Below are 57,671 nucleotides of genomic sequence, written 5' to 3' on the forward strand. Positions count from 1 at the left end.
ACGCGAGCTGGGTTCAGAACGTCGTGAGACAGTTCGGTCCCTATCCGTCGTGGGCGTAGGAAATTTGAGAGGAGCTGTCCTTAGTACGAGAGGACCGGGATGGACGCACCGCTGGTGTACCAGTTGTTCTGCCAAGGGCATAGCTGGGTAGCTATGTGCGGAAGGGATAAGTGCTGAAAGCATCTAAGCATGAAGCCCCCCTCAAGATGAGATTTCCCATAGCGTAAGCTAGTAAGATCCCTGAAAGATGATCAGGTTGATAGGTTCGAGGTGGAAGCATGGTGACATGTGGAGCTGACGAATACTAATAGATCGAGGACTTAACCATATAATATGAAGCAAATGTTATCTAGTTTTGAAGGAATATACCTTCAATAGTTTGGTGATGATGGCAGAGAGGCCACACCCGTTCCCATACCGAACACGGAAGTTAAGCTCTCTAGCGCCGATGGTAGTTGGGACCTTGTCCCTGTGAGAGTAGGACGTCGCCAAGCAAAAACCTAAGTCGTTTCGACTTAGGTTTTTTTGTATACATTTTTATTTGCCAAATGTAGTAATCCATAAATTTAGCAATGCTAAAAAAGAAAAAAGAACAAAGAAGAGGCTGTTTAAAATAATAGCGATTTGTTTTGGTTTTCCAGGTTTTCCGAACGAACCTAGAAAAATTCCGATAATGGGACTAATTATTTCTACAAGCAGTATAGGTTTGAAGTAATGATAGTAGAAAAAGTGAGATGTTATAAAGGAAGATTCGATAATTGCACCAGTTACTGCGATGAAAAAAATAAATATGACCATATATTAAGGTTCTGCATAATTAATCCACCTATAAATTAGTGTGAACTTATAGTAATAGTATCATGAGCTTCACTTAAATATACAAAAAATGATATTACTTGAACCTTAATTTGATTACTTCTTCTTATGCTAAGGTTATACATGGTATGAATTTGAAAATACATAACTGTTATTGTGATAAATTTAGAAAATGAAATTCAATTAAATCCTGGTTAAGGTATTTTATCGCTACACGGCTAGTTCTTCATATGATTGCATCTTATACGCCTATCCTAATTCCCTTTCCCACTTGCATATATTTTCACTTCTTCTTTTAAATATAACTAAAACACGAACGATATCAATAACTAATAAAAAAACATTCGATTATTTGTTGACATGACTTATGAAATGTTGTTAATATATCCATAGAAACAATATTATATCGCACCTCATATAATCGCGGGGATATGGCCTGCAAGTCTCTACCTAACGACCGTTATTCGTTAGACTATGGGGGAAAGTCACTCGGTATTTTTCTATTCACAAGGGATACGTATGCCTGAGTAGAGCGCTTTCTCTCATAGTAAAAGAGAAACTGTTCTATTTCAGGCTTTTTTTATTTGAATCGGGGGGATTCTAATATGAAATCACTAGTTGGAATCATAATGGGAAGCACGTCAGACTGGGAAACAATGAAATATGCTTGTGACATTTTAGATGAATTACACATTCCGTATGAGAAGAAAGTTGTATCCGCTCATCGGACTCCAGATTATATGTTTGAATATGCAGAAACAGCTCGTGAACGTGGGTTAAAAGTTATTATTGCTGGAGCTGGAGGAGCCGCTCATTTACCAGGGATGGTTGCAGCGAAGACAAATCTTCCTGTAATCGGTGTTCCTGTTCAATCAAAAGCGTTAAATGGTTTAGATTCTTTACTGTCTATCGTTCAAATGCCAGGAGGAGTTCCAGTTGCGACTGTTGCGATTGGTAAGGCTGGTTCAACAAACGCAGGACTACTTGCTGCACAAATACTTGGATCATTTCATGATGACATACATGATGCATTAGAACTGAGACGAGAAGCAATTGAGAAAAATGTGCGTGAAGGTAGTGAGTTGGTATGACAAGAATCATTTTACCGGGAAAAACAATTGGCATTATTGGCGGTGGCCAGCTTGGAAGAATGATGGCGTTAGCAGCGAAGGAAATGGGTTATAAAATTGCTGTACTAGATCCGGCAAAACATTCACCATGTGCACAAGTTGCTGATATTGAAATTGTTGCATCTTATGATGATTTGAAAGCGATTCAGCATTTAGCGGAAATAAGCGATGTTGTCACATATGAATTTGAGAATATTGATTATAGATGTTTACAATGGCTTGAAAAACATGCGTATTTACCACAAGGCAGTCAGTTATTAAACAAAACGCAAAATCGTTTTACAGAAAAGAATGCAATCGTAAAGGCTGGTTTACCAGTAGCACCATATAGACTTGTGAAGAAGCAAGATGAACTTTTAGAAGCAATTACGGAACTTTCCTTTCCTTGTGTGTTAAAAACAACAACAGGAGGATATGACGGAAAAGGGCAAGTTGTTTTAAGAAGTGAGACGGATGTTGTAAGAGCAAGGGAGCTTGCCAGTCAAGCTGAATGTATTCTTGAAAAATGGGTGCCATTTGAAAAAGAAATATCAGTTATTGTAACTCGTAGCGTAAGTGGTGAAACGAAGGTATTTCCAGTAGCTGAAAATATTCACGTTAATAACATCTTACATGAATCCATCGTACCAGCTCGTATTACAGAAGAGCTTTCACAAAAAGGAATTGAATATGCGCAGGTACTAGCGGATGAACTGCAGCTTGTGGGAACACTAGCGGTAGAGATGTTTGCTACGGCAGATGGTGAGATTTATATTAATGAATTAGCACCAAGACCTCACAATTCTGGACATTATACACTGGATGCATGTGAAACAAGTCAATTTGGGCAACATATTCGAGCAATCTGTAATTTACCTCTTGGAGAAACAATTTTGTTAAAACCAGTTGTCATGGTAAACATTTTAGGCGAACATATAGAAGGGGTCCTAAAGCAAGTGAATAGATTAACCGGGTGCTATTTACACTTGTATGGAAAAGAAGAAGCAAAGCTGCAGCGTAAAATGGGGCATGTAAATATTTTAAATGAAAATGTTGAAGATGCTTTAGACAAAGCGCAAGAATTGCATATTTGGGACCATCAAGAACAACTGTTGGAGGGAAAAAAATGATTAGTCGTTATACACGCCCTGAAATGGGTGCGATTTGGACAGAAGAGAACAAATTTAAAGCGTGGTTAGAAGTTGAGATTTTAGCATGTGAAGCATGGGCCGAACTTGGTGATATCCCAAAAGAAGATGTGAAAAAAATTCGTGAACATGCAGCATTCGATATGGAGCGTATTTATGAGATTGAAAAAGAAACACGTCATGATGTAGTCGCTTTCACTCGTGCTGTATCAGAAACACCAGCATTAGGTGAAGAACGCAAATGGGTACATTACGGTTTAACATCTACAGACGTAGTAGATACAGCTTTATCTTATATCTTAAAACAAGCAAATGAAATTCTACTAAACGACTTAGAAAATTTCATTACTATTTTAGCTAACAAAGCAAAAGAGCATAAGTACACAATTATGATGGGAAGAACACACGGTGTTCATGCAGAACCAACAACATTTGGTTTAAAACTTGGTCTTTGGTATGAAGAAATGAAACGTAACTTAGACCGTTTCAAACAAGCAGCTGATACAGTTCGCGTTGGTAAATTGTCTGGTGCAGTTGGTACATACGCGAACATTAATCCATTCGTAGAAAAATATGTTTGTGAAAACTTAGGGTTAGAAGCAGCTCCGATTTCAACACAAACATTGCAACGTGATCGTCATGCACATTACATGTCAACACTTGCATTAATCGCAACATCTATTGAGAAAATGGCAGTCGAAATTCGTGGTTTACAAAAGAGTGAAACACGTGAAGTGGAAGAGTCATTTGCGAAAGGACAAAAAGGTTCTTCTGCAATGCCACATAAACGAAATCCAATCGGTTCTGAAAATATGACTGGTTTAGCTCGTGTTATCCGTGGTTATATGATGACATCTTACGAGAATGTTCCATTATGGCATGAACGTGATATTTCACATTCTTCTGCAGAACGTATTATCTTACCAGATGCAACAATCGCATTAAACTACATGTTAAATCGCTTTGGTAATATCGTGAAAAACTTAACGGTATTCCCAGAGAACATGAAGCGCAATATGCAAAGAACATACGGTTTAATTTACTCTCAACGCGTAATGCTTACGCTAATCGACAAAGGTATGGTACGTGAAGAAGCTTACGATATCGTACAGCCTAAAGCGATGGAAGCTTGGGAGACACAAGTACAATTTAAGGAGCTTGTAGAAGCAGATGAGCGTATTACAAGCAAATTAACACAAGAAGAAATCAACGAATGCTTTAACTACGAGCATCACTTACAACACGTTGATACAATCTTTGAACGTCTTGGATTAAACTGATAATTTTATATGGCACAGAATAGAGTCATTCTGTGCCATTCTTTATAAAAAAATTATTCATATTTTTCAAACTACAGGGGGCTTGCGAAATGCAAAAGCTAGAATTGCTGTATGAAGGTAAGGCAAAAAGAATTTATCGTACAGAAGCAGCAGATATGGTTTGGGTAGAGTACAAAGATAGTGCTACTGCTTTCAATGGGGAGAAAAAAGCGACAATTACAGGAAAAGGTCGTCTGAACAATGAGATTACAACTCTTTTATTCAGAAAGTTACAAGAAGTGGGAATTAAAACACATTTTGTTGAGAAGCTGTCAGATACAGAACAACTTGTGAAAAAAGTAAGTATTATTCCATTAGAGGTTGTCACAAGAAACGTAATTGCAGGAAGTCTTTCAAAACGATTAGGAATGGAAGAAGGAACTGTGCTTGCAGCACCAATCGTAGAATTTTACTACAAAGATGATGATTTAGGAGATCCGCTTGTAACAGAAGATCATATTCGCGTATTAAACGTTGCAACGCCAGAGCAAGTAAGTACATTAAGAGAAAAAGCTCTACAAATCAATCAAGTATTGATTGAGCACTTCGCAAGCTGTCGTGTAAGGTTAGTAGATTTTAAATTAGAGTTTGGTGTAACAGAAGAAGGCGAAATCGTATTAGCAGATGAAATTTCACCAGATACTTGCCGTTTATGGGATGAAGAGAGCAATGAGAAATTTGATAAAGATGTATTCCGCCGTGATTTAGGCAATTTAACAGAGGCATATGAAGAAATTTTAAAACGTTTAGGGGGAGCTTCACATGTATAAAGTTAAGGTATATGTAACATTAAGAGAGAGCGTATTAGATCCACAAGGAACAGCAGTAAAAGGTGCTCTTCACAGTCTTTCCTTTACAGAAGTACAAGATGTCCGCATTGGTAAATATATGGAGTTAACAATCGATAAATCAGTAACTGATCTGGATAGCAAGGTAAAAGAAATGTGTGAAAAACTATTAGCGAACGTTGTAATGGAAGATTTCCGTTACGAAGTTGAGGAGGTTGTCGCACAGTGAAATTTGCCGTAATCGTTTTTCCAGGTTCGAACTGTGATGTTGATATGTTTCATGCAATTAAGGATGAGCTTGGTGAAGAGGTAGACTACGTTTGGCATGATGCAGAGAATTTAGATGAGTATGATGCAATTCTTTTACCAGGTGGATTCTCTTACGGTGATTATCTTCGCTGCGGTGCCATTTCTCGCTTTGCAAATGCAATGAAGGCAGTGCAAAAAGCTGCTGAGCAAGGAAAGCCGATTTTAGGTGTATGTAATGGATTTCAAATTTTAGTTGAATCAGGATTACTACCAGGTGCATTAATGCGAAATGAAAACTTGAAGTTTATGTGTCGTACAGTTCAGTTACGTGTGGAAAATAATGAAACAATGTTTACGTCGCAATATAAACAGGGTGAAGTAATCGATATTCCAATCGCACATGGCGAAGGAAATTACTACTGCGATGAAGCAACTCTTAAAGAATTAGAAGAAAAGAACCAAATTGCATTCCGTTATGTAGACAATCCAAACGGAAGCGTTTCAGATATTGCAGGTATTGTAAATGAAAAAGGAAATGTACTTGGCATGATGCCACATCCAGAGCGTGCTGTGAGTGAATTGCTTGGCGGCGCTGAAGGTTTAAAAGTCTTTCAATCTATTTTGAAACATTGGAGGGAAACATATGTCGTTAATACTTGAACCAAATCCAACACAAATTAAAGAAGAACGTATATATGCGGAAATGGGGCTAACAGACGAAGAGTTTGCCATGGTTGAAAAGATTTTAGGTCGTTTGCCGAACTACACAGAAACAGGTCTTTTCTCTGTTATGTGGTCAGAGCACTGTAGTTATAAAAACTCAAAACCAGTTCTTCGTAAGTTTCCAACAACAGGAGAGCGTGTACTACAAGGACCTGGAGAAGGTGCAGGGATTGTAGATATCGGTGATAACCAAGCGGTTGTATTTAAAATGGAAAGTCATAATCACCCTTCAGCAATTGAGCCATATCAAGGCGCGGCAACGGGTGTTGGTGGTATTATTCGCGATGTATTCTCTATGGGAGCACGTCCAGTAGCATTATTAAACTCACTTCGCTTCGGTGAACTACAATCACCACGCGTAAAATATTTATTTGAAGAAGTAGTTGCAGGGATTGCAGGATACGGTAACTGCATCGGTATTCCAACTGTGGGCGGAGAAGTACAGTTTGATCCATGTTATGAAGGCAACCCGCTTGTAAATGCAATGTGCGTTGGTTTAATTAATCATGAAGATATTAAAAAAGGGCAAGCGCACGGTGCTGGTAATACGGTTATGTACGTAGGTGCTTCAACAGGACGCGACGGTATTCACGGTGCAACTTTCGCATCGGAAGAACTATCTGAGAGTTCAGAAGCAAAACGTCCAGCAGTACAAGTAGGCGATCCATTTATGGAGAAACTTCTTATTGAAGCATGCCTAGAGCTGATCCAATCTGATGCTCTTGTCGGAATTCAAGATATGGGAGCTGCCGGTTTAACATCATCTTCTGCAGAAATGGCAAGTAAAGCAGGAATGGGTATTGAAATGTACTTAGACGATGTACCACAACGTGAAACAGGTATGACACCATATGAAATGATGTTATCTGAATCACAAGAACGTATGTTGATTGTGGTGAAAAAAGGTAGAGAACAAGAAATTGTAGATTTATTTGAAAAGTACGGACTTGCGGCAGTTACGATGGGGAAAGTAACTGAAGATAAAATGCTTCGATTATTCCATAAAGGTGAAATGGTAGCGGAAGTTCCAGCAGATGCATTAGCAGAAGAAGCACCAATTTATCATAAGCCTTCAAAAGAAGCAGCGTACTTTAAAGAGTTCCAAGAAATGAAGATGGAAACACCAAAAGTAGATAACTATAAAGAGACATTACTAGCTCTATTACAACAACCAACGATTGCAAGTAAAGAGTGGGTATATGATCAGTACGATTATCAAGTGCGCACAAGCACAGTTGTTACACCAGGATCAGATGCGGCAGTTGTACGTGTACGTGGTACAGAGAAAGCATTAGCAATGACAACAGACTGTAACTCTCGCTACATTTACTTAGATCCTGAAATGGGCGGTAAAATTGCAGTAGCAGAAGCTGCACGTAATATCGTATGTTCTGGTGGGGAACCACTTGCAATTACAGATTGCTTGAACTTTGGTAATCCAGAAAAACCAGAGATTTTCTGGCAAATTGAGAAGTCAGTAGATGGTATGAGTGAAGCTTGTCGCACATTACAAACTCCAGTTATCGGCGGAAACGTATCAATGTACAATGAACGTAGCGGTGAAGCTGTATATCCAACACCGACTGTTGGTATGGTAGGTCTTGTTCATGACTTAAAACATGTAACAACACAAGAGTTTAAGCAAGCTGGCGATCTTATTTATGTAATTGGTGAAACGAAAGCTGAGTTTGGTGGAAGTGAATTGCAAAAGATGATATACGGTAAAATCTTTGGTCAATCACCAAGCATCGATTTAGAAGTAGAATTAAAACGCCAAAAACAATTACTAGAAGCTATTCAAGCGGGACTTGTTCAATCTGCACATGACGTTGCAGAAGGAGGATTAGCAGTTGCGATTGCTGAAAGTGCAATTGGTGCGAAACACTTAGGTGCTACTGTGAAATTAGATGGGGAAGCAACAGCGGCATTATTCTCGGAATCACAATCACGCTTTGTCGTAACAGTAAAACGTGAACAACAAGAAGCGTTTGAGAAATCAGTAGAAGCAATTCAAGTTGGAGAAGTCACAAATACAAATGAAGTAACAATTCATAATGAAGAAAATGAAGTATTACTTATAGCAAATGTTGATGAAATGAGAAAGGCTTGGAAAGGGGCAATCCCATGCTTGCTGAAATAAAGGGGTTAAATGAAGAATGTGGCGTTTTCGGAATTTGGGGGCATGAAAATGCAGCACAAGTTACGTACTACGGATTGCATAGTTTGCAGCACCGTGGGCAAGAAGGCGCGGGCATTGTTGTCAATAACGGGGAGAAAATTGTTGGCCATAAGGGGTTAGGTTTAGTATCAGAAGTGTTTTCAAGAGGTGAGCTAGAAGGCTTAAATGGAAAATCAGCAATTGGACACGTGCGCTATGCGACAGCAGGCGGAAGTGAAGTAGCAAATGTGCAACCATTACTATTCCGTTTCTCTGATCATAGTATGGCGTTAGCTCACAACGGAAATTTAATTAACGCAAAAATGCTTCGCCGTGAATTAGAGGCAGAAGGAAGTATTTTTCAAACAAGTTCAGATACAGAAGTACTGCTTCATTTAATTAAACGTAATACAAAAGGTTCACTAATCGAGAGCGTAAAAGATGCATTGAACAAAGTAAAAGGCGCATTTGCGTATCTTTTACTAACAGGAAACGAAATGATTGTTGCACTAGATCCGAATGGATTCCGACCACTTTCAATTGGGAAAATGGGGGATGCGTATGTCGTAGCATCTGAAACATGTGCTTTTGATGTAGTTGGTGCAACATACATTCGTGATGTAGAACCTGGAGAACTACTTATCATTAATGACGAGGGTATTCAAGTAGATCGTTTTACAAACGAAGTAGATCATGCAATTTGTAGTATGGAATACATTTACTTTGCTCGTCCAGATTCTAATATTGCTGGCATTAACGTTCATGCAGCACGTAAAAATATGGGAAAACGTTTAGCGATGGAAGCTCCAATTGAAGCAGATGTTGTAACAGGTGTTCCAGACTCTAGTATTTCGGCAGCGATCGGTTATGCAGAAGCAACAGGAATTCCATACGAATTAGGATTAATTAAAAATCGTTACGTTGGTCGTACCTTTATCCAACCTTCTCAAGAATTGCGTGAGCAAGGGGTAAAAATGAAGCTTTCAGCAGTACGAGGCGTGGTTGAAGGAAAGCGTGTTGTAATGATTGACGATTCCATTGTACGAGGAACAACAAGTAAACGTATTGTGCGCATGCTTCGTGAGGCAGGAGCGACAGAAGTACATGTGAGAATTGCTTCTCCGCCACTTAAGTATCCATGTTTCTATGGAATTGATATTCAAACGAGAAAAGAACTAATTGCAGCAAATAACTCTGTAGAAGAAATACGTCAAATCATCGGTGCAGATTCTTTAACATTTTTAAGTGAAGATGGCTTAGTAGATGCAATTGGACGTCCATATGAAGGGAAATACGGCGGCTTATGTATGGCTTACTTTAATGGAGATTATCCAACAGCTCTTTATGATTATGAGCAAGAGCTTTTAGAAAGTATGAAATAAAAAGGCGAGAAGCTTCTACTTCATTTTAAGTAGAAGCTGGCTTTTTCCTAAAACATACTCTATAAAGAGAGTGCCCGCTTGGGTGGGAGAAATTAAAAGACGAGGTGTAAAAAACGATGGCGAATGCATATAAGCAAGCAGGAGTAGATATTGAAGCTGGATATGAAGCGGTATCTCGCATGAAAAAACACGTACAAACAACAATGAGAAAAGAAGTACTAGGCGGTCTTGGCGGTTTTGGAGGTATGTTTGATCTATCAAAATTTGCATTAGAAGAACCTGTATTAGTATCTGGAACAGACGGCGTGGGTACAAAATTAATGCTCGCTTTTATGATGGATAAACATGACACAATTGGTATTGATGCAGTAGCGATGTGTGTAAATGATATTGTTGTCCAAGGGGCAGAACCGCTTTTCTTCCTTGATTACATTGCTTGCGGTAAAGCAGAACCTAGTAAAATTGAAAACATCGTCAAAGGTATATCAGAAGGTTGTCGCCAAGCGGGTTGTGCATTAATTGGTGGAGAGACAGCTGAGATGCCAGGTATGTATTCCACTGAAGAGTATGACTTAGCTGGTTTTACTGTTGGAATTGTTGATAAAAAGAAAATTGTAACAGGTCAGTCTATTGAAGCTGGTCATGTATTAATTGGTTTAGCATCTAGTGGTATTCATAGTAACGGGTATTCTTTAGTACGAAAAGTGTTATTGGAAGACGGACAGCTATCTTTAGATCGTATACAGGGCCGCTTAGAACTACCTCTTGGTGAAGAACTATTAAAACCAACGAAAATTTATGTCAAACCTATTTTAGAACTATTGAAAAAGTATGAAGTGTATGGCATGGCACATATTACAGGTGGCGGCTTTATTGAAAATATTCCACGTATGTTGCCGGAAGGAATCGGTGCAGAAATTGAACTAGGTTCTTGGCAAATTCAACCGATTTTTAGCTTGCTTCAAGAGGTTGGAAAATTAGAAGAAAAAGAAATGTTCAATATTTTTAACATGGGTATTGGTATGGTAGTTGCAGTAAAAGAAGAAGATGCAAAAGCTGTTGTTCAACTTCTTGCAGAACAAGGAGAAAAAGCACATATTATTGGACGTACTGTAAAAGGATCAGGTGTTACTTTTAATGGAGGCGCAGAACTATGAGTAGATTGGCAGTCTTTGCCTCTGGAAGCGGCTCTAACTTCCAAGCACTAATTAATGCAGTGGAAGAAAAAAGATTACATGCTGAAATTAGTTTGCTAGTATGTGATCAACCTGAGGCACGTGTTATCGGACGAGCGCATTATCATCATGTTCCATGCTTTGCTTTTTCAGCGAAAGAATATGAATCAAAAGAAGCATTTGAAAATGAGATATTAAAAAAACTGCGAGAATACGAGATTGATTGTGTTATTTTGGCAGGATATATGCGTCTTATCGGGTCAACATTATTAGAAGCCTATGGTGGGAAAATCATTAACATTCATCCATCATTATTACCGAGTTTTCCAGGGAAAGATGCTGTTGGTCAAGCATTAGAAGCGGGTGTGAAAGTAACTGGTGTGACAATTCATTATGTAGATGCAGGGATGGATACAGGACCAATTATCGCACAAGAAGTAGTAACAGTTTCTGAAACGGATACGAGAGAGAGTTTACAAAAGAAAATTCAGCAAGTTGAACATAGATTGTACGTAGATACGGTGAACGAAATCGTTCAATTTATAGAAGAGCCAACTGTTAAATAACATTCAACTAGGGGTGAAGGATAAATGAAAAAGCGTGCATTAGTAAGTGTTTCGAATAAAACAGGCGTTGTAGAATTTGTTAAAGGATTACTTGAACAAGGGATTGAAGTTATTTCAACAGGCGGAACGAAAAGATTATTAGAAGAAAACGGCTTACAAGTCATCGGGATTTCTGAAGTAACAGGTTTCCCAGAAATTATGGACGGACGTGTAAAAACATTACATCCAAACGTCCATGGTGGTTTACTTGCAGTACGTGATAATGAAACGCATGTGGCGCAGATGAATGAATTAGGCATTCAGCCAATCGACTTTGTTGTTGTAAACTTATACCCATTTAAAGAAACAGTTGCTAAACCTGATGTGACATTTGCTGATGCAATTGAAAATATTGATATCGGTGGTCCAACAATGATTCGTTCAGCTGCGAAAAATCATAAATTTGTATCAGTAATCGTTGATCCAACAGATTATGATGTTGTACTAGCTGAGTTAAAAGAAAACGGTGAAGTTACAGACGAAACAAAACGTAAATTAGCAGCAAAAGTATTCCGCCATACAGCGGCATATGATGCATTAATTTCAAACTATTTAACTGAACAAATGGGAGAAGAAAGTCCAGAAACATTAACAGTAACATTCGAGAAAAACCAAGATTTACGTTACGGAGAAAACCCACATCAAAAAGCAACATTCTATAAAGCACCATTTGCAGCAACTTCTTCTGTTGCATATGCAGAGCAGTTACATGGAAAAGAGCTATCTTACAACAATATCAATGACGCAGATGCAGCGCTTAGCATCGTGAAAGAATTTACAGAACCAGCAGTGGTAGCAGTAAAACATATGAATCCATGCGGAGTTGGTGTTGGTACTGATATTCATGAAGCATATACACGTGCTTACGAAGCAGATCCAGTATCAATCTTTGGCGGCATTATTGCAGCGAATCGTGAAATTGATAAAGCTACAGCAGAAAAATTACATGAAATTTTCTTAGAAATTATTATTGCACCTTCCTTCTCAGAGGAAGCATTAGAAGTGTTGCAAAGTAAGAAAAACTTACGTCTTTTAACTGTAAATATTGAAAAAGCAGTAAATGCAAGTAAAAAATTAACTTCTGTACAAGGTGGCCTTCTTGTTCAAGAAGAAGATACGCTAGCGCTAGATGAAGATGCAATTACAGTTCCAACAAAACGTGAACCAACAGAGCAAGAATGGGCCGATTTAAAACTAGCTTGGAAAGTTGTCAAACACGTAAAATCAAATGCAATTGTTTTAGCAAAAGATAATATGACAATTGGAGTTGGAGCTGGACAAATGAACCGCGTTGGCTCAGCGAAAATTGCTATTACACAAGCTGCTGATAAAGCACAAGGTAGTGCGCTTGCATCTGATGCATTTTTCCCAATGCCAGATACAGTAGAAGAGGCTGCCAAAGCAGGGATTACAGCAATCATTCAACCAGGCGGATCGATTCGTGATGAAGATTCTATTAAAAAAGCTGATGAGTTTGGCATTACTATGGTGTTCACTGGCGTACGTCATTTCAAACATTAATAGGGGAAGTTTAAAAAGTCCGGTCAAGATAACCTTCGCATTTCTTCGTTGCATTGCCAGTCCGGTACTCATGTAGTATAAGCTACACTCCGTGTCCTCCTGGCAGCTGCGCCTCGAACTGCTCGGTTCTCTTGATCCTCCTTTTTAAACTTATATTGTTAGAAGAAGTTCAAAAAGTCCGGCCAAGATAACCTTCTTTTTGAACATGAACGAATAGAAACAAACTAGGGGCATTGCTCCTGGTTTGTGCTTATTTGAATATTGGAGGATGACGTATGAATGTTTTAGTAATTGGCCGCGGTGGACGTGAGCATGCTTTAGCTTGGAAGTTTGCACAGTCTGAGCAAGTGGAAAAGGTATATGTAGCACCAGGAAATGAAGGTATGAGAGACGTGGCAACGCCAGTTGCTATTGATGAAAATGATTTTGATGCACTTGTTCTGTTTGCGAAAGAGAACAATATAGGTTTAACATTCGTCGGTCCCGAAATTCCGCTTATGAATGGGATTGTCGATCGTTTTGAGGCAGAAGGACTTCGTGTTTTTGGTCCGAATAAAGCAGCGGCTGTGATTGAGGGCAGTAAAGCTTTTACAAAAGAATTGATGAAAAAGTACGATATTCCAACAGCAGCATATGAAACGTTCACGAACTATGAGGAAGCAGTAGCGTATATTCGAAAAATTGGTGCACCGATTGTTATTAAAGCGGACGGTTTAGCAGCTGGTAAAGGTGTAACAGTGGCAATGACGTTAGAAGAGGCATTACAAGCTGTAAAAGAAATGCTGCAAGATGTGAAATTTGGTGAAGCAAGTAAAAAGGTTGTTATTGAAGAGTTTTTAGATGGACAGGAATTCTCTTTAATGGCATTCGTAAATGGAACAACTGTTTATCCAATGGTAATTGCACAAGATCATAAACGCGCTTTTGATGGTGATAAAGGACCGAATACAGGAGGAATGGGTGCATATTCTCCAGTACCACAAATTCCAGAATCAGCGGTTGAAGTAGCGATTGAAACGGTTTTACATCCAACCGCTCAGGCGATGATCAAAGAAGGTCGTTCATTTACAGGTATTTTATATGCAGGTCTTATTTTAACAAACGAAGGCCCAAAAGTAATTGAGTTTAATGCTCGTTTTGGAGATCCGGAAACAGAGGTTGTACTGCCTCGTTTAGACAATGATTTAGTTGATGTATGTAATAGCGTTTTAGATGGAGAAAAATTAGTGCTTAAATGGTCCGAAGAAGCGGTTATTGGTGTAGTACTTGCTTCAAAAGGATATCCTGAAGTATATGAAAAAGGCGCTATTATTGGCGGATTAGATACATTAGAAGATGCAATTGTTTTTCATGCAGGTACAGCTATGAAGCGTGGAGATTTCGTAACAAACGGTGGTCGTGTACTATTTGTTGCTTGTAAAGCAAAAGACTTACAAGAAGCGAAAGATAAAGTATATAAAGAAATCGCGAAAATTAAGAGTGATGGGTTATTTTATCGAAATGATATAGGATACCGCGCAATTGCAAAGGTAGATTGCTAGAAGCTAACATGTTTTATGTTAGCTTCTTTTTTTGTTTAGTATTTACTTTCGTTCAAAACATAAAAAGTGGTTTGCTTTATTTTGTATGCAGAAAGCAAATCCTAATAATTAAAGTAGTATATTATCTAGTTGATCCTGAAATCCCAAGCTTCTCCATCTTCCTGTATAATGTTCGAACACTAATTCCTAAATCAGCAGCAGCCTGTTTTTTTCCTTCATAATCATATCCATAATAATGAAGCTTTTTAATAATACTCTCTTTTTCGGCCTCTTTTAATGTACTGCATTCTTTTGAAGGTGACTGTGGTTGAGTTATATTATGTTGTAGGAATCCCGGTAAGGATGATTGGGTTAATTGGCTACTCTTTTCCATATTCATACTGTATTCTAAAATGTTCTCTAGTTCACGAATGTTCCCAGGCCAGTGATATTGCTTTAACTTTTCTAAAAAATCATCTGTATAAGTTTGAATGAATTTTCCTGTTCTTGTTTGTAATTTTTTAATTAAGAAGGGAACTAGTTTTTTTAAGTCTTCTTTTCTTTCTCTTAATGGTGGTAAATGGATAGGAATAACATTTAGTCTGTAGTAAAGATCGGAACGGAATTGTTTAGATTCCATCAATTTTTCTAATGATTGATTAGATGCAGCGATAATCCGGATATTCACTTTTTTAGGAAGTGTTCCACCAATTCTTTGTACAACACCATCTTGCAGTACTTTCAATAGTTTTGGTTGTAAATGGAGAGGGAGATCGGCAATTTCATCTAAAAATAGTGTTCCTCGATCAGCCATTTCAAAGTAACCTGGTTTTCCTTTTTTCCTTGCTCCCGTAAATGCACCTTCCTCATAGCCAAAGAGCTCACTTTCGAATAAAGATTCAGGAATACTAGCACAATTTATTTCAATGAAATCTCCTCTTTGGAACATGCTCTGTTCATGAATAAGTTTTGCCATTAAGCTTTTTCCCGTCCCTGTTTCTCCAGTAATAACAATAGAGGAAGTACTACTTTTCATATTTTTTAAGATTTCTTTTATGTTTTGCAATGTATGGCTGTTCCCAAGGATATATTCAGTTTGTTTTAATTTCGTGCCCATTGTGGGAGTGGAATAATTGGTTTCATGAATGATAGCAGTAATAATCCCTTTTAATTTTTCCATCCAATAGATAAATTCTTTTTGCTGGTCGATTAACTTCTGTTGTTTATTTTTTGAAAAACTAACGAATGAAAGATAACCGTAGTGGCGTTCATTTTGAATCATGTTTTGTATAATTTCTGCAGTTGATGGACAGCTCTTTTGAAAGTGACAACCATGACACATATTCATATGTCCTGGCTTATGTACAAAGGTAATGGGATGCTCGTATAGTTTTTGGAAAAAGGGGAGGTAGACACGTTCTCCTTTTTGCTTTTTATATTCCTCCGTTGAAGAAACTAATAGCCCTTCATGGTTGAAATAGGCGATTTCTATTTGTAAGAGTTCGGAAAAGGTATGAATAATTTTTGTGATTGCTGTGATTGTAGACAATTTAGAACCTCCTTTCTATTATATAACCATTGTATGATAATTCTGAAAAATGAAAAAGTGTCAAACGTTTGTCAAAAATGTCAAACAATCGTACTAAGATTGCTTGCTATGATAAGGATTTTCTATGCAATAACATTGGCATGATTTTTGCTTAATAAAAAGCAGATGCAAATAAAGGAGGCTTTTTTATGGAAAGAGATTATTTTCAATTAAAGGATAAAGTGGCGGTTGTAACTGGGGCGGCATCAGGAATTGGGTATGCGACTGCAACAATTTTTGCTGAAGTAGGGGCTGCCGTTATTCTTTTAGATATTGATGAAGAAAAGGGTATGCAAGCTGCACAGAGTTTACGAGATGAGGGACAGCGAGCAGAGTTTTTGAAGTGCGATGTAACAAGTGAATTAGATTGTAAGAATGTTAGCGAACATATTAGGCAGGTATATGGAAGTGTAGATGTGTTGTTTAACAATGCGGGAATTATTAGAAGAAAAACAGTTGTTGAATTAGAGGAAAGGGAGTGGGATTCAGTTATTAATGTTTCATTAAAAGGTGTATACCTATTATCTAAATATATCATTCCAATTATGGCTGAAAAGCAAGGTGGGAGTATTATCAATACAGGTTCCGGTTGGGGGCTAAAAGGAGGCGATAAAGCAGCTGCTTATTGTGCTGCAAAGGCCGGTGTTGTGAACTTAACGAAGGCGATGGCAATTGATCATGGTCCGCAAAATATTCGAGTGAATTGTATATGTCCTGGTGATACAGATACACAGTTACTACGTGACGAGGCGAAGCAATTAAATGTGGAAGAGGGAACATTTTTGAAAGAGTCAGCAACAGATCGACCTCTATCAAGAATTGGTACGCCTCGTGATATCGCAAAAGGTGTTTTATTTTTAGCTAGCGATTTGTCATCTTGGGTGACAGGAACGGAACTTGTTGTTGATGGTGGAGGTTTAGCATAATTGAAAGAATTTTAATAAGGGGGTATTAAGATGACGAAAAAGGTACATCCTTACATTCCAAATATGGTACCTGAAGTAAAGGAAGAGATGTTAAAAGAAATAGGCGCTGAATCAGTGATGGAATTATACGCTTGTATACCGGATGAACTAAAGTTGAAAGAGGAAATGAACATACCAAAGGCGCTTACAGAATACGAGTTGCGTCGCCACATTGAAGGGATATTGTGTAAGAACACGAGTACAAGTGAATATCTAAATTTTCTAGGAGCAGGTTGCTGGCAGCACTTTGTACCAGCAGTTTGCGATGAAGTGAATCAAAGATCGGAATTTCTGACGGCATATGCCGGTGAACCTTACGAGGATCATGGTAGATTCCAAGCGTTATTTGAATATCAAAGTCTAGTAGCTGAACTTGTTGATATGGATGTTGTAAATGTACCGACGTTTGATTGGGGGCAAGCAGCAGCTACAGCGATTCGGATGGCTGCTCGTATTACAAAAAGAACAGAGGTATTAGTAGCGCAAACTGTATCACCTGAAAGAATGAAAATTATTCAAAATTATGGCTCCCCAGATCTTGAATTTGTTTTTGTTATTTATGATGCTGAGAATGGTCTTCTAGATTTAGAAGATTTAAAGAATAAGATTTCTTCTAATGTGGCAGCTATTTATTTTGAAAATCCTTCCTATTTAGGGTTTATTGAATCACAAGGTATGGAAATTGCGAAAATTGCGAAGCAGAATGATGCACTAGTAGTAGTTGGTGTTGATCCAATTTCACTTGGAGTGTTGGCGCCGCCAAGTCACTATCAAGCGGATATTGTTTGTGGTGATTTGCAGCCGCTTGGTATGCATATGAACTATAGCGGAGGGCAAGCGGGATTCATTGCTACAAGGGATGAAGAAAAGTTTATTAATGAATATCCTTCACGTCTATTTGGAATTGTGCCAACAGTAAAAGAAGGGGAGTATGGCTTTGGCGATGTGGCTTATGATCGGACATCTTTTGCCCTTCGTGAAAAAGGAAAAGAATCAGTTGGTACACAAACTGCGTTATGGGGAATTACAGCTGGGGTTTATTTATCGTTACTTGGACCGAATGGCATGTATGAATTAGGTCAAACTATTATGCAAAATAGTCAATATGCAGTAAAACAACTGAACAAAATCCCTGGGGTGAGAGGTTCAAGATTAAGTTCTCCATTTTTTAAAGAGTTTCTTGTCGATTTTAATGGGACCGGTTTATCAGTCGAAACCATAAATAAGAAATTATTAGAAAAGCAGATATTTGGAGGGAAGGATATTTCGAAAGAGTTTCCTATATTTGGTCAATGCGCTTTATATTGCGTTACAGAAGTCCATGCGAAGGAAGATTTGGATCAGTTAATTGCCGCCCTTCAAGAAATTGTGACGAATTAAAATAAATGAACAGAAAGGAGAATGAACTCATGAAGAAAATTAAAAGGGATAGTAAAGTTCGTGACTTTCATCAAGCAAGATGGAATGAACCAATTATTTTTGAACTTCATCAGCGAGGAGAAAGAGGAGTAGAAGTTCCGACAGCGGATCAAACGATTGTGCAGGAAGTTGGCGATGGAGTTTCAAAGATTCCTCATTCTATGTATAGAAAAGAAAGAGCGAGACTTCCAGAAATCGGTCAGGCGCGTGTGTTAAGGCATTATGTGAGACTTTCACAAGAGACGTTAGGATCCGACTTTAACGTTGAAATTGGGCAAGGGACTTGTACGATGAAATATATCCCAAAAATTAATGAATTATTAGTACGAAATCCTAAAATAATGGAACTGCATCCTCTTCAAGATGAAAGTACGGTCCAAGGAATGCTAGAGATTATATATAAATTGGATCTTTGTATGAGAGAAATATCTGGTATGGATCATTTTTCATTTCAGCCAAGTGGTGGTACGCAAGCATTATTTGCTATGGCTTCCATTGTAAGAAAATATCATGAATCTCGCGGAGAAGGAGAAAAACGTAATGAAATTATTACAACTATTTTTTCTCACCCTTCACAAGCAGCTACAGCAGCTGTTAAAGGATTTAAAATTATTACACTTCATCCAGATGAAGATGGATTCCCTAACATAGAAAAATTAAAGGCAGTTGTTTCAGAGCGGACAGCGGGATTTGTTGTTGCAAATCCTGAAGATACAGGAATTTTTAATTCGAAAATTAAAGAATTTACAAAGGTCGTACATGAGGCTGGTGGGATTTGTTACTATGATCAGGCAAATGCCAATGGTCTCCTTGGAATTACTAGAGCAAAAGAAGCAGGATTTGATATGTGTTTTTTTAACCTTCACAAAACATTTGCTGCTCCGCATATGTGTGGTGGGCCAGCAACGGGTGCACTTGGAGTGAGCAAAGAGCTAAAAGAATATTTACCTGGACCAATTGTGGAATGCGATGAAGGAAAATATTATTTAAACAATGATCTGAAACATTCCATTGGAAAAGTGCGCGCTTTTCATGGGGTAGCACAAACAATTCTCAGGTCTTATGCATGGATTCGTGCCCTTGGTCCAGAAGGATTAAAAGAAGTGGCGAAAACAGCTGTATTAAATAACAATTATATGTATCACAAAGTACAAAAGATTCGTGGTGCAAGTGCTCCATATGTAAAAGGACAGCGCCTTGAGCAAGTTCGCTATAGCTGGGAAGAGCTGAAAAATGAAACAGGTATTACAACAGAGGATGTCCAAAGAAGAATGACGGATTTCGGCTTACACTATTGGACGAGTCACCATCCATATATCGTACCCCAGCCGTTCACGCTTGAACCGACTGAGAGCTATTCTAAGACTGACTTAGATGAGTATATAGCAGCCCTTGAACAAATTTCTAAGGAAGCCTATGAAAATCCCAAAGTCATTCAAAACGCTCCGCAAAATAGTACGATTCACAAATTAGATGAACAGGATTTTCTCGATAATCCGAAAAAATGGTGTATTACATGGAGAGCGTATCAGAAGAAGGTGCAGTTACTAGAATTGATTTGAAGGAAATGGGAAGGCAATCAGAATTGTTTTTGATTGTCTTTCGTTCTATAACATTGTAATTCTATTATTACAGGTTAAGTAGTTAGAATATTCAGAACAAAAAAGAGGAGACATTGTATATTTTGAAACGAATCACTTGATTTTGCATAGAGTGAATCGGTTATTTTTTAGGAACGTTGCAAAGAGAGAGGTGAGACGATGGATAATTTAGAGACAAAATCAAATATTGGAACACCATCTACTATAGATGGGAAGTTGAATCGTGGCTTAAGGCCACGACATATATCTATGATTGCAATTGGTACGGGATTATTTGTTGCAAGCGGTGCTACGATTAGTCAAGCGGGACCAGGAGGGGCATTTGTTGCGTACCTTGCTATTGGGTGTATGGTTTATTTTTTAATGACAAGTCTTGGTGAGATGGCAACATATCTTCCAACGTCAGGTTCATTTGAAACATACGGAACTCGGTTTGTTGATCCGGCATTTGGATTTACACTTGGTTGGAATTATTGGTTAAGCTGGGCTACAACCATTCCGGCTGAGTTGGCAGCAGGTGCGTTGGTTATGAAATATTGGTTGCTAGAATCCTCGGATGTTCTATGGGGGATGCTTTTTTTGGCACTTATATTTTTATTAAATGTACTGTCTGTTAGAGGGTATGGTGAATCGGAGTTTTGGTTTGCTGGTATTAAGGTCGTTACAATTATTCTATTTTTAGTGATCGGTATTTTCATGATACTTGGTATATTCTTTAGCCCGGCAGTAGGGTTTCATAATCTTACGATAGGTGAGGCTCCTTTCAAAGGAGGATTTTTGGCTATAGTTGGTGTTTTTATGATTGCAGGTTTCTCCTTCCAAGGTACAGAAATGGTTGGTATTGCTTCTGGTGAAAGTGAGGATCCAGAGCGGAATGTTCCTCGGGCAATTCGTAGTGTTTTTTGGAGGGTGTTAATTTTTTATGTGTTGGCTATAGCCGTAATAGGGATTATTATTCCATATACAGACCCGAGTCTTCTTAAATCGGATGTGGATCATATTTCTATTAGCCCATTTACTTTAGTTTTTCAAAAAGCTGGACTTGCATTTGCGGCATCATTAATGAATGCTGTCATTTTAACCTCTGTGCTTTCAGCTTGCAATTCTTCTATGTATGCTTCTACTCGCATGCTTTGGGCTCTTGCACAAGAAGGAAAAGCGCCTAAAATTTTGCGTAAGGTAAATAGAAGAGGGGTCCCTACCTATGCTTTGTATGCCAATATTATTTTTGGATTACTTGTCTTTTTATCATCATTCATTGGCGATGGCGTTGTTTATATATGGCTGCTTAATATGACGGGGTTAACGGGGTTTTTAACATGGATTGGAATCGCAATCTGTCATTATAGATTTCGTAAAGCATACGTGGCACAAGGGAGAAGCTTAAATGAACTAACATTTAAGGCGAAATGGTATCCCTTTGGTCCGTTGTTTACGTTAGTATTATGTATCATTGTTATTATTGGACAAGGAAGTGAAGTGGTTTCTGGAGGGGCGATTAACTGGTATGGAATGCTTGTATCGTATATTAGTGTACCGGTGTTTATTATTCTTTGGTTAGGTTATAAGTTTATTAAAAAGACGAAGGTTGTCCCGTTAAAAGAGTGTGACTTTAGCCGAGATGATTTGTGGAACAACCTCTAAATTGATTTTTAAGACAATAGAATATATGAATCTCATTTCTATTCATATTACGCATCCGCAGTTAGCGGGTGCATTTTTGTATGGTTGAATTATCATTATATATAGTTAGATAGAAAGATAGGAAAAATCATATCGTATGTTGAATGTTTCAAGGGGTTACAATCTGTTTGTATCTACATAAGCTCGTCTTTTCTCAAACTGTTTGCATTTTAATTCGTCAATCAACAATAGAAAAATAGAAATAACTAAAGTAAGCGCAGCGCCAATAAGTGGAAGTGCTTGATTATCTCATGGGTTATTTATAAATTGTAGGTGGGGAATATTTGACGCTTACTATTCAGTGTCTTTTTATATTTGATTTGTTGATAAACATTATGAAAAAACTGGTACAAGTTAATAGATGCAATAGGTAAGAGGATCCTAATGGGTTGAAGCGAGGGTTTTACCTATTGTCATCTGTTTTTGCTATAAAGTATTAGAAATCAATAGTATACTGGTATACCCATTTCAGGGAAATCGCGCATACCCATGCCAGAGAAACCGCCCATGCCCATACCAGGGAAACCGCCCATGCCCATACCGGGGAAACCACCCATGCCCATACCAGGGAAACCTATAATACGTTGAGAATCTAATGTCATGTTTTCACCTACTTTTTATAAATTCATATTCTTTTACATGCTATGCTTAAAGAGAATAAAAGAGCTTATTCTCCTTTTAAATTAGGCAAACTGGCTACTGAAACCGCCCGTTATGTGAACTAAGGAAGGCTAGTATGAAAAGAATTAAAAGCTTATGCTATTGACCTTGATGAATATTATGAGATTGTAGTCAGCTATAATAAAGAAAAGAGATAAAGAAACGGCCTGAATGTATACTGTTGTTGTTGAGAATATCAGTAAAATTGAGATGAGGTCAGTGTTTATTAGGATAGGAATATAAAAAAATATAATGAATTTTACATTCGAAAAAGGGAAAGAATCCTAAATGTTTAGGTTGTTTTTTAATAATCGTATAAGTGGAAAGTTTTTATTTTTTTAAGTCTGTTTCTCGTATTATTGTTGTATCTGTTATAAAGCCTGTATTCCATAATCAGTGTTATATGGAAATCATAAAGTTTATTGGTGATTTTATTTTTAATAATTAGAAAAAGCAACTAAATTTAGTTGCTTTTTTTGTGTAGGGAAGAGAACCACTGAATATAAACTTAAGACTCTTTCTCTTTTTTTAGTTTTCCTTTTTGCTTTGCCATTTCTCGAAGTAAATACTCGATGTGAGCGTTAACGCTACGAAATTCATCATTTGCCCATTTTTCGATGACTGCGTGTAATTCAGGATCAATACGTAATGGAAAGCTTTTCTTTTTGGCCATAATTACCTACAACCTTTAATATAGACTTCCTGTGTTAATAACTGGTTGTGCACCTTTATCTGAAACGATGGCAACCAATAAGTTGTTAACCATGTTCGCTTTACGCTCGTCATCTAAATCGAGTACGCCTTCTTCATCTAACATATGAATGGAATCTTTCGCCATTTTTACAGCACCTTCGACAATCTCTTTTCGTGCTGCTAAAACAGCTTTCGCTTGTTGACGCTGAAGCATTGCATGGGCAATCTCTGTTGCATAAGCTAAATGTGTTAAACGAGTTTCTAGTACCTCTACACCAGCAATATCTAAGCGCGCTTCTAATTCGCGTCTTAGTTCCTCAGAGATTTCTTCGGCATTTCCACGTAGTGTGATGCAATTGTCATCTTGAAAATTATCATACGGATATTTCGTTGCAACGTGGCGAATTGCTGTTTCACTTTGAATTTCTACGAATTCATCATAATGTTCAACCCCAAAAATCGCTTTTGCTGAATCGACAACTTTATAAACGATAACAGCTGCAATTTCAATCGGGTTCCCATCTACATCATTTACCTTTAGTTTTTTACTATTAAAGTTTTCAACGCGAAGAGAAACAGTTTGACGAAGTGCGAATGGAATTGTTAAAAATAATCCATTTTGACGGATTGTTCCTAAATAGTTCCCAAAAAACGTAATCACTTTTGCTTGATTTGGTTGGACAATCCCAATACCGGTGGCAAGAATAGCAGCTAAAATTAGACAAAGTACAGCTACTACAAATATTTCTTGTACGAGGCAAAATACACCGATACCGGATAAAGCTAAAAGACCAATAATACCTAGAAAACCATTTACATAAAACACTTGTTTTTCTCTCATACTAATCGCCTCCTTCTGATATAAAAATGATATCACTTTTATATCATCGAATGCAAGGGAGGAAAATCTTATTTTCTGAAAATAATAAAAAATCTTTCTTAGAAGAGTGGGAAATTAGTTTTTTAGGTATGCGGCGCGATACATCTCAAATTAATATATAGCTACAGTTATTTATCCCGCATTAACGGGCAGTAAGACCTCCACCTCAGAATCCAGTAAAAGCAAAGAGATTAGATGGGGGTCGGGCTAATAATCAGTGGGGGATGAAGAAAACCTCCACTGATTAAAGTTTCACTTTATTAAATTCTGAGGGTGTTGTAATTGATTCAATGCACAAAATGACTCATCAAAAAGTATTAGCCTCCGAAAGGCGAGGATTTATTGAAATGAATTCGAAGAACATTAAAAAAGATGCGAGAACTGGTTGAAAAAAGCGATCTTCTGCAATACAAGCCACAATGCGTTGAAATCTTAGATAGATGGGAGAAAGGTGATTTCACTCAAGCGGTTGAGGAGCATAATTTTTTTGGGAAATACAAGGCGGTAACACTGGTAAAGCCTACAAATTAACAAATCCAGAGCAAGAGAAAGAATTCATTCAAACACAAGGAAAGTAAAGAGCGAAAAAATCCGCTCTTTTTTTAGTGGAATCTCTTAGGGGAAATAAAACGAAAAGAACATTAGTTCTGTTTTGTGATAAAATAAAGAAGACTTAGCCGCCCACTGCAGCAGCTAAGTCTCTTTGAGAGCATCTTGCATCGTGACAAATGATTCAAAGCGGTTTCGCCAGGATTGCTTCTTCAATCGCTGACTCAATCTCTTTGTCAGAAGCATCATAACTTCCTTTTGATCCTGGTTTGTCAGGACTGGAAGTGTGACTTACTTCTTCTTGTTTAGCATGTCCTTTTTTATTAAAATCCATGCTAGGTATTTTTAAGGCACCCATGTTTATATATTTTCCAAATTTACATGCTTCAGTAATAGGACAGAAACGCAAGATTCCTTCTGCAATTTTCATTGCACCAAGCCACAGCAAAACCTTTGACCAAGTGCACCATGGTTTACGTGTGAGTTTAGCTGTGCTACAACTTAGTACAACTAAACCGAGTGTAATTCGGATTAGAGCATTCATTATGCCGATGTTTTGCTTCATCAAAGAAAACACTCCTTCTTCATCAGCTTAGAAATAGCAAACACTATTTCAGTTGTTATTATTCCACGTAAGTTTCGCGATATGTAATCCAACATTTGACGGTGAAAAAGATGTTGGATTGGACGTGTGTATAGGTGTCTTTTTTTGTTATAATGTAAGAATGCATAAAAGGAAGTTTAAAAAGTCCGGTCAAGATAACCTTCGCATTTCTTCGTTGCTTTGCCAGTCCGGTACTCATGTAGTATATAGCTACACTCCGTGTCCTCCTGGCTGCAGCGCCTCGAATAGCTCGGCTCTCTAGATCCTCCTTTTTGAACCAGCACATAAAGGTGAATAGACAAAAGAAAGGGTGTTTTCATGTACGATATTTCACAGTGGAAACATGTATTTAAGCTTGATCCGAATAAGGAATTAAGCGATGAACATTTAGAAATGATTTGTGAATCTGGAACAGACGCAGTGATTGTAGGCGGAAGTGACGGGGTAACAATTGATAATGTATTACACATGCTAGTAAGCATTCGTAGATATGCAGTTCCTTGTGTGTTAGAGGTTTCTGATCTTGAAGCTCTTACACCAGGGTTTGATTTTTATTACATTCCAAGTGTTTTAAACAGCTCAAAAGTGGAATGGATAACGGGAATTCATCATGAGGCATTGAAAGAATTCGGGGATATTATGAACTGGGATGAAATTTTCATGGAAGGATATTGTGTTTTAAATCCAGAAGCAAAAGTAGCTCAGCTTACAGAGGCGAAATGTGATTTAACAGAAGATGATGTGATTGCATATGCACGTATGGCAGACAAGCTTCTGAAGTTGCCGATTTTTTACTTAGAATATAGTGGTACTTACGGAGATATTGAACTCGTTAAAAATGTAAAAGCAGAATTACAACAAGCAAAGTTGTATTACGGCGGTGGAATTTCAAGTGCGAAAGAAGCAAAAGAAATTGCACAGTACGCTGATACAGTCGTTGTAGGAAATGTAATTTATGATGATATAAAGGCAGCTTTACAAACAGTAAAAGCTGTAAAAGGAGAGTAGGTGCAGGCACATATGAGTATAACTGATAAATTATTAAATGGTTTAAATCCTCAGCAACAAAAGGCAGTGCAAACAACAAACGGACCACTTCTATTAATGGCAGGTGCTGGTAGTGGTAAGACGCGTGTGCTAACACATCGCATCGCATACTTACTTGGTGAAAAAGGTGTAGCACCTTGGAATGTATTAGCAATTACTTTTACAAATAAAGCGGCTCGTGAAATGCGTGAACGTATCGATAAGCTTGTTGGCCCGGAAGCGGAAGATATTTGGATTTCTACGTTCCACTCAATGTGCGTACGTATTTTACGACGTGACATTGATCGTATCGGAATTAATCGTAACTTTACGATTTTAGATGCAAGTGATCAACTTACGGTTGTAAAAAAGATTATGAAAGAGCGTAATATTGATCCGAAAAAATTCGATCCACGTTCTATTTTATCTGGTATTAGTAATGCAAAGAATGAATTGTTATCTGCTGATAAATATGCAAAGCAAATTTCAATTGCGGATCCATTTGAAAAATTAACAAGCGATGTATATACAGAATATCAAAAACGTCTTTTGAAAAATAACTCATTAGATTTTGATGATTTAATTATGACGACGATCCATTTATTTGAACGTGTTCCAGAAGTATTGGAATTCTATCAGCGTAAGTTCCAATATATTCATGTGGATGAGTACCAAGATACGAATAGAGCCCAATACATTCTTGTAAATAAATTAGCTGCTCGCTTTAAAAACCTTTGTGTTGTTGGTGATTCTGACCAGTCCATTTATCGTTGGCGTGGGGCGGACATTTCTAACATTTTGTCATTTGAAAAAGACTACGAAAATGCACAGGTTATCTTGTTAGAGCAAAACTACCGTTCATCACAAAATATTTTAAATGCGGCTAATGCTGTAATTGAAAATAATTCAAATCGTAAACCGAAAAAATTATGGACAGACAATCAAATTGGAAGTAAGATTTCGTATTACCGTGCTGCAACGGAAAAGGATGAAGCATATTTTGTTGCAAAAAAAATTCGCGATGAAATTCAAATGGGAAATCGAAAATATACAGATTTTGCGGTTCTGTATCGTACGAACGCTCAGTCTCGTATGGTCGAGGAGATTTTCTTAAAGTCTAATATTCCATATAAAATTGTCGGCGGCATTAAGTTCTATGATCGTAAAGAGATTAAAGATATTTTGGCATACTTACGTTTAATTGCAAATCCAGATGATGAGATTAGCTTCGCACGTATTATTAACATGCCGAAGCGAGGAATCGGTGCCACGTCTATCGATAAAATTATTAACTACGGCGTACAAAATGGGATTTCATTAACGGCTGTAATGGATGAAATTGAACATGTCGGAGTAAGTGCAAAAATCACAAAAGCAGTAAAAGAATTTGCAAGTCAATTACACAACTGGGTAAACATGCAAGAATACTTATCTGTTACGGAACTAGTAGAAGAAGTGATTGAGAAAACGGGTTACCGCGATATGCTAAAGAATGAACGTTCTTTAGAAGCAGAAGGACGACTTGAAAACTTAGATGAGTTTTTATCTGTTACACAGACATTTGAATCGCAAAGTGAAGATAAGAGTCTTGTTGCTTTCTTAACAGATTTGGCACTTGTAGCAGATATTGATCGCGTGGATGAGGATCCAACTGCGGGTGAAGAAGTTATTTTAATGACGATGCACTCGGCAAAGGGACTTGAATTCCCAGTTGTCTTTATTATTGGACTAGAAGAAGGAGTGTTCCCGCATACTCGCTCTCTTATGGAAGAAGATGAAATGCAAGAGGAACGCCGTCTTGCTTATGTAGGTATTACTCGTGCGGAAGAAGAGTTATATTTATCAAATGCCCAAATGCGTACGTTATTCGGTAGAACAAATATGAATGCAGCATCTCGATTTATTTCAGAAATTCCTACGGAGTTGCTAGAACCATTAAATGAAACAGCGCCAAAGCGTGAGACATTTAGTGCAAAAGGAAGATCGGCTGGGGCAACAACGACAACACGTTCCCGCTCTGCATTTGTGCGTCCAACTGTGAAAACGACAGGAGGAGAGCAAATTGGCTGGGCTGTAGGTGATAAAGCGTCCCATCAAAAATGGGGTGTTGGTACAGTTGTAAGTGTGAAAGGTGAAGGAGATGCAAAAGAATTAGATATTGCATTCCCAAGTCCAATTGGCATTAAACGCTTATTAGCAAAATTTGCACCTGTAACGAAACAATAGAAAGGAGTAAGGATATGTCAAAAGAAGAGGCAAAGCAGCGTATAGAAGAACTTCGTGATATGTTAAATGCATTCAACTATCAATATCACGTATTAGACAATCCTTCTGTTTCTGATGCGGAATACGACCGTGATATGCAGGAGCTTATAAAATTAGAAGCAGAAAACCCAGAATTTTTAATAGAAGACTCTCCCACCGTTCGAGTTGGGGGAGCAGTGCTTGATATATTTGAAAAAGTAACGCACAAATCGCCGATGTTAAGTTTAGGAAATGCCTTTAATGAAGGAGATTTACGTGATTTTGATCGCAGAGTACGTCAAGGAATTGATGATTCAAATGTAAGATATATATGTGAACTAAAAATTGACGGTCTTGCTGTTTCCCTTCATTATGAAAAAGGACGCTTCGTTCAAGGCGCAACACGTGGCGATGGCGTAACTGGTGAAGATATTACGCAAAATTTAAAAACAATTAAAGCGATCCCTCTTCGTTTGAAAGAAGAAGTAACATTAGAAGCGCGCGGTGAAGCATATATGCCAAAGCGTTCATTTGTAAAATTAAACGATGAGAAAGAACAAAATGGCGAGGCAGTTTTTGCAAATCCACGTAATGCAGCAGCAGGATCACTTCGCCAGCTTGATCCAAAAATTGCTGCGAAGCGTAATTTGTCAATGTTTGTGTATGGCCTTGCTGATGTGAAAGAAAAGACGATTGCATCACATAGCGAATCATTAAACTTCTTAGGCGAGCTTGGGTTTAAAACGAATCCAAATCGCCGCACATGTGAAACAATTGAAGATGTAATCGCTTATGTAGAAGAATGGCAGGAAAAGCGCCCGAATCTTAATTATGAGATTGATGGAATCGTAATTAAAGTAGATGATGTGGCCTTGCAAGATAGTTTAGGAACAACAGCAAAGAGTCCACGCTGGGCAATTGCTTATAAGTTTCCGGCAGAAGAAGTTGTAACGAGATTAACAGGTATTGAACTGAGCGTGGGACGCACAGGGGTTGTGACACCGACGGCAGAACTAGAGCCAGTTCGAGTGGCAGGAACAATTGTCCGCCGTGCATCCCTACATAACGAGGATCAAATTCGTGAAAAAGATATTCGAATTGGTGACTACGTTATTGTGAAAAAGGCTGGAGACATTATTCCAGAAGTAGTTAATGTTATTTTCGATAAACGTACTGGTGAAGAAGAAGAGTATCATATGCCAACGCATTGTCCGGCTTGTGACAGTGAACTGGTTCGTTTAGAAGAAGAGGTAGCTCTGCGTTGTATTAATCCAGCATGTCCAGCGCAAATTCGTGAAGGATTGATTCATTTCGTTTCAAGAAATGCAATGAATATTGATGGGCTTGGAGAGCGTGTTATTACACAGCTCTTTGAAGCAGATTATATTCGGACATTCGCAGATTTGTATCCATTAACGCAAGAGCAATTGTTACAATTAGAGCGTTTTGGTGAGAAATCAGCATCTAAATTAGTACAAGCAATTGAAAATTCTAAGGAAAATTCGTTGGAGCGTCTATTATTTGGACTTGGTATTCGTCATGTCGGTGCAAAAGCGGCTCGCACGTTAGCTGAGCATTTTGAAACGATGGATCATCTTGTGAAAGCAACAGAAGAAGAGTTAAAAGAGATTAATGAAATTGGCGAGAAAATGGCCCAATCAATTGTAACGTACTTTGATAATGAAGACGTGCTAGAATTATTACAACAATTTAAAGAGTACGGTGTTAACATGACCTACAAAGGCATAAAACGTGCTGATTTACAAAATATTGCATCTTACTTCGCTGGAAAAACAATCGTTCTAACAGGGAAACTAGAAGTTATGGGGCGTAGCGAAGCGAAGAAAAAGATTGAAGAGCTAGGTGGAAAAGTAACAGGTAGTGTAAGTAAAAGTACTGATTTAGTCGTTGCTGGTGAAGCGGCAGGGTCAAAATTAGCACAAGCAGAGAAACATAATATTGAGGTTTGGAATGAAGAGAGGTTCTTACAAGAGCTGAATAAGTAAGAGGTGCAAACTTACCATGAAAAAAATAGCATTAGCGGTATTAAGCCTAGGTCTACTTCTAAGTGGATGTAGTACAGGTATAAAAAAAGAAGAAAAAGTTGTTGAAAAATCGGGTAAATCAAAAGAACAAGCGATTGTTCCGAAATATTCTATTTCTGAGGATTATTACAAAACAACGGTGCCATTTGATCCAGGTTCTGCACGTGGCTTAGTTGTACAAGGATTAAATAGCCGTCTGGATATAGATGAATTTGAAACAGGACTAATGCGTATTGCGAAAGAATCGTTTAGTACGAAGGATTATCTATTCAAAGGTGGTAGCTCTTTAGATAAAGAAACGGTTCAAATGCTTGTAAAGAGAAAGCGTACAGATGCGGAGCAAAAAGAGTTAGAAGAGAAACTGAAAAAAGACGCAGTGAAATTCCCTAATATTGGATTAAATCCGGCGTTACAAGAAGGTTCAGAATCATTAGAGGTTCGAAACAAAAAAACACCAATGTATCTTTCTAATATTTTAGAGCACGATTATTATGTACGAAAAGGTGAAAAAGAAGTTGAACTTGGTGGAGTTGTTATTGGTTTAGCAATGAATTCGGTTCATTATTATACTGAGGAACATGGGTATCCACGTGAGGTGGAAATTTCAGAAAAAGAAATGTTAGATCAAGGTAAGTCTATGGCACAAGAAATTTTAACATTATTGCAAAAGAAAGATCCAAAATTAAAAAATATTCCCATTACATTTGCGATTTATCGCCAAGGATCAAAATCGACACTTGTACCAGGAAAATTTGTATCTTATGCTCAAATAGATAAAGGCAGTGACAAAGTAGGAGATTGGAAAGCAATTAATGAAAAATATTACTTGTTCCCTTCTGAATCAGCTAAAACGGATGTGCGTGAAGATTACGCAATTGTAGAAAACTTTAAAGCAAAACTGAGTGAGTTTTTCAAAGGTGACTACACAGCTATTGTTGGTACAGGATTTTATAAAGATGATCAATTAAAAGAAATGAAACTTGAAATCCCTGTTCAGTTTAATGGAAAAGCAGAAGTGATTGGATTTACACAATTTGTTGCTGGACAAGTTATGCAATACTTCCCGAATTATGTGAAAGTACAGGTGACAATTAAATCTGTTGAACGACCAGAAGCGATTATTATTCGTGAGGCGAAGCAGGATGAACCATTTGTGAAAATTTTAGATTAAGAAAAAAGCTGTTCCTTTCTGGAACGGCTTTTTTTCTTCTGTAATTTTGTTATAATTTCTAATGTTGTGAACAAAAAGGGGTAAGGAGAAAAGACATGGATGAGTTAAGCTTACAGATTATTGTATTACTCGTTGCTTTTGGTTTTTTGGCTGCATTTATTGATTCAGTTGTTGGAGGAGGAGGGCTCATTTCACTTCCAGCACTTATGTTTGTGGGCTTATCGCCTGCATCGGCAATTGCAACAAATAAGCTGGCTGCAACGATGGGGACTTTTACAAGTGCTATTTATTTTATTCGTTCAGGAAAGGTTAATTTTCGTATAGTAGGAAAATTAATCCCATTAACTATTGTGGGTGCGATAGCTGGAGCTTTAGTTGTGAAATTTATTCCACCCGATATTTTACGGCCGCTTGTACTTATTATGTTGGTATTTATTGCAATTTATATTATTGTAAAAAAAGATTGGGGAAGTGCGTCCACTTATAAAAAGATGACGAAAGGAAAAGCATTAATGTTTTTCTTTGTTATTTTAAGTTTAGGATTTTATGATGGATTTTTTGGTCCCGGGACAGGTTCATTTCTAATTTTTGCATTTTTATTAATTGGTTTGGACTTTATTCAAGCTGCTGCATCTGGAAAACTTTTGAATTTCGTTAGTAACATTGTATCTTTAATCACATTTCTATTTTTAGATGTCATTCATTTTGAATACGGTATTATTATGGGGTTATCAATGATTTTAGGGGCTTATCTAGGATCAAAGTTTGCAGTACAAAAAGGTGTTGGATATGTGCGGACTTTATTTTTATTGGTGACAATTTTATTAATTGGGAAAAATGTTTTGGAATATGTTCATATTATTTAGCTTCATACATAACGTATGAAGCTTTTCTTTTTTATTATATTTTAAAAATTAATTAATTTTTAAAATATAAGTCTAGGAATATTTGAATAAATCTAAATTATCGTGTAGAATAATGTTGTAAAATGTAAACGTTTTTCTAAGGGGAGGCTAAAAAGAATGGTAGTAGCATACAAGCATGAGCCATTTACAGATTTTTCAGTAGAGGCTAACAAGTTAGCGTTTGAAGAAGGTTTAAAGAAAGTAGAATCTTATCTTGGACAAGACTATCCATTAATTATCGGGGGAGAAAAGATCACTACAGACGAGAAAATCGTTTCTGTAAACCCTGCAAATAAAGAAGAAGTTGTGGGCAGTGTTTCAAAAGCAAGCCGTGAATTAGCTGAAAAAGCAATGCAAGTGGCGGATGAAACATTCCAAACTTGGAGAAAGTCAAAACCAGAAATGCGTGCAGACATTTTATTCCGTGCTGCAGCAATTGTTCGTCGTAGAAAGCATGAGTTCTCTGCTATTCTTGTAAAAGAAGCAGGTAAACCATGGAATGAGGCAGATGCTGATACAGCAGAAGCAATCGACTTTATGGAATATTATGGTCGTCAAATGTTAAAATTAAAAGACGGTATTCCAGTAGAAAGCCGTCCAATTGAATATAATCGTTTCTCTTACATTCCATTAGGAGTAGGTGTTATCATTTCTCCTTGGAACTTCCCATTCGCAATTATGGCAGGTATGACAACAGCTGCAGTAGTTTCTGGTAACACAGTATTACTAAAACCAGCTAGTACAACACCTGTAGTGGCAGCGAAATTTATGGAAGTATTAGAAGAAGCAGGCTTACCGGCAGGCGTTGTAAACTTCATCCCTGGTAGCGGATCTGAAGTTGGTGACTACTTAGTAGACCACCCTCGTACACGTTTCATTAGCTTCACTGGATCACGCGATGTAGGTATTCGTATTTACGAACGCGCAGCAAAAGTAAATCCAGGCCAAATTTGGTTAAAACGTGTTATCGCTGAAATGGGCGGTAAAGATACAATCGTTGTTGATAAAGAAGCAGATCTTGAATTAGCTGCTAAGTCTATCGTTGCATCTGCATTTGGATTCTCAGGACAAAAATGTTCTGCTTGTTCTCGTGCAGTAATCCATGAAGATGTATACGATCATGTATTAAACCGTGCTATTGAATTAACGAAAGAATTAACTGTAGGTAACCCAGCTGAAAAAGACATGAACATGGGACCAGTTAATGACCAAGCTGCATTTGATAAAGTAATGAGCTATGTTGCAATTGGTAAAGAAGAAGGTAAAGTAGTAGCAGGTGGCGAAGGAGACGACTCTAAAGGCTGGTTCATCCAACCAACAATCGTTGCTGACGTTGCAGAAGACGCTCGTTTAATGAAAGAAGAAATCTTCGGACCAGTAGTAGCATTCTGTAAAGCGAAAGACTTTGATCACGCGCTTGCAATTGCAAATAATACAGAATACGGTTTAACAGGAGCTGTTGTTTCTAATAACCGTGAACATATCGAAAAAGCACGTGAAGACTTCCACGTTGGTAATTTATACTTCAACCGTGGATGTACTGGTGCAATCGTAGGTTACCAACCATTTGGTGGTTTTAACATGTCTGGTACAGACTCTAAAGCTGGTGGACCTGACTATATCGCACTTCACATGCAAGGAAAAACTACTTCTGAAACTTTATAAGAAATAGATGAAAAGGCCTTCCTGTAATAGGGAAGGCCTTTTTCATGTAAGAAAGATTCTGATTGGAAAACTGCTACCTTGCTTAAATACAATATAAAAGAGTGAAAAGAAACAAAAGCACCAGAAAAATTGATTCATTCGTCATATTTTTCTGTATTAATTTTTTGAATTTCCTGTATAATACAATTTGAAAGAAAATCTATGGTTAGACAAGAGGACACTACTTTCGGTTTTGCTCACTGAAAGTAGTGTTTTTGTATTTTTCAGAAAAAATATTGTAACAAATTATGGTAAATGATAAAATGAAACATGAAAGATTGGGAGAAAAATAAGTAGCTATCGAACAGTACTATATAATATACAGTACTGGATAATAAAAGTTATATGAACAGGGATGTATGGAATTTAATTTTTAACGATTTTATAGAAAGAAATACGACGAAGGAAGTGTTATTTTATGAAAAAGATTGTTCTTATCGCATTATCGTTGTTAGTTATTGGGGGCATTGGTGTTGGGGCAATGACTGTTTTCGGTGTAGCTTTTAATAAAACTGAAATTCATAAAAAAGAAACGGTGGCTGTTGAAAAAATTGATGAAATTGAAATAAAGACTTCTGCAGCAGATGTTGAAATTATTACAGTTGATTCAAAAGATATCGAAGTGTTACTGGATGGAGAAATAAGCAAAGAGCTAGTAGATGAATATAAATTTGATGTAAAAAAAGAAAACAATAGATTAAATATTGAATTTAGTAAAAATCAGAATTATGTTGGATGGGGAATTGGAACTGCCGCAGATGTAAACTTACAAGTTAAAGTTCCAAAGAAAATATATGACACTGTCAAAGTAACCACATCATCAGGAGATTTTGTTGCAAAAGAAATTGAAACAAAGGTAGCGGAGATAAATACTTCTTCTGGGGATGTATCATTATCACATTCTAAGGTAAATGAAAAATTAACAGCTAAAACATCTAGTGGAAAGATTAAGACAGATAAAAGTGAAATCGAAGTAGCAAAATTGAACACACGTAGCGGAAAAATTAGAGTAGAAGGTTTACATTCTAAAGAATTAGCAGCTAATACATCATCGGGTGATATTGAATATAATGATCGTAGTTTGCGGGGAGAAGTAGAGTGTAATACATCAAGCGGTGATGTTAAGATGCAATTTGATACATTTCCTGAATCTTTAAGAGTTGAGTTTGATGGAAGTTCAGGTAAAGCGGATATAAATGTTGCTGGTCTGCTATATGAAGAGAAATCAAAGAATCAGTTGGTTGGAGTAAAAGGTACAGGGGAAAATAAGGTGAAAGTAAAAACAAGTTCGGGAGATTTCAAGTTACGGTAACCTTTAAATAACAGCATAAAAAATCATGTCTCTGTTTGTGAGAGACATGATTTTTGTTTCAGATGGAGTTTCTAAAACTGAAGAATTCTTCTGTACTCATGACATCTGCATATACGTCATTTAAACTTGCCAAAATTGTATTATGGATATAAACAGCAGGAATCGTAGCGTTTTTAAAGATGAGATCTTTTGTTGCGCATGCATCATGCACAACAGTACAACGAAAACCGAAATCAAAAGCAGCTCTTACTGTAGCATCAATACACATATGAGTCATCATCCCGCATATAATAACATGTTCAATTTCTAAGTTTTGCAATTGCTCTAATAGGTCCGTTTCCCGAAAACCGTTTGGATAGTGTTTGAGAATAACAGTTTCATTTTTTAAGGGGCGAACATTTTCATGAATGTGGACTCCTTCTGTGTTAGGGAGAAAAAAAGTAGCATTTTCTTGAATAGATACATGTTGGATATGAAAAATAGGTTGATTCATTTCTCGAAAATGCCGAAGTAGTTGACTTGCATACTCGCTAGCTTCCATGGTGCCACGTAGTTCCATTTTACCATTTGGAAAATAATCATTTTGAATATCAACGAGTAAAAGGGCTGTTTTCATATAATCGATCGTCCTCCGTTTTTATTTCGTATTCATGTAATGTTATTCAACTGGAAAGGGATATTTTCCTTTTAGAGAGAGAATGTGAAGGAGAATTTCACATGAATTTAAAAATAATTGTTTTGTAATGAGCTACTAAGTTCCTTGCTTTCATTGAATTTTGGGATGGGAGTATTACTGCCCGCAAATAGCGGAATAAATCCAATGTTTGTTAGGTAGAGTGAAAAGACCAGGAGTTTTCCTGGTCTTTTTTATTTGATTCAATAAAGAAATTAGTTGAAAAGAGGGTTTCATATTTTTACCATAGTTATTCAATTGTGATATTCTTTAATGATTTGTCTGTCGGTTGTTTTTTTTCTTGCATACAAGAAGAGAGTTCTTCCTGTAAAATATTTATCATTTTTTTAGCTTGTTGCCTAAAGGGAGTAGGTAATTCATTGATGATACACATCCCAACCTTTAATTTTGTTTGAATGACTGTTCTTAGCAAATCCTCATGCATGAACAACGCCTCCAAATCGAATGATTAGCACATCCCCTTCAAATTTTGCGCCCTGAACAGATAAGTGCGTTAATGTTTTTGGTAAAGTAATGTTTCGTTTGACAGAGCCGGCGCGAATGATGAGTTCATCACCTTTTTGATTTAAAGAGAGTTCACTTTTATCTGAGAATGGAATAGAGAGAACAAAAATATATTCATCTCCATCTTTTTTTACATATTGTGTACGCCCGTTGAATTTTACAGCGGTTGGTTCTACATCATCTTTGAATAGAGCAGCTCCTACACGCTCTAGCATAGGTAATCCAACTACTTCTTGTTCAAACATTGGAGCTTCATAAATAGGAAGTGGTTGGAAGCTATCTTGAATTAATGCTTTATATTTTTTCTGCGCGTCTTTCCATGCTTGGAAGTAGGGGTCGGTAACGGTATTAGGGATGACGCGGTTAATCATGATCGCATCCACGTTATAATCATATAAATTCAAATAGGTGAAGCTACGCTGCGCTTCTTTAATAACCATTTTTTCTGGATTTACAACAACGCGAATACTTGTCACTTCACGGTTAGATAAAATATCCCGCATTTCTCCAAGGTGTTCAAGTGTATTTGTTAATTCATCCATAATATCATCAGTAGGAAGTGGGACTCCTAGAAGTGGTTGTGCAACAGGTCGGACAACTTTTAAAACTTTTTTTTTAATCGGAAAGAGTTTTTCCATCCACCAGCCGAGCATATCAGGAAAGCTTAGCATGGCGAGAGTTTCTCCGGTTGGTGCGCAATCAATAATGATGACATCATATGTTTTCTGTTTATAGTAATCGAGTACACGAAGTAAACTAATTAAGTCCTCCATGCCAGGAAACATCGTTAATTCCTCTGTTGTAATATCATCAGCAGCTTTTGATGTGAATAGCAATGTAATATACTTTTGTAATTTCCCCCAGCCTTTTTCCATTTCATAAATTGTATTGATTTCTTGTGCCCATAAATTTTCACGAATTTCTAGTGGCTCAGAAGATAATTTTATGCCAAAGGAATCTCCTAAGCTATGAGCTGGATCAGTGCTCATTACTAATGTTTTTAATCCTTGTTTTGCACTTTGAAGTGCTGTTGCTGCTGAAATGCTAGTTTTTCCTACGCCGCCTTTACCTGTATACAAAATAATTCTCATATTTATATCCCCTTTGCTTCGGTTGTCGAATATTACGAGTGTCGAAATATATGTTTGAATAAAAACCCATAAAGGGCATTATTCAATCGGGATGTTCTTCATCTTAGGTGTAGGAAGCTTTTCGACTTGCTTTTGTTGTGACGTAGCGATGTGATTCATAATCTTTTGGAAGATTTGTAGTAAAAATGCTTTTTCTTCTTCTGATAATGCTTCTGTCACAAGGTTAAAGTAATGAGCCGCATTGTGTTTTACTTCTTGAACGAGTTGTACGCCAGTTTCTGTTAAGCGAATTAGTACAATGCGTCGATCATTTTCATTCCGATAGCGCTCAATATATCCTTTTTTCACAAGTCGATTAACGACACCTGTCGTTGTGCTCATTGGAATATCGAGAAGCTCCGTGATTTTCGTCATTGTAATATCTGTATTTCGCTCCATCCATAACAGACAGAATACTTCTGTTTTAGAAAGTGATAAATCAAGGCTCACCCATTCTTCTGGGTAGAAAAGCTTCTTGGCATTATCTAGTAGTAAATCTAAAAAATGTTCATATTGCAACAATTATTTCCACTCCCGTATATTTCGAGGTTCGTAATATTTATTTCTATTGTATGTATGTTTGAAATAAATGTCAAACAATTATGATTTGTTTTTTCAGATTAGATAAAAAATAAATTTTATATTAGAAAATTTATGTAATAGAGTAATAAGTAGATAAATATATTTTACATAAAAATCCATAATAGTAATATACTTATCTATTATGGAGGTACAGCTACAAGGGGGAGAACCATGAGGAGAAGAAATACCCAAGCGTTCACATTTTTAGCATGGACTTCATTTGTTTGTGCGCTTTCTGGTATGTTAATTGGTATTTATACATTAGATGAAACACTTAGCGTAAAAGGATACTATTTAATAGGTACATTATTTTTAACAATGTCCTGTTTTGTACTGCAAAAAACAATTCGTGATAATGAAGAAGATAACGAGCGTTTACCGAAAAACGAACCACTAGATAAAGAATAAATTGAGAGGAAAGGCAGAAGCCTTTCTTTTTTTATGTAAAAATGCTGTAAGTACCGTGTGTTGACTTGCTTGAAGTACTGAAAATTTGGTATCATCAATAGTATTGTAGATTGAACGATATATTATGGAGGTGGCCTAGCCGTGTCAAGAATTTCCGTTGAGAATGTAAAGCATGTAGCGCATTTAGCACGTCTTGCAATTACAGATCAAGAAGCAGAAAAATTTCAAAAGCAACTCGATGCAATTGTTACATTTGCAGAGCAGTTAAATGAATTAGATACAACAGGTGTTAAACCAACAACTCATGTATTAGATATGAAAAATATTATGCGTGAAGATGTACCAGAAAAAGGTTTACCAGTTGAAGAAGTATTAAAAAATGCACCGGATCACAAAGATAATCAAATCCGTGTTCCAGCAGTATTAGAATAGAGGAGGGGAATTTCGATGTCATTATTTGATCATTCTGTATCAGAGTTACATAAGAAGTTAAACAACAAAGAAATTTCCGTTACGGATTTAGTAGAAGAATCATACAAACGTATTGCGGATGTAGAAGATAACGTAAAAGCTTTTCTTACATTAGATGAAGAAAATGCACGCGCGAAAGCGAAGGAATTAGATGCAAAAATTGGTGCTGAAGATAACGGTTTACTATTCGGTATGCCAATCGGTGTGAAAGACAACATTGTAACAAACGGCCTTCGTACAACTTGTGCGAGCAAAATGTTAGCAAACTTTGATCCAATTTATGATGCGACAGTTGTGCAAAAGCTGAAAGCTGCTGACACAATTACAATCGGTAAATTAAACATGGACGAGTTTGCAATGGGGTCTTCAAATGAAAACTCTGGTTTCTATGCTACGAAAAACCCATGGAATTTAGATTATGTTCCGGGCGGATCTAGTGGTGGTTCTGCAGCGGCAGTAGCGGCAGGAGAAGTATTATTCTCTTTAGGTTCTGATACGGGTGGTTCAATCCGTCAACCAGCTGCATATTGCGGTGTTGTTGGTTTAAAACCAACTTACGGACGTGTATCTCGCTTTGGTCTAGTTGCATTTGCATCTTCTCTTGACCAAATCGGACCAATTACACGTACAGTAGAAGACAATGCATACCTATTACAAGCGATTTCAGGTGTTGACCGCATGGATACAACTTCTGCAAATGTTGAAGTTGGCAACTACTTAGCTGGTTTAACAGGTGATGTAAAAGGTTTACGTATCGCTGTACCAAAAGAATACTTAGGAGAAGGTGTTGGCGAAGAAGCTCGTGAGTCAGTACTAGCTGCGTTAAAAGTATTAGAAGGTATGGGGGCAACTTGGGAAGAAGTATCTCTTCCGCACTCTAAATATGCTTTAGCAACGTATTACTTAATTTCTTCTTCAGAGGCGTCTGCTAACCTTTCACGCTTTGATGGCGTACGCTATGGCGTGCGTTCTGACAATGTGAGTAACTTAATGGACCTTTACAAAAACACGCGTAGCGAAGGCTTCGGTGATGAAGTGAAACGTCGTATCATGCTCGGTACATTTGCGCTTAGCTCTGGTTACTATGATGCATATTACAAAAAAGCACAACAAGTACGTACATTAATTAAAAATGACTTTGAAAATGTATTTGCTAACTATGACGTTATTATTGGACCAACAACGCCAACTCCAGCATTCAAAGTAGGCGAAAAAGTAGATGATCCAATGACAATGTACGCAAACGACATTTTAACAATTCCAGTGAACTTAGCAGGTGTTCCGGCGATTTCTGTTCCATGTGGATTCGGTGCGAACAACATGCCACTTGGTTTACAAATTATCGGTAAACACTTCGATGAAGCAACAATTTATCGCGTTGCACATGCGTTTGAGCAAGCAACAGATTATCATACAAAAAAAGCAAGTCTGTAGGAGGCGAGCATAGATGAATTTAGAAACAATTATCGGTTTAGAGGTTCACGTTGAGTTAAAAACGAATTCGAAAATTTTCTCTGCGAGTCCAACAGAATTCGGAGCGGATCCAAATACACAAACAAGTGTAATTGACTTGGGATATCCTGGAGTGCTTCCAACTCTAAATAAAGAAGCAGTTAACTTTGCAATGAAAGCTGCAATGGCATTAAACTGTGAAATCGCAACAGAAACAAAATTTGATCGTAAAAACTATTTCTATCCAGATAATCCGAAAGCATACCAAATTTCTCAATATGATAAACCAATTGGGGAAAATGGTTGGATTGAAATTGAAGTAGATGGCAAAAAGAAACGCATCGGTATTACACGTCTTCACCTAGAAGAAGATGCAGGTAAATCAACGCATACAAGTGAAGGTTCATTAGTGGATTATAATCGTCAAGGTATGCCATTAATCGAAATCGTATCTGAGCCAGATATGCGTACGCCAGAAGAAGCATATGCATACTTAGAAAAATTAAAATCTATCATTCAATATACAGGTGTATCTGACTGTAAGATGGAAGAGGGGTCTCTTCGCTGTGATGCGAACATTTCCCTTCGTCCAGTAGGACAAGAGAAGTTCGGTACAAAAGCAGAGCTGAAAAACTTAAACTCTTTCACTTATGTACAAAAAGGTCTTGAGCATGAACAAGTACGCCAAGAAAAAGAATTATTATCTGGTGGCATCATTCAACAAGAAACACGTCGTTATGATGAAGCAACGAAGAAAACAATCTTAATGCGTGTAAAAGAAGGATCTGACGATTACCGTTACTTCCCAGAGCCAGACTTAGTTGAACTTTACATCGATGATGAGTGGAAAGAACGCGTTCGCGCTTCTATTCCAGAACTTCCAGATGCTCGTAAAGTACGCTATGTTGAAGAACTTGGTTTACCAGCTTATGATGCACACGTATTAACATTAACAAAAGAGATGTCTGATTTCTTTGAAGCAACAATCGCAGATGGTGCAGACGCGAAATTAACATCAAACTGGTTAATGGGTGAAGTACTTGCATACTTAAATAAACAACAAAAAGAATTAAAAGACGTAGCATTAACGCCAGCTGGTCTATCTAAAATGGTTCGATTAATTGAAAAAGGTACAATTTCGTCTAAAATTGCGAAAAAAGTATTTAACGAATTAATTGAAAAAGGTGGAGACCCAGAAGAAATCGTTAAAGCAAAAGGTCTTGTTCAAATTTCTGACGAAGGTACACTTCGTAAGGTCGTAACAGAAATTCTTGATAATAACGAACAATCTATTGAAGACTTTAAAAACGGTAAAGACCGTGCAATTGGCTTCTTAGTGGGGCAAATTATGAAGGCGACAAAAGGACAAGCAAACCCACCACTTGTTAATAAAATCTTGTTAGAAGAAATCAACAAGCGATAATAAAGAAAAGTGGAACTGGATAGCCTAGCTTATGAAGTTAAGCGGTTATCAAATAGTAAAGATTAATCAGAGAAAGCACCCATATTTGGGTGTTTTTTCTGAGTTAATCAAACGTTTGTTTAAATTAAGAAATCATTTAAACAAACGTTTGATTAACTGACAAAAGTGAGAAAATGTTTGTATAGCAACTATGGTATGATAGTTGCAAAAAGGTGGGAATAATGATAAATCTAGACATAGAGAGTTTTTTCATCTCGTGAAATAATAGATAATTGTTATCCCCTGTTTTGTATGTAAGAAACAGAAAGTACTATGAATGGTGAAATGATATATATTACTTAGTTCAATAAAGCAAAGCTTTCATTAGTAGGTTGTTCTTTATATTTTGCTGATGTAAAGCGGTATGAACCTGGGTCCTTATTTGTCCTTTTAAATGGGCTAAAAGAAGGATATGGAGATGAGAGGAGGTAGGCATAGGAACGCTGAATAAAGATTCGGTATATTCTTTTTCTGTGAATGGTGAATGAGAAATTTCCTGTGCTAATGAATGATGAAGCGAGCAAGAATAATTTATAACCCTACTTCTGGCCGTGAGTTATTTAAAAAGAGCTTACCAGAAGTATTACAAAAATTAGAACAAGCTGGATATGAAACATCTTGTCATGCGACAACGGGTCCTGGAGATGCGACTGTGGCAGCGAGGCAAGCGGCAAATCGTAAATTTGATGTTGTCATTGCAGCTGGTGGTGACGGGACGTTAAATGAAGTGGTGAATGGTTTAGTAGGGAATGAATATCGTCCGAAATTCGGAATCATTCCAGTTGGGACGACAAATGATTTTGCACGTGCAATCGGTGTACCGCGTTCTATTGAAGAGGCGGCAGATATTATTTGTGAAGGTAAGACTGTTCCATTAGACCTTGGTAGAGCGAACGATACATATTTTATTAACATTGCTGGCGGCGGACGTATTACAGAATTAACATACGAAGTACCAAGTAAGCTGAAAACAGTACTAGGACAGCTTGCCTATTATTTAAAAGGTATCGAAATGCTACCGTCATTACATCCAACATACGTTGAAATCGAGTATGATGGAAAGCTATTGCAAGAAGAGATTACGATGTTTTTAATTACGAATACCCGCTCAGTTGGTGGTTTTGAAAAGGTTGCACCATATGCATCTATTAACGATGGTTTATTTGACTTATTAGTGCTGAAGAAGGGTTCTATTGCTGATTTGATTAAAGCAGCAACACAAGCACAGCGCGGTGAGCATATTAATAATCCAAAAGTTTTATATACGCAGGCAAATCGTATTAAGGTTCATTCGCCGGATAAATTAATGATTAATTTAGATGGTGAATATGGCGGAGATGCGCCAATGGAATTTGAAAATATATATCATTGTCTTGAACTATTTGTTCCAGAACATAAAGAGGATACCTTATAAAGGTATCCTTTTTTATTTATATATATAGGAATGTGTCGATGGAATCGTGTCATTAATTCCTTTTGTAAATTGGGAGTTGGTTTGATTTTCAATGTATTTTTACAATGCGTTCATCTTATATCCACATTTACTTGCTACACTGAATGTGAGAAGGGCAGAAAGGTAGGGTGTGTTATGGAGAAGATAAAGGCAATACTCTTTGATAAAGATGGAACATTAATGGATTTTCATTCGATTTGGATTAAAGTTGCAGAAGAACTTGTAGCTGAACTTATAGAACTACATCAATTACCTCAATCATTACAGTTAACTATTTTGGGAGAAATTGGTGTTAAAGGGGCGTTTGTTCATCCAAGTAGTGTATTAGCAGCAGGAACAAGCCTCGATATAGCGAAAATTTGTTGTAAGTATATACCGTCTGTTAAAGAGAGTGATATGCATCACTGGATAAGTGGAAAACTATTTACTCTTATGTACGAACATCGTTCACATATGAGAATGACAGCAGATTTACCAAGGGTTTTACAAACATTGAAAGATAAAGGTTTCATTTTAGGAGTGGTGACAGCTGATGATTTTGCACCGACAGAATTATTTTTAAAGCAGTATCGATTGGAATCTTTCTTTGATTGTATTGTAACTGCAGATACATTTCCGGCACAAAAACCAGATAAACAAATTGTAGAAGCATTTTGCGAGAAGTTTAGCTTGGATTCATCGGAAGTAGCGGTAGTTGGCGATACACCGACCGATTTACATTTAGCGAAAAATAGTGGCGGTTGTTATGCAATTGGTGTTCTTTCTGGGACGGGGGATCGACAAACATTAGCACCACTTGCCGATGTTGTACTAGATTCTGTAGGGGATCTTATTTCTAGCTCTGGTGAATTTATTTGGGAACAAAGGAAGTCTAATGTATAAATAAAATAAGTCTATAGAGACTCATAACAAGTCTTTATAGACTTGTTTTTTATGTCGAAATACTAGGAATGTTAGAACAACACTACATTTGTAAATTGGCATACATCTTGCAATATAGAAAAAGAAAATCATAGCATAGAAAAGGATGGGAGAAACGATGAATACAAAATTCGCTAAAGTAAATGAACAAATTCCAGGACCAAAGGCAGCTTCTTTATTAGAACGCCGTCAAAATATCGTACCAAGGGGCGTGAGTAATGGGATTTCAACATTCGTACAGTCAGCCGATGGTGCGCTTGTAACAGATGTAGATGGAAATCAATTTATCGATTTTGCAGGAGCAATTGGAACGATTAACGTAGGACATTGTCACCCTGCTGTGAAAGAGGCGCTTCATAAACAAGTAGATCAATATATTCATACTGGATTTAATGTAATGATGTATGAGCCATATATTGAATTAGCAGAGAAGCTTGCTGCATTAGCTCCTGGAAAATTTGAAAAACAAGTATTATTTTTAAATAGCGGTGCTGAAGCAGTTGAAAATGCTGTGAAAATTGCTCGTAAATATACGAAAAGACCTGGCATTATTGCGTTTTCAAAAGGGTTTCATGGTCGTACATTGATGACAATGACGATGACAAGTAAAGTAAAGCCATATAAATTCGGATTTGGTCCATTTGCACCGGAAGTATATAAAGCACCATTTCCATATGAATACCGTCGTCCAGAAGGTTTAACAGACGAACAATACGATAACTTTATTATTGAAGAATTTAAGAATTTTTTAATATCAGAAGTTGCACCAGAAAGTATAGCAGCTGTTGTGATGGAACCAGTCCAAGGTGAAGGTGGTTTTATCATTCCAAGTAAAAAGTTTGTACAAGAAGTACGTCGTCTTTGCTCTGAACATGGTATTTTATTTGTAGCTGATGAAATTCAAACAGGATTTAGCCGTACAGGAAAATACTTTGCAATTGATCATTATGATGTAGTTCCAGATTTAATTACTGTTTCAAAATCATTAGGGGCAGGAGTACCGATTAGTGGCGTTATTGGCCGAAAAGAAGTTATGAATGAATCAGCACCAGGGGAACTTGGTGGAACATACGCTGGAAGTCCATTAGGCTGCGCTGCGGCATTAGCTGTTTTGGATATTATAGAGAAAGAAAAATTAAATGCTCGAGCTGTACATGTAGGAAAAGTTGTGATGGATCGATTTGAAGCAATGAAGAAAAAATATAATTGTATTGGTGATGTGCGTGGCTTAGGAGCAATGTGTGCGTTCGAACTTGTTAAAGATCGTACAACGAAAGAAGCGGATAAAGCATTAACAGCAAATTTATGTGCTGAAGCAAATAAACGTGGATTGCTCTTATTATCTGCTGGAACGTATGGGAATGTAGTTCGTGTATTAATGCCACTTGTCATTACAGATGAGCAGCTAGAAGAGGGGCTTACAATTATTGAAGATTCCCTGCAAGCTTGTTATGAGCAAGCGGATATAGCTCGTGTGTAAATAATAGAATGCAAATTGAAAAAACGGCATAAAACCTTTCTTTTTTTAGGTGAAGAGAGCATCCGTCCATGCATAGAAGCGGTCAGACTCTCTTCCAGCCTCATGCAAAGTTAAAACAAAGAGAGGAAACGACCATAGATTACCGTTTGTTCTTTATAGTAGCGCCTTATATGTCGGAAAATCAAAATGGATATAATATATTTGTGACCATTCTAGTTTGCTTCGTTGAATATACAGAAAATTCCCTTAAATGCAGGTTTCATTTTATAATGAAATGTAAGAGATAATAAAGTGAAGCAATGTACTTGAATTTGAGGAGTGGCTGGAATGGTTGCAGAAAAGGAACGAGCATTTATGGATTTAAAAGATGTATTTGAATATGCATTTGATGAGATTTTTGTTACGGATGAGGAAGGAACTGTTGTCCGTGTAAATAGTACATGCGAAAGACACTATCAATTATCTGCTGAGGAGTTAGTAGGTAAGCATGTAAAAGAACTACAAAAAGAAGGGATCTTTTATCCATCTGCAACATTAGAAGTAATTGAGAAGAAAAAGCCAATTGAACTTGTTCAGACAACAAAATCAGGAGAGTATTTACACGTTCGTACAAGGCCTGTGTTTGATGAACAAGGGAATTTGCGAAGGGTAATTAGTTATTCTCGTGATCTCACTGAACTCTACCAATTACGAAAAAAGGTCGAAGAGATGGATAATCAGTTAAAGACATATAAAAAAGAGTTAAGAGAAACGTATGAATATGAGGGGCTTATTTTTAAAAGTGTAGCTATGCAAAAAATAGTTACAACAATCAAAAAAGTCTCTGTGGTAGATAGTACGGTTCTTATTTTAGGCGAGACTGGTGTAGGGAAAAGTAGATTAGTGCGTCATTTGCATGAAGTGAGTCATCGTAAAAATGAAATGTTTTATGAAATTAATTGTGCGGCATTGCCGACAAATTTAATCGAATCGGAACTGTTTGGCTATTCAGGTGGTTCATTTACAGGTGCAAACCGCGAAGGAAAAAAAGGGATTTTAGAGCTAGCTCATAAAGGAACTCTTTTCTTAGACGAGATTGGTGAAATGCCACTTGAAATTCAGGCGAAACTGTTACAAGTATTACAAGAAAAAACATTCCGCTCAGTAGGAGGTAGGGAACTAAAAAAAGTAGATGTTCGTATTGTAGCAGCTACGAATAGAGATTTGGCTGAAATGGTGAAACAAGGTACTTTCCGAAAAGATTTATACTATCGTTTAAATGTAATACCGATTCATATCCCTCCACTTCGTGAAAGAACGGAAGATATTTTACCTTTAGTCTATCATTACTTACATCACTTTAATGAGAAGTATGGACGTGATGTAAAATTGGCACCTAGTACTTTACAAATGTTTGTAGGGTACCCTTGGGAAGGGAATAATAGAGAAATAGAAAATGTGATTGAAAGAATTGTCATTACTGCAGATAACATTGTAACGATTGAAGACTTACCATTATCTATGCATGGATCAACAGTTGAACAGTCCGGTCAAAGCCTCTATAAAATGTTGGAAGAAGTAGAACGGAATATTATCCTTAAAGCGTATAAAACATATGGATCAAGCTATAAAGTAGCAGAGTTTTTGAAAATAAGCCAGTCTGCAGCGACGAGGAAAATTAAGAGGTTTATAGGAGAGGAATTTATATAAATACAAATTGAAAAAATGATATAGAACCTTTCTTTTTAGGGGGAGAGAGCATCCGTTCATGCATAGAAACTGTCCCATTCCAAGTGAAAATAAAGAGAGAAAACGAGTGAAGGCTATTTCTTTGTTCGAATGCTTTTTTGAAAGTATGATAGAAATATAGAAGAAAATGAAGTGAATATAAAGGAGGAAGAAAACGTTGGATAAGAAAGCGACTTATATAAATTTAGAACAGAAAGCAATGTATATAAATGGGGAATGGATCGGGCTACAGGAACAAATTGAAATTAATAATCCTGCGACGCAGGAAGTATTTGCAACTGTTCCAAAAGGCGGGGTCATTGAGGCGAAGCAAGCGGTAGATGCTGCACATGAAGCCTTTAAGTCTTGGTCAAAATTAACTGCAGCTGACCGTGCGCAAAAATTAAAAAAGTGGTTTGCACTAATTGATGAAAATAAAGAAGAAATCGCAGCAATTATGACGAAAGAGCAAGGGAAGCCATTTGCAGAAGCACTTGGTGAAGTGAATTATGCGAATAGTTTTGTAGAATGGTATGCAGAAGAAGGAAAGCGAGTATATGGTGAGATGATTCCAGCTTCTCATCCAGATAAACGCATCTTAGTAATAAAACAGCCTGTTGGTGTTATTGCAGCAATTACACCTTGGAATTTTCCAGCTGCTATGATTACAAGAAAAGTAGCTCCAGCGCTTGCAGCAGGTTGCACAGCAGTTGTAAAGCCTGCAAGTCAAACGCCGTTAACAGCATTAAAATTAGCTGAACTTGCACATGAGGCTGATATTCCAAAAGGCGTTTTAAACATTGTAACAGGTAGTGCAAAGGCTATCGCTGATACGTGGATGAATGATGGACGTGTGAGAAAGGTTTCGTTTACGGGATCAACTGAAATCGGAAAAGAATTAATGTGTGGTGCAGCGAAAACAATGAAAAAAGTGTCACTTGAATTAGGGGGGCATGCTCCGTTTATTGTGATGAATGATGCGGATTTAGATAAAGCTGTAGAAGCGGTAATTGGTTCGAAATTCCGTAATGCTGGTCAAACATGCATATGTACAAATCGCGTATTTGTACAAGAAGCGGTATATGGAGAATTTGCAGAGAAGTTTCAAAAAGCAGTAGGTCAGCTTAAGGTAGGAGATGGATTTGGAGAAGGTACGACTGTAGGGCCGCTTATTGATGCGAATGCAGTAGAAAAAGTAAAGGAACATATAGAAGATGCTATCCAAAAAGGCGGCGAAATCCTTTATGGAGGACAAACAATTGCAGAATTAAATGGTCACTTTATTGAACCAACTGTAATTGGAGGAGCAAACGATACAATGTTATGTATGAATGAGGAAACATTCGGACCAGTTGCGCCTGTTGCAAAATTTGAAACGGTTGAAGAAGTAATTGAACGAGCTAATAATACTCCGTATGGTTTAGCTGCATATGTATTTACAAAAGATATTAGTCAAGCATTTCAAATTAGTGAAGCATTAGAATATGGCATTATCGGTTTAAATGATGGCCTTCCATCAGTTGCACAAGCTCCGTTTGGCGGATATAAAGAAAGTGGTATTGGCCGTGAAGGTGGTCATTTTGGAATTGACGAATATTTAGAAATTAAATACATTTCTTTAGGACTATAATAAAGTAAAAAAAGGTTGTTTTCTAAAATGAAAACAACCTTTTTATTATGTGAGGATAAATTAATATAAAAGAATAAGTTTACATGAGTGCTTTCAATAGATCTGTTACTAATGGAATCACTTTACCAACGAATGTTAAAATCGCAATTGCTGTTGTCATGAAAACTCCTCCTTCTATTTTGAATATTATAATAACAAAACTTTATACATTGATTATATTAAGGCAGTATACTAAAAAGTGAAAAGAGCCTTTTTCTAGGAAAATGGCTCTTTTCATTAAATAATTTGTATTCTTAGAATGCCCAGTTACCTTTACGGAAAATTGGTTCATGTGTTCCGTCAGCTGTAATACCATCAATATCAAGCTCTGCTGAACCAATCATAAAGTCTTCGTGTGTAATACTAGAGTTTGCTCCATTTTCTGCAAGCTCTTCTTTTGTCATCGTTTTACCACCATCTAAGTTAAATGCATAAGCATTCCCAATTGCTAAATGGCAAGATGCATTTTCATCAAATAGCGTATTATAGAATAAAATGTTTGTATTAGAAATCGGTGAATCATGAGGTACTAATGCGACTTCTCCTAAGAAGTGAGAGCCTTCATCTGTTTCTACTAAATGTTTTAGTGCTTCTTCGCCAACATCAGCTTTGTAGTCAACAATGCGACCATTTTCGAATGTTAGTGTAAAGTTATCGATGATGTTACCTGCAAATACTAATGGTTTTGTGCTCGATACTTGACCGTTTACACCTGTTTTTAATGGCATAGTAAAGACTTCTTCTGTCGGAATGTTAGCCATAAATGGTATATTCTTTTCATTTAAGCTACCAGCGCCAGCCCATACATGTTTTTCTGGAAGTTCAATTGTTAAATCTGTTCCAGGACCTGTATAGTGAAGAGCTTTATAATGTTTTTCGTTTAAGTAGTCTACTTTTGTATGTAATGTTTCATCATGTTCTTTCCATGCTTCAACAGGATTTTCTAAATCTGCACGAGTTGCTTGGAAAATTGCATCCCATAGCTTTTCTTGTTGCTCTTCTGGTGCTACATCAGGGAATACTTTTGCAGCCCATTCTTTCGTAGGAACAGAGATTACGCACCAGCTTACTTTATCTGCTTGTACATAATCACGGTATACCTTCATTGCTTCTCCAGCAACCTTATGAGCACTTGCAATTCGTTTTGCATCTACACCTTTTAATAAATCTGGATTTTCTGCATAGATAGACATAAATGCAGCGCCTTCTTTTGCCAATTCTTCACGTGCATGTGCCTTCCAAGCAGGGAATTCTGAGAATGCTTCTTCAGGAGCTAAATCAAATTTTAAACGTGTTAATACCTCATCGTTCCAATCTACATATACATGCTTTGCGCCTGATTTATATGCTTTTTCTGTAACAAGACGGACAAATGGAGCTGCCTCAAGTGGCGCATTAATAGATAATGTTTGTCCAGGCTGAATATTAACACCGACATTTACTGCAAGAGCAGCATACTTTTCTAATGATTGTTCAAATGACATAGGTATAATCCCCTTTATTCAAAAGATTTCTTATATACATAATACAAGAAAATTTAAAAAATATAAACGGTGCCTCAATTATATTAATCTTAATTTCGTATTTTGACGATGTGTTGTGAGAAAATGGCAATTGATTGAGTAGAATAATCAGGTAAACAAGCATAAACATATATTAAATAAGATTTGAAAGAAAATGGTTATGAATATGTAGTGTGAAAGGTTGATAAAATGGGACGAAATCCGAATCGAAATAGAAAAGATTGTTATCCATATATAGAAAAGAATTGTGAGATAGGACCTATGTCCCCATATGAGCGTTGTGATAAGGCATTCCGAGTTCGTTTTCAAGCTGCAGATTATCAAAAAGGTCTTCCTCTTCCAGTTCAATTCTGTAACGGAGATGAAAAATTGTTTGATAATAAAATTGCTAGCTTCTCCAAGGCTTTACCACATAATTCTTTAGGGGAAGTTGATATTTATGCTTATAAAAAATGGATTGAGGCACTTAAGAAGGGAAAGCCAGATGCTTTTGAATGTTTAACGCTTGGTGGTGTAGTGAAGCTTGCCAATCCACAAGCAGCTTATGCTTATGGGCTAGAAGGACCGGATTCTCACCATTTAAGTATCGCGGTACCTCCAGCTTTTAGTAGTGCCTGGGAAGCAAGTGAAATGACTGAATTGTACTGGCAGGCATTGACACGTGATGTGCCTTTTACTGAATATAATAGTAATTCTCTTACTTTAGCAGCGGCTTCTGAATTATCAAGTTTGTCGGATTTCCGTGGACCTAAAGTTAATGGTAGCGTTACTACAGAGACTTTGTTTCGTGATGGAATACCTGGTGGTCTGATAGGACCTTATATTTCTCAATTTTTATGGCAAGATGTTCCCTATGGAGCTACAACAATGATTCAAAAATATCGTACTACTGTATCTGATAAAGATTATATGACTGCTTACCAAGAATGGCTGGATATCCAAAATGGTTTATCTCCGAAGGAAATTATATTTGATACAGTCACTCGTTATATTCGTAATGGTCGTGACCTAGCTGAATTTGTTCATCAAGATTTTTCCTACCAAGCTTGTCTTTCTGTGTGTTTGATATTACTTAGCTTTGGAAAAGGAGCATTATCATCCAATAACCCCTACTTACATTCAAAAACTCAGAATGGTTTTGTTACCTTCGGTGCCCCTCATATTTTGGATTTAGTGGGTAAGACGGCAAAGGCAGCACTTGAAGCGGCATGGTGTCAAAAGTTTTTAGTTCATCGCAGAATCCGCCCTGAAGAGTTTGGAGGGCGTGTTCATAATCAGCTAACAGGTGATACTCATTATCCGATTCATCCAGAATTATTAAATTCGCAAGTTATTTCCGAAGTATTTAGCAAGTTTGGAACGTATTTACTCCCGTTAGCGTATCCTGAAGGCTGTCCGACTCATCCTGCATACCCTGCGGGACATGCAACTCTTATGGGAGCTGGTGTCACTGTATTGAAAGCCTTTTTTAATGAATCGTTTGTCATTCCAAAACCAGTTGTAGCGAGTTCTGATGGTCTTTCTTTGCTCTCTTATTCAGGACAACCTTTGAAAGTCGGAGGGGAATTGAATAAGCTTGCTACCAATATTGGGCTTGGCCGTGGTACAGCTGGTGTTCATTGGCGTTCTGACACGATAGAAGGCTTAAAGCTCGGGGAAGCAGTAGCGATAGGAATTCTGAAAGATCATAAAGCAACCTATAACGAAAAATTTAATGGCTTTTCTTTTACTAAATTCAATGGTAAGTTTATAAAAATTTAATAGTAGTAAACGATTTCCTTATTGAAATTATCCCATATTGTTAAGAGTTATTAAAAAAATGAGTGCGATATGAAAAGTATCGTACTCATTTTTCTAGTTATAATAATCTTTATTCTTACTCGATTATTTATGGGTAGTAAACCCAAGTTTATTTAATAGAAGTAGCAAACTGTTCAACTGTAGTAGTGTTGTGCATACGAACGCGTTTCATTTTTAACAGTTCATCTGGCTCACCTTTTGTAATGAACTGTCCTGGTTTTGTCGTTGTCGCAAATTGATAATATTTCTTTGTTTCTTCTACAACTTTATCATTTACATGACCAAACGGGTATGCAATTGCAATGACAGGTTTACCAGTGATCTTTTCAAGCTTTTCTTTTGAACCCTTTAACTCTCCCTCATAGTTTGTGATTTTCGGTAAATCAGCATGTGTTGCTGTATGAGATTGGACAGAGAAAATACCCGAATCAACCATTTCTTTTATATCCGCGGTGGATAAGGAGCCTTCTGCATCGATGTTATCAACAATCATATATTCGGTTGCTGTCGGCTTAAATGTATCGTCTTTTAACTTTTGTAGAATATGAAATGCATTCATATTATTTTTCATACCATCATCAAACGTAACAAGAATTGGTTTATTTACTTTATTAATATCGTTCCAACGTTCGAACGTTAATAATGTATAGCCGTTTTCTTTTAAATATTTCATTTGCGCTTCGAAGTTCGCAGGTGAGACAAATAAGCCTTTTATTCCTTGACCATAATAATCCTCAATCGCGTGATACATTAAGACAGGAACATGCTGCTGAAACGTGATGGTGGATGTTGTGAGCAGAATACTTTTTCCACCTTCTTTTAAACCAGATGCTTCAATTTGATATTCACCACGTTTTCCGTCAAATTCTTTAATATCAAAAGGAATTGCAAACTGTTTGTTTTTATCTTTGGATGAAAATAATTTTGCGCTTTCTTTTCCATCAGCAGTTCGCCAAATTTTATATTGTACCTCGGTTAAAGAATCTTTTAAATCCGTTATATGGATAGCTGTATTTGTGGATTCATGTGTAATAGAACTCCAAGATATTGTACCCTGTGGTTGCACTTTTTCTACTTGCTTTTTTGGCTGTTCTTGAACCGTTTTCTCTTTTTTAGGTTCATTATTTGTATTGTTAGAATTACACCCTGCTAGAATGGCAGATGTACATAAAGCAATAGCTGCATATTTTTTCATAACGATCACCTTCTATTGTGTATTCACTTTTTCCCCGCATGAACGGGCAGTAAGACCCTCACCTTAAGATTCAGAGAGAAATGAAGAGGTCGGGCTGATTAAAGTTTCACTTTATATCGTTATAGTAAAGTGATGGTAGTTCAAAGAAACAAATAGTTAAGATGTTTCTCTACTTCGAAGTCTTTTTCTTTTTGCAGGCTTGTTCAGCGTTATGATCATGTAGCCAACAACAAAAATGAAAGGAATTAAAAATACATAACTAGGGATGCCGAAAACATAATGACTTTTTATGCTGAAAAATAATAAATGTAGGAAATCAAAAAGAGCATGTAATTTCATTTGTACCTCCATTAATCTTTTTGCAAATTATAACATTTATAAAAGTGGAGCTAAATGTTCAAGGCTAAAATTTAAGCTAATTTTAAAGTTGGAAAAATAAATAAAAGAAAAGGCTACTTTTTCATGAAAGCAGCCTAAAAAACGATTAATATTTTTCTTTCACAAGTGATGTAAACTGCGCCATTGTTGTATTAGGGCCAACAAAATGTCGCTTAATTAAGTATTGTTCATTTGGTGTGCCTTTTGTAATATGAGTTCCATGATCGGTAGTTACCGCAAATTCATAATGTTTCTTTGTTTCTTCCACAGCTGGGTCATTATAAGAACCTACTGGATAGGCAAGGGCGATCACTTTTTTGCCTGTAAGATTTTCAATTTTTTCTTTAGATACACGTAATTCTTCATCATAATTACTTGTATAAGCCATCATTGCATGAGTAGCAGTATGAGATTGAATGGAAAAAATACCCGAATCAAGCATTTGTTTTATATCATCTGTCGTAAGACGATTTGGTGTATCAATAGTACTTGAAACGAGGAATTCGGTTGCTGCTGGTTGGAATTTATCATCTTTTAATTTTTGCAAAATATGAAGAGCGTTCATATTATTTTTTCGGCCATCATCCATTGTCACAAAGACAGGTTTATTGACACGATTTACCTCGCCCCAACGTTCAAACGTTAACATTGTATAACCGTTATCTTTTAAATATTGCATATGTTTTTCAAATTGTTCTGGTGGTACATATAAACCTAAATCGCCATCACCTGGTCCAGGATATTTTTCAATAGCATGGTACATAAGGAAAGGTGCATATTGCTGGAATGTAATCGTAGATTTCACTAGAGGAATTTCAGTGTTGTCATTTTTTAATCCCACTGTTTCAATTTGAAATTCTCCACGTTTTAAATGAAATGATTGTAAATGAAATGGGAGAGCAAAATCACGCGCTTTTTCTTGTGATACAAAGGTTTGTTTACTTGTAGGTCCATCAGCTGTACGCCAAATATTGTAACGCACTTCCTTAAATGAATCTCTTAAGTTCTTTGTATAAAGTGTCGTATTCTTTGCATTGTATTCAAATGGATCCCATGAAATGAGTCCTTGAGTTACAGGTATTTCTACTGCTTTGGCTTGTACTTCTTTCGTCTCCTTTTGGCTCTTGTAAGTTGCTTCTTTTGTCTGTTTTTCACTAGTAGTGCTAGTGTTACAACCTACGAGAATAGCAGAAGAAAGCAAAGCGATACATGCATATTTCTTCATAATATCATCCTTCTATTGTGTTTTTAGTTTTGTCTCTTATATGTAATAATTTCTCTATTTGTCTTGTTATAAGAGATTATTGATTCAAATATTTCTATTTGAATCATACCCTTGTCTATCATATCACTATGAAATATAGAGGGGAATATCTCTTTTGGGAGAATTCGACAAAAATGCAGTTCAATTGCATGGGGTTTGTCTTATGTAAAAATTTTGTAAATAAAAACAATTGTAGTTATAGATTGCCTTATGAAAAAAGATACCTCCGAAAAATAGCTAATTTCGGAGGTATCTTTAAAAACGCTTTTTTTACTTTTGGGTTTTTGTTGTTGGATATTTCTTTCACTGTAAACAGACAGAATACATCTTCTGGCCAATACTAGTATATATATATTTCTTAATATAAAAAAGAAAAATCGTATTGAAAAATGCATGCAATATTGCATATGATTACATTTCATTTGCAGATTGGTGACCTTCGCTCATAAAAAAATCACCCCAACATTCCAAAATGAAAGGAAGGATAGGGTAATTCATTGTTAAATAAATAATCCAGCAATCGTAGCGGATAAAATAGAAGCAAGTGTTGATGCAAATAGCATTTTCCAACCAAACTTAGATACGACACTTCCTTGTTTTTCGGAAAGGGCACGAATTGTACCAACGATCGCACCGATTTGGCTAATACTTGCGAAGCTAATTAAGAATACGGTAACGATTCCAACTGTACGTGGAGATAATGTTTTTGCAACTTCTTTTAAATCAAGAATAGCCACAAATTCATTTAAAACAATTTTTGTTCCCATGATTCCGCCAGCTGGGATAATATCGTGAGCTGGAATACCCATTAGGAATGCAAATGGTGCAAGAATGTAACCGAAGATTTGTTGCAGTGTAATCGCATGGCCCATTGCGCCTGAAGCTGCGCTAATTACATAGTTTACAACTTCCATCACACCGATAAAGGCGATCATTAAAGCAGCAACGATACCGGCTACTTTTAAACCATCTAATGCACCGTTAATCATTGCACCGATAAAGCTGTCTCCAAATAGACCTCTATCGAATTTCTGAACTGTTTCTTCTTCTTTCTTTGTATCAACTGGTGTTAATAAAGAACAAACAATTAAGCTAGAGAATAAATTCAGTGGCAACGCTGCTAGTACGTATTTCGCATCTAGCATCATAACGTACGATGCTGTAACAGAAGCTGAAACTGAGCTCATTGCCGAACAGCAAATGATGAACATACGGTTTTTATTAAAGTGCTTTAAGTCATTTTTAATAACGATTAATGCTTCGCTTGAACCAAAGAATACAGAGTTTACCGCATGGAATGATTCAACGCGTGGTAAACCAGTAATTTTGGAAATTGCACCGCCGACAATTCGAACGATGAATGGTAAAACACCTAAATAACTGAAAATAGAAAGTAGTGCTGAGAAAAAGACAATAATTAATAATACATTTAAGAAAAAGACAAAGTCTCTTTGAATTCCATTAAAGAGAAAATCGACACCTGTCGTACCAAGTTTAATTAGTTTGTTGAAAACCTTACTAATTAAAATGATGATCTGTTGACCAATTTTTGTGCCAAACATAAACCAACCAATTAAAATTTGGAAACCAATCATAATAGCAATTGCACGGAAGTTGATTTTACTTTTGTTGTTTGACAAAGCAAAACATAAACCTAACACGACAAGAATGCCGATAACGCTCATTACATATTGCATGTAGTTGCCCCTTTCAGAAGTTCGTATAAAGTTTTTACATAAAACGCTCATTATATAACTATATAAATACAATTTGAAAAACCGACATAAAAACCCTTTCTTTTTAGATGGAAGAGAGGATCCGATCAAGCATAGAAGCGGTCAGAGCCTATTTTAGCCCCGTGCCAAGTGAAACCAAAAAGAGAAAACAAGAGCGGGCCACTTTTTATTCTTCATAGCTAAACGATATACTGAAAAGTCAAAATGAATATATATAATTAAAATAGGAGAGGTTTTATGTCATACGTAAGATGTCTGACCTTTTAGAAAAGTGAAAAAT

General features: G+C 36.9%; 49 protein-coding genes, 2 rRNA genes and 1 riboswitch. Of the genes, 37 read left to right on the forward strand and 14 right to left on the reverse strand.

Translation table 11 applies throughout. The features are described from left to right. Window positions 1-328: ribosomal RNA gene (locus JDS96_RS02145) — 23S ribosomal RNA — on the forward strand; the annotation flags it as partial. Between the two features lie 50 nt (window positions 329-378). Next, a 5S ribosomal RNA gene (gene rrf / locus JDS96_RS02150) occupies window positions 379-494 on the forward strand. Window positions 495-537: 43 nt separating this feature from the next. On the opposite strand, the gene JDS96_RS02155 is transcribed toward rrf, so the two are convergent. After that, window positions 538-798, reverse strand: a complete 261-nt coding sequence (locus tag JDS96_RS02155; RefSeq protein ID WP_199665844.1) for a hypothetical protein — start codon at window positions 796-798, stop codon at window positions 538-540. Window positions 799-1,209: 411 nt separating this feature from the next. After that, window positions 1,210-1,311: riboswitch (purine riboswitch) on the forward strand. A gap of 110 nt (window positions 1,312-1,421) precedes the next feature. Here JDS96_RS02155 and purE point away from each other — a divergent pair. From purE to purD, 12 genes are all read left to right on the forward strand, one after another. Continuing rightward, window positions 1,422-1,907, forward strand: coding sequence for a 5-(carboxyamino)imidazole ribonucleotide mutase (gene purE, locus JDS96_RS02160; protein WP_006093209.1), 486 nt, complete (start codon window positions 1,422-1,424; stop codon window positions 1,905-1,907). Beyond that, a complete protein-coding gene (purK, locus tag JDS96_RS02165) occupies window positions 1,904-3,055 on the forward strand; it encodes a 5-(carboxyamino)imidazole ribonucleotide synthase (RefSeq protein ID WP_199665845.1) in 1,152 nt (383 codons plus the stop codon). The genes purE and purK overlap by 4 nt, the downstream gene beginning before the upstream one ends. Continuing rightward, on the forward strand, window positions 3,052-4,353 hold the full coding sequence (gene purB / locus JDS96_RS02170; protein ID WP_199665846.1) for an adenylosuccinate lyase: 1,302 nt from the start codon (window positions 3,052-3,054) through the stop codon (window positions 4,351-4,353). The genes purK and purB overlap by 4 nt, the downstream gene beginning before the upstream one ends. Window positions 4,354-4,442: 89 nt before the next feature. Then, a complete protein-coding gene (purC, locus tag JDS96_RS02175; protein WP_003194587.1) occupies window positions 4,443-5,162 on the forward strand; it encodes a phosphoribosylaminoimidazolesuccinocarboxamide synthase in 720 nt (239 codons plus the stop codon). After that, window positions 5,155-5,409: a phosphoribosylformylglycinamidine synthase subunit PurS gene (gene purS / locus JDS96_RS02180; protein WP_000278826.1), complete on the forward strand. Its 255-nt coding sequence runs from the start codon at window positions 5,155-5,157 to the stop codon at window positions 5,407-5,409. The genes purC and purS overlap by 8 nt, the downstream gene beginning before the upstream one ends. Beyond that, window positions 5,406-6,089 (forward strand): phosphoribosylformylglycinamidine synthase subunit PurQ, encoded by a 684-nt coding sequence (gene purQ, locus JDS96_RS02185; RefSeq protein WP_199665847.1) that lies wholly within the window; start codon window positions 5,406-5,408, stop codon window positions 6,087-6,089. The genes purS and purQ overlap by 4 nt, the downstream gene beginning before the upstream one ends. Beyond that, on the forward strand, window positions 6,073-8,292 hold the full coding sequence (gene purL / locus JDS96_RS02190) for a phosphoribosylformylglycinamidine synthase II (protein ID WP_199665848.1): 2,220 nt from the start codon (window positions 6,073-6,075) through the stop codon (window positions 8,290-8,292). The genes purQ and purL overlap by 17 nt, the downstream gene beginning before the upstream one ends. Then, window positions 8,277-9,692, forward strand: a complete 1,416-nt coding sequence (gene purF, locus JDS96_RS02195; protein ID WP_018766468.1) for an amidophosphoribosyltransferase — start codon at window positions 8,277-8,279, stop codon at window positions 9,690-9,692. Before purL ends, purF begins: the two co-directional genes overlap by 16 nt. Window positions 9,693-9,808: 116 nt before the next feature. After that, a complete protein-coding gene (gene purM, locus JDS96_RS02200; protein WP_003205715.1) occupies window positions 9,809-10,849 on the forward strand; it encodes a phosphoribosylformylglycinamidine cyclo-ligase in 1,041 nt (346 codons plus the stop codon). After that, a complete protein-coding gene (purN, locus tag JDS96_RS02205) occupies window positions 10,846-11,433 on the forward strand; it encodes a phosphoribosylglycinamide formyltransferase (RefSeq protein ID WP_199665849.1) in 588 nt (195 codons plus the stop codon). Before purM ends, purN begins: the two co-directional genes overlap by 4 nt. 24 nt (window positions 11,434-11,457) lie before the next feature. Beyond that, entirely contained in the window at window positions 11,458-12,993 is a 1,536-nt protein-coding gene (purH, locus tag JDS96_RS02210; protein WP_199665850.1) for a bifunctional phosphoribosylaminoimidazolecarboxamide formyltransferase/IMP cyclohydrolase, read from the forward strand. A 275-nt stretch (window positions 12,994-13,268) separates the two neighbouring features. Then, on the forward strand, window positions 13,269-14,534 hold the full coding sequence (purD, locus tag JDS96_RS02215; RefSeq protein WP_199665851.1) for a phosphoribosylamine--glycine ligase: 1,266 nt from the start codon (window positions 13,269-13,271) through the stop codon (window positions 14,532-14,534). 121 nt (window positions 14,535-14,655) lie between these two features. On the opposite strand, the gene JDS96_RS02220 is transcribed toward purD, so the two are convergent. Further along, on the reverse strand, window positions 14,656-16,062 hold the full coding sequence (locus JDS96_RS02220) for a sigma-54 interaction domain-containing protein (RefSeq protein WP_199665852.1): 1,407 nt from the start codon (window positions 16,060-16,062) through the stop codon (window positions 14,656-14,658). Window positions 16,063-16,250: 188 nt separating this feature from the next. Here JDS96_RS02220 and JDS96_RS02225 point away from each other — a divergent pair, with 188 nt between their 5' ends. From JDS96_RS02225 to JDS96_RS02240, 4 genes are all read left to right on the forward strand, one after another. Then, on the forward strand, window positions 16,251-17,027 hold the full coding sequence (locus JDS96_RS02225) for an SDR family NAD(P)-dependent oxidoreductase (RefSeq protein ID WP_003194606.1): 777 nt from the start codon (window positions 16,251-16,253) through the stop codon (window positions 17,025-17,027). 30 nt (window positions 17,028-17,057) lie between these two features. Further along, window positions 17,058-18,446, forward strand: coding sequence for an aminomethyl-transferring glycine dehydrogenase subunit GcvPA (gene gcvPA / locus JDS96_RS02230; protein WP_199665853.1), 1,389 nt, complete (start codon window positions 17,058-17,060; stop codon window positions 18,444-18,446). Window positions 18,447-18,475: 29 nt separating this feature from the next. Continuing rightward, window positions 18,476-20,047 (forward strand): aminomethyl-transferring glycine dehydrogenase subunit GcvPB, encoded by a 1,572-nt coding sequence (gcvPB, locus tag JDS96_RS02235; RefSeq protein ID WP_199665854.1) that lies wholly within the window; start codon window positions 18,476-18,478, stop codon window positions 20,045-20,047. Between the two features lie 198 nt (window positions 20,048-20,245). After that, window positions 20,246-21,730 carry an amino acid permease gene (locus JDS96_RS02240; RefSeq protein WP_199665855.1) on the forward strand — a complete coding sequence of 495 codons (1,485 nt, stop codon included), beginning with the start codon at window positions 20,246-20,248 and terminating at the stop codon, window positions 21,728-21,730. Between the two features lie 482 nt (window positions 21,731-22,212). Here the strand turns inward: JDS96_RS02240 and JDS96_RS02245 are convergent, their stop codons facing one another. From JDS96_RS02245 to JDS96_RS02255, 3 genes are all read right to left on the reverse strand, one after another. Beyond that, window positions 22,213-22,371 carry a hypothetical protein gene (locus JDS96_RS02245; RefSeq protein WP_199665856.1) on the reverse strand — a complete coding sequence of 53 codons (159 nt, stop codon included), beginning with the start codon at window positions 22,369-22,371 and terminating at the stop codon, window positions 22,213-22,215. A gap of 566 nt (window positions 22,372-22,937) precedes the next feature. Next, on the reverse strand, window positions 22,938-23,102 hold the full coding sequence (locus JDS96_RS02250; protein WP_003194620.1) for a type II toxin-antitoxin system antitoxin: 165 nt from the start codon (window positions 23,100-23,102) through the stop codon (window positions 22,938-22,940). 15 nt (window positions 23,103-23,117) lie between these two features. Continuing rightward, window positions 23,118-23,963, reverse strand: coding sequence for an SPFH domain-containing protein (locus JDS96_RS02255; protein WP_199665857.1), 846 nt, complete (start codon window positions 23,961-23,963; stop codon window positions 23,118-23,120). 338 nt (window positions 23,964-24,301) lie between these two features. Between JDS96_RS02255 and JDS96_RS32775 the strand changes: the two genes are divergently transcribed. Next, window positions 24,302-24,391 carry a hypothetical protein gene (locus JDS96_RS32775; protein WP_274605926.1) on the forward strand — a complete coding sequence of 30 codons (90 nt, stop codon included), beginning with the start codon at window positions 24,302-24,304 and terminating at the stop codon, window positions 24,389-24,391. After that, window positions 24,375-24,533, forward strand: a complete 159-nt coding sequence (locus JDS96_RS31835; RefSeq protein WP_274605922.1) for a DUF6241 domain-containing protein — start codon at window positions 24,375-24,377, stop codon at window positions 24,531-24,533. The genes JDS96_RS32775 and JDS96_RS31835 overlap by 17 nt, the downstream gene beginning before the upstream one ends. Before the next feature lie 202 nt (window positions 24,534-24,735). On the opposite strand, the gene JDS96_RS02260 is transcribed toward JDS96_RS31835, so the two are convergent. Continuing rightward, on the reverse strand, window positions 24,736-25,116 hold the full coding sequence (locus JDS96_RS02260) for a YgaP family membrane protein (protein ID WP_018766479.1): 381 nt from the start codon (window positions 25,114-25,116) through the stop codon (window positions 24,736-24,738). A 357-nt stretch (window positions 25,117-25,473) separates the two neighbouring features. Here JDS96_RS02260 and pcrB point away from each other — a divergent pair, with 357 nt between their 5' ends. From pcrB to JDS96_RS02295, 7 genes are all read left to right on the forward strand, one after another. Further along, entirely contained in the window at window positions 25,474-26,163 is a 690-nt protein-coding gene (gene pcrB / locus JDS96_RS02265) for a heptaprenylglyceryl phosphate synthase (RefSeq protein WP_003205693.1), read from the forward strand. Between the two features lie 12 nt (window positions 26,164-26,175). Beyond that, window positions 26,176-28,407, forward strand: coding sequence for a DNA helicase PcrA (pcrA, locus tag JDS96_RS02270; protein ID WP_029427567.1), 2,232 nt, complete (start codon window positions 26,176-26,178; stop codon window positions 28,405-28,407). A gap of 14 nt (window positions 28,408-28,421) precedes the next feature. Continuing rightward, on the forward strand, window positions 28,422-30,431 hold the full coding sequence (gene ligA / locus JDS96_RS02275) for an NAD-dependent DNA ligase LigA (protein WP_199665858.1): 2,010 nt from the start codon (window positions 28,422-28,424) through the stop codon (window positions 30,429-30,431). Window positions 30,432-30,447: 16 nt separating this feature from the next. Further along, on the forward strand, window positions 30,448-31,641 hold the full coding sequence (locus JDS96_RS02280) for a CamS family sex pheromone protein (protein ID WP_003194633.1): 1,194 nt from the start codon (window positions 30,448-30,450) through the stop codon (window positions 31,639-31,641). A gap of 95 nt (window positions 31,642-31,736) precedes the next feature. Then, the gene (locus JDS96_RS02285) at window positions 31,737-32,507 is read left to right on the forward strand and encodes a TSUP family transporter (protein ID WP_003194634.1); all 771 of its coding nucleotides are present in this window, start codon (window positions 31,737-31,739) and stop codon (window positions 32,505-32,507) included. Window positions 32,508-32,663: 156 nt separating this feature from the next. After that, window positions 32,664-34,211 (forward strand): L-glutamate gamma-semialdehyde dehydrogenase, encoded by a 1,548-nt coding sequence (pruA, locus tag JDS96_RS02290; protein WP_003205687.1) that lies wholly within the window; start codon window positions 32,664-32,666, stop codon window positions 34,209-34,211. Window positions 34,212-34,668: 457 nt separating this feature from the next. Continuing rightward, window positions 34,669-35,562 carry a DUF4097 family beta strand repeat-containing protein gene (locus JDS96_RS02295; RefSeq protein WP_003194638.1) on the forward strand — a complete coding sequence of 298 codons (894 nt, stop codon included), beginning with the start codon at window positions 34,669-34,671 and terminating at the stop codon, window positions 35,560-35,562. Window positions 35,563-35,620: 58 nt separating this feature from the next. Here JDS96_RS02295 and JDS96_RS02300 read toward each other — a convergent pair whose 3' ends face one another. The 4 genes from JDS96_RS02300 to JDS96_RS02315 all read right to left on the reverse strand — a co-directional run bounded on the left by JDS96_RS02300 (window position 35,621) and on the right by JDS96_RS02315 (window position 38,412). Continuing rightward, complete coding sequence (locus tag JDS96_RS02300; RefSeq protein WP_003194639.1) at window positions 35,621-36,178, reverse strand: cysteine hydrolase family protein; 558 nt, start codon at window positions 36,176-36,178, stop codon at window positions 35,621-35,623. Between the two features lie 307 nt (window positions 36,179-36,485). Continuing rightward, complete coding sequence (locus JDS96_RS02305) at window positions 36,486-36,680, reverse strand: DUF3926 domain-containing protein (protein ID WP_033795839.1); 195 nt, start codon at window positions 36,678-36,680, stop codon at window positions 36,486-36,488. Further along, the gene (locus tag JDS96_RS02310; protein ID WP_199665859.1) at window positions 36,673-37,851 is read right to left on the reverse strand and encodes an ArsA family ATPase; all 1,179 of its coding nucleotides are present in this window, start codon (window positions 37,849-37,851) and stop codon (window positions 36,673-36,675) included. Before JDS96_RS02310 ends, JDS96_RS02305 begins: the two co-directional genes overlap by 8 nt. Window positions 37,852-37,929: 78 nt before the next feature. After that, on the reverse strand, window positions 37,930-38,412 hold the full coding sequence (locus JDS96_RS02315; protein ID WP_098101294.1) for a MarR family winged helix-turn-helix transcriptional regulator: 483 nt from the start codon (window positions 38,410-38,412) through the stop codon (window positions 37,930-37,932). Window positions 38,413-38,643: 231 nt separating this feature from the next. On the opposite strand from JDS96_RS02315, the gene JDS96_RS02320 reads away from it, so the two are divergent. The 9 genes from JDS96_RS02320 (at window position 38,644) to JDS96_RS02360 (ending at window position 49,456) form a co-directional block, all read left to right on the forward strand. After that, window positions 38,644-38,880, forward strand: a complete 237-nt coding sequence (locus tag JDS96_RS02320) for a YiaA/YiaB family inner membrane protein (RefSeq protein ID WP_003194646.1) — start codon at window positions 38,644-38,646, stop codon at window positions 38,878-38,880. A 141-nt stretch (window positions 38,881-39,021) separates the two neighbouring features. Further along, complete coding sequence (gene gatC / locus JDS96_RS02325) at window positions 39,022-39,312, forward strand: Asp-tRNA(Asn)/Glu-tRNA(Gln) amidotransferase subunit GatC (protein ID WP_003194647.1); 291 nt, start codon at window positions 39,022-39,024, stop codon at window positions 39,310-39,312. A gap of 15 nt (window positions 39,313-39,327) precedes the next feature. After that, the gene (gene gatA / locus JDS96_RS02330; protein WP_003194648.1) at window positions 39,328-40,785 is read left to right on the forward strand and encodes an Asp-tRNA(Asn)/Glu-tRNA(Gln) amidotransferase subunit GatA; all 1,458 of its coding nucleotides are present in this window, start codon (window positions 39,328-39,330) and stop codon (window positions 40,783-40,785) included. 13 nt (window positions 40,786-40,798) lie between these two features. Then, window positions 40,799-42,226 carry an Asp-tRNA(Asn)/Glu-tRNA(Gln) amidotransferase subunit GatB gene (gene gatB, locus JDS96_RS02335; protein ID WP_003194650.1) on the forward strand — a complete coding sequence of 476 codons (1,428 nt, stop codon included), beginning with the start codon at window positions 40,799-40,801 and terminating at the stop codon, window positions 42,224-42,226. A gap of 547 nt (window positions 42,227-42,773) precedes the next feature. Further along, window positions 42,774-43,679: a diacylglycerol kinase gene (locus JDS96_RS02340; protein WP_003194652.1), complete on the forward strand. Its 906-nt coding sequence runs from the start codon at window positions 42,774-42,776 to the stop codon at window positions 43,677-43,679. A 174-nt stretch (window positions 43,680-43,853) separates the two neighbouring features. Then, the gene (locus JDS96_RS02345) at window positions 43,854-44,600 is read left to right on the forward strand and encodes an HAD family hydrolase (protein WP_098206382.1); all 747 of its coding nucleotides are present in this window, start codon (window positions 43,854-43,856) and stop codon (window positions 44,598-44,600) included. 157 nt (window positions 44,601-44,757) lie between these two features. Further along, on the forward strand, window positions 44,758-46,119 hold the full coding sequence (gene gabT, locus JDS96_RS02350) for a 4-aminobutyrate--2-oxoglutarate transaminase (protein ID WP_097786958.1): 1,362 nt from the start codon (window positions 44,758-44,760) through the stop codon (window positions 46,117-46,119). Window positions 46,120-46,446: 327 nt separating this feature from the next. Next, window positions 46,447-47,808: a sigma-54 interaction domain-containing protein gene (locus JDS96_RS02355; protein ID WP_018782627.1), complete on the forward strand. Its 1,362-nt coding sequence runs from the start codon at window positions 46,447-46,449 to the stop codon at window positions 47,806-47,808. 196 nt (window positions 47,809-48,004) lie between these two features. Next, a complete protein-coding gene (locus JDS96_RS02360) occupies window positions 48,005-49,456 on the forward strand; it encodes an NAD-dependent succinate-semialdehyde dehydrogenase (RefSeq protein WP_003194659.1) in 1,452 nt (483 codons plus the stop codon). A 293-nt stretch (window positions 49,457-49,749) separates the two neighbouring features. On the opposite strand, the gene JDS96_RS02365 is transcribed toward JDS96_RS02360, so the two are convergent. Further along, window positions 49,750-50,979: an aminopeptidase gene (locus tag JDS96_RS02365; protein WP_003194661.1), complete on the reverse strand. Its 1,230-nt coding sequence runs from the start codon at window positions 50,977-50,979 to the stop codon at window positions 49,750-49,752. A 228-nt stretch (window positions 50,980-51,207) separates the two neighbouring features. Between JDS96_RS02365 and JDS96_RS02370 the strand changes: the two genes are divergently transcribed. Next, window positions 51,208-52,779 (forward strand): vanadium-dependent haloperoxidase, encoded by a 1,572-nt coding sequence (locus tag JDS96_RS02370; protein ID WP_199665860.1) that lies wholly within the window; start codon window positions 51,208-51,210, stop codon window positions 52,777-52,779. Window positions 52,780-52,927: 148 nt separating this feature from the next. Here the strand turns inward: JDS96_RS02370 and JDS96_RS02375 are convergent, their stop codons facing one another. From JDS96_RS02375 to JDS96_RS02390, 3 genes are all read right to left on the reverse strand, one after another. Then, entirely contained in the window at window positions 52,928-54,013 is a 1,086-nt protein-coding gene (locus JDS96_RS02375; RefSeq protein WP_018782624.1) for a polysaccharide deacetylase family protein, read from the reverse strand. Window positions 54,014-54,497: 484 nt separating this feature from the next. After that, window positions 54,498-55,616, reverse strand: a complete 1,119-nt coding sequence (locus JDS96_RS02385; protein ID WP_199665862.1) for a polysaccharide deacetylase family protein — start codon at window positions 55,614-55,616, stop codon at window positions 54,498-54,500. Between the two features lie 539 nt (window positions 55,617-56,155). Beyond that, window positions 56,156-57,352, reverse strand: a complete 1,197-nt coding sequence (locus tag JDS96_RS02390; protein WP_199665864.1) for a NupC/NupG family nucleoside CNT transporter — start codon at window positions 57,350-57,352, stop codon at window positions 56,156-56,158. Window positions 57,353-57,671: the final 319 nt, after the last annotated feature.

The sequence above is a fragment of the Bacillus cereus group sp. N21 genome (assembly GCF_016483395.1).
Classification (GTDB): Bacteria; Bacillota; Bacilli; order Bacillales; family Bacillaceae_G; genus Bacillus_A; species Bacillus_A pseudomycoides.

What these genes read in the sequence shown, in the direction of transcription:
- purE (WP_006093209.1), top strand. Translation starts at nt 1,422, where the DNA reads ATGAAATCACTAGTTGGAATCATAATGGGAAGCACGTCAGACTGGGAA.
- JDS96_RS02365 (WP_003194661.1), bottom strand. Translation starts at nt 50,979, where the DNA reads ATGTCATTTGAACAATCATTAGAAAAGTATGCTGCTCTTGCAGTAAAT.
- purN (WP_199665849.1), top strand. Translation starts at nt 10,846, where the DNA reads ATGAGTAGATTGGCAGTCTTTGCCTCTGGAAGCGGCTCTAACTTCCAA.
- JDS96_RS02355 (WP_018782627.1), top strand. Translation starts at nt 46,447, where the DNA reads ATGGTTGCAGAAAAGGAACGAGCATTTATGGATTTAAAAGATGTATTT.
- JDS96_RS02225 (WP_003194606.1), top strand. Translation starts at nt 16,251, where the DNA reads ATGGAAAGAGATTATTTTCAATTAAAGGATAAAGTGGCGGTTGTAACT.
- JDS96_RS02295 (WP_003194638.1), top strand. Translation starts at nt 34,669, where the DNA reads ATGAAAAAGATTGTTCTTATCGCATTATCGTTGTTAGTTATTGGGGGC.
- gabT (WP_097786958.1), top strand. Translation starts at nt 44,758, where the DNA reads ATGAATACAAAATTCGCTAAAGTAAATGAACAAATTCCAGGACCAAAG.
- pruA (WP_003205687.1), top strand. Translation starts at nt 32,664, where the DNA reads ATGGTAGTAGCATACAAGCATGAGCCATTTACAGATTTTTCAGTAGAG.
- JDS96_RS02255 (WP_199665857.1), bottom strand. Translation starts at nt 23,963, where the DNA reads ATGAGAGAAAAACAAGTGTTTTATGTAAATGGTTTTCTAGGTATTATT.
- gcvPB (WP_199665854.1), top strand. Translation starts at nt 18,476, where the DNA reads ATGAAGAAAATTAAAAGGGATAGTAAAGTTCGTGACTTTCATCAAGCA.
- JDS96_RS02245 (WP_199665856.1), bottom strand. Translation starts at nt 22,371, where the DNA reads ATGACATTAGATTCTCAACGTATTATAGGTTTCCCTGGTATGGGCATG.
- gatA (WP_003194648.1), top strand. Translation starts at nt 39,328, where the DNA reads ATGTCATTATTTGATCATTCTGTATCAGAGTTACATAAGAAGTTAAAC.
- JDS96_RS02300 (WP_003194639.1), bottom strand. Translation starts at nt 36,178, where the DNA reads ATGAAAACAGCCCTTTTACTCGTTGATATTCAAAATGATTATTTTCCA.
- purM (WP_003205715.1), top strand. Translation starts at nt 9,809, where the DNA reads ATGGCGAATGCATATAAGCAAGCAGGAGTAGATATTGAAGCTGGATAT.
- JDS96_RS02375 (WP_018782624.1), bottom strand. Translation starts at nt 54,013, where the DNA reads ATGAAAAAATATGCAGCTATTGCTTTATGTACATCTGCCATTCTAGCA.
- JDS96_RS02305 (WP_033795839.1), bottom strand. Translation starts at nt 36,680, where the DNA reads ATGCATGAGGATTTGCTAAGAACAGTCATTCAAACAAAATTAAAGGTT.
- JDS96_RS02280 (WP_003194633.1), top strand. Translation starts at nt 30,448, where the DNA reads ATGAAAAAAATAGCATTAGCGGTATTAAGCCTAGGTCTACTTCTAAGT.
- JDS96_RS02385 (WP_199665862.1), bottom strand. Translation starts at nt 55,616, where the DNA reads ATGAAGAAATATGCATGTATCGCTTTGCTTTCTTCTGCTATTCTCGTA.
- pcrB (WP_003205693.1), top strand. Translation starts at nt 25,474, where the DNA reads ATGTACGATATTTCACAGTGGAAACATGTATTTAAGCTTGATCCGAAT.
- JDS96_RS02320 (WP_003194646.1), top strand. Translation starts at nt 38,644, where the DNA reads ATGAGGAGAAGAAATACCCAAGCGTTCACATTTTTAGCATGGACTTCA.
- JDS96_RS02390 (WP_199665864.1), bottom strand. Translation starts at nt 57,352, where the DNA reads ATGCAATATGTAATGAGCGTTATCGGCATTCTTGTCGTGTTAGGTTTA.
- JDS96_RS02250 (WP_003194620.1), bottom strand. Translation starts at nt 23,102, where the DNA reads ATGGCCAAAAAGAAAAGCTTTCCATTACGTATTGATCCTGAATTACAC.
- gcvPA (WP_199665853.1), top strand. Translation starts at nt 17,058, where the DNA reads ATGACGAAAAAGGTACATCCTTACATTCCAAATATGGTACCTGAAGTA.
- pcrA (WP_029427567.1), top strand. Translation starts at nt 26,176, where the DNA reads ATGAGTATAACTGATAAATTATTAAATGGTTTAAATCCTCAGCAACAA.
- purB (WP_199665846.1), top strand. Translation starts at nt 3,052, where the DNA reads ATGATTAGTCGTTATACACGCCCTGAAATGGGTGCGATTTGGACAGAA.
- JDS96_RS31835 (WP_274605922.1), top strand. Translation starts at nt 24,375, where the DNA reads ATGCGAGAACTGGTTGAAAAAAGCGATCTTCTGCAATACAAGCCACAA.
- purH (WP_199665850.1), top strand. Translation starts at nt 11,458, where the DNA reads ATGAAAAAGCGTGCATTAGTAAGTGTTTCGAATAAAACAGGCGTTGTA.
- purL (WP_199665848.1), top strand. Translation starts at nt 6,073, where the DNA reads ATGTCGTTAATACTTGAACCAAATCCAACACAAATTAAAGAAGAACGT.
- JDS96_RS02240 (WP_199665855.1), top strand. Translation starts at nt 20,246, where the DNA reads ATGGATAATTTAGAGACAAAATCAAATATTGGAACACCATCTACTATA.
- JDS96_RS02340 (WP_003194652.1), top strand. Translation starts at nt 42,774, where the DNA reads ATGATGAAGCGAGCAAGAATAATTTATAACCCTACTTCTGGCCGTGAG.
- JDS96_RS02310 (WP_199665859.1), bottom strand. Translation starts at nt 37,851, where the DNA reads ATGAGAATTATTTTGTATACAGGTAAAGGCGGCGTAGGAAAAACTAGC.
- purK (WP_199665845.1), top strand. Translation starts at nt 1,904, where the DNA reads ATGACAAGAATCATTTTACCGGGAAAAACAATTGGCATTATTGGCGGT.
- JDS96_RS32775 (WP_274605926.1), top strand. Translation starts at nt 24,302, where the DNA reads ATGACTCATCAAAAAGTATTAGCCTCCGAAAGGCGAGGATTTATTGAA.
- JDS96_RS02285 (WP_003194634.1), top strand. Translation starts at nt 31,737, where the DNA reads ATGGATGAGTTAAGCTTACAGATTATTGTATTACTCGTTGCTTTTGGT.
- purS (WP_000278826.1), top strand. Translation starts at nt 5,155, where the DNA reads ATGTATAAAGTTAAGGTATATGTAACATTAAGAGAGAGCGTATTAGAT.
- ligA (WP_199665858.1), top strand. Translation starts at nt 28,422, where the DNA reads ATGTCAAAAGAAGAGGCAAAGCAGCGTATAGAAGAACTTCGTGATATG.
- purD (WP_199665851.1), top strand. Translation starts at nt 13,269, where the DNA reads ATGAATGTTTTAGTAATTGGCCGCGGTGGACGTGAGCATGCTTTAGCT.
- JDS96_RS02155 (WP_199665844.1), bottom strand. Translation starts at nt 798, where the DNA reads ATGGTCATATTTATTTTTTTCATCGCAGTAACTGGTGCAATTATCGAA.
- JDS96_RS02260 (WP_018766479.1), bottom strand. Translation starts at nt 25,116, where the DNA reads ATGAAGCAAAACATCGGCATAATGAATGCTCTAATCCGAATTACACTC.
- purF (WP_018766468.1), top strand. Translation starts at nt 8,277, where the DNA reads ATGCTTGCTGAAATAAAGGGGTTAAATGAAGAATGTGGCGTTTTCGGA.
- gatB (WP_003194650.1), top strand. Translation starts at nt 40,799, where the DNA reads ATGAATTTAGAAACAATTATCGGTTTAGAGGTTCACGTTGAGTTAAAA.
- purC (WP_003194587.1), top strand. Translation starts at nt 4,443, where the DNA reads ATGCAAAAGCTAGAATTGCTGTATGAAGGTAAGGCAAAAAGAATTTAT.
- JDS96_RS02345 (WP_098206382.1), top strand. Translation starts at nt 43,854, where the DNA reads ATGGAGAAGATAAAGGCAATACTCTTTGATAAAGATGGAACATTAATG.
- JDS96_RS02370 (WP_199665860.1), top strand. Translation starts at nt 51,208, where the DNA reads ATGGGACGAAATCCGAATCGAAATAGAAAAGATTGTTATCCATATATA.